The following is a 57,671-nucleotide window of genomic DNA, read 5'->3' as shown; positions in this document are numbered from 1 at the left end:
TTATACTGCCGCATATTGGCTGAGCTTTTCCTTTACCCCCGCATTTCTCATCGCAACCCTTGTGGTCTTATACATCGCTTATCTAAAACTTAAAGAAAAGGAAATAAGATGAACTACAATACGAATCAATCCATATTTATTCAGATAGCCGAACGAATTTGCGACCGGGTATTGAGCGGTGATTATAAGGCCGATGGTCGCATTCCATCCGTACGGGAATTAGCGGTGGAGATGGGGGTAAACCCAAATACGGTCATGCGTTCTTTCGAGCGTCTGCAAACGAATGACATTATTTACAACAAGCGTGGGATTGGTTACTTCGTCACCTCCGATGCCGAGCGAAAAATCCGTGAGATGCGGCATAACCAATTCGTGGAAGAGGTACTTCCCGCCGTATTCAAGGAGATGCACTTGCTAGACGTAGGTCTCGACGAGCTTACGAAAGCTTATACATTATATATATACCATTAAAAATAACAATCATGAAAAAAAGTAATCGCATATTTATCGCCCTGATAACAACATTATATATCGTTCCAGCCCTCACTTTTGGTGTCGCACAGTTCATGTCAGAAAAATACCTTACAGGTTTCACCCAAGATTTCCAGATTATACAGATTGATAATCCAGAGTTGAAAGCGGAAAATATAAAAGTCGATACGAGAACCGCCTCCAAATTTCCTTGGGGGCAAATATTGGAAGCAAAGGACCGGTCGTTGCTCTATTACGAAGGGAAAAAACGATATTTACCAGAAGTCAGCCGCCACGATTCTCTATTATTAGTTAGCGGTGCGAAAGATGCCGGGCAAGATAAAAATCTCACGTTGCATATCCGTATTAACAATATCCAGAAGATCCGTCTGAACGGAGAAGATATTTGGACTAGATAACAATCATATATACACATTATTTCTTAATCATTAAATCATACAATAATGAAACAAATCATTATGGTAGCTCTTCTTATACCCTTTTCTTGGGGCATCCGGGCGCAACAATTACAGATTCGGGGAAAAGTCGTCGATCTATCCGGCAAATCTCCCCTTGAGTTTGCGAATATCACGCTTCAGACAGCCGATTCTGCTTTCGTCACAGGGACGACTACGGATAGCAAGGGGCTTTTCCGGATCGAGAAGGTTGAGGCCGGAGATTATCATGTATCTGTCTCCTCCATAGGTTACAAGACCTCAGTAGTCTCCGTCCTAGGGCTTTCCCGAGATATAGATCTCGGCACAATCTTATTGGCATCCTCTTCCATATCCTTAGATGAGGTCACGGTCAGCGCATCTGCCATCCGCAATACATCCGACCGTAAGATCGCATTTCCTACTCCCGAGCAAAAAGCGGCCTCCAGCAACGGTATCAACTTACTGAGCGCCTTGATGCTTCCCCGTTTGCAAGTAGACCCGATCCGGAATAGCGTATCGTTGCCGAACGAAGGGAGCATTCAATACCGCATCAACGGAATCAAGGTGGAGCTGTCTGATATCCGGGGATTATCACCGCAGGAGGTAATCCGGGTAGAATACCATGACAATCCGGGCTTACGTTACGGCGACGCCTCTGTCGTACTCGATTACATCGTCCGGAGGGAAATAAGTGGAGGCTCTGTCAATCTGGACCTCAGTAACTCCCCTACCACCTCTTTCGGGGATGACCAGGTATCGGCGAAATTCAACCATAAGAAATCTGAATTCGGGTTGCGATACGCCGCACGCTACCGGAATCCGTACCATATTTGGACGGAAGGGGCCGAGACCTTCCGGTTCGAGAATGGCGAGACACTGGAGCGTACCTCGGAAGGCCTTCCGAAAGGAATGTCCGAGAGTACCCATGACTTCTCGTTCAATTATAACTTGGTAGATAATGATCATTATTATTTCAACGCCACGTTACGTTACACCTTGTCGGACGAGGACAAAGGAACCAAGAAGAACCTCTATACCAACAATCGTCCCGAGGATAAGACATACGTCTGGAATCCGAACAATAACTCTACCCAGTGTCCTTCTCTTGATCTTTATTTCCAACGTACCTTACCACATAAACAAATGTTGGTACTTAACATGGTAGGCACGTACATAAACACGAACGCTAGCCAGATGTATCAAGAATGGAAAAACGATATCCTTTTGTCGGATATCTTGTCAAACATAGATGGAGACAAATATTCCATCATCGGCGAGGGAATCTACGAGCGGCAATTCGAGACAAGCCGGTTGGGTGGAGGACTGAGACACACCCAGTCGTGGACGGACAACTCCTATAGCGGAACGGTTGAAGGACGAACCAAGATGAGACAAGCCGAGACATACCTCTATACGGAATTCAGCGGAAAAGCTAAGAAGTTGAGTTATACCGTCGGGATAGGTGTTTCCCGCTCATGGTTCAGGCAGGAGGGAGAGGAAGATTATCGGTATTATACATTCCGTCCTAAGGTATCCTTGCAGTATGACTTTACGAACGATATGTATTTCCGGGTAAACGGTAGTATAAACAATGTGTCGCCCAGTCTATCGGAATTAAGCGCCATCGAGCAATACATCGATACGCTCCAGATACGCCGGGGAAATCCCTACCTAAAACCTTACAAGAGTTACGACATGCAGGCCAATTACCTATATAAGAAAGGAATATTTACTGGTGACTTAAATTTTTACTATAGCAATAGCCCGTACCGGATCATGGAAGAAATAATACGAGAAAATGATAAATTCATCTGCGTTACCGATAACCAAAAAAGATGGCAGCAACTAAGTGGAGACCTGACATTACGTATCGGTCCTATTGTCAAGCGGATCGTAAGCCTATCCGTAACGGGGGGCGTTAATCGCTACATCAGCGAGGGAAACAGTTACTCGCATATCTATACCAACTGGTATTACCGGGCTTCCATTATGGCTCTGTATAAGAGATTCATGGCCATGTTCCAAATACAGAGCAGTTATAACCGGTTTGTCGGAGAGACACTGATAGGTGGTGAGAATATCCATATGTTTATGCTCCGGTATAACCACGGCAAATTTGCCGTCGGAGCCGGCTTGATGATGCCTTTCTCTAAACAGTATAAACGGGTGGAAGAAAATCGTAACGCTTATGCCTCCAGCTATACGAACATGTACGCAAACGACTTCTCCCGAATGTTAATGCTTACCTTCTCTTGGAACCTCGACTTCGGTCGTAAGTTCAAGGAAGGCAACAAGAAACTTTGGAACAGCGACAAAGATCCGGGCATTATGCGATGAACTCTCCAAACAGAAAAGTCCGGTATTTAATTACCGGACCTATCTTTTCTTCCTTCAGGAGGAGGAACAGGAACTCCTTCTTTAATGAACTCATCATACACGATCCTAGGATGGTCCTGTGGAGAAGCCAGTTGATATTCTGCCGAGAAATTGTCTCGCCTGAAATTCTTCAGCTTCAGGTTCTCTGCGCTATAATTTCTCAAGGTCTCCTTCCTATCACCAAACAAGGAACTACTCAGTACCTTCGAGTCTAAGATATTTTCTTTCGGAGTTATCGTAGGCAAAAGATTTTGTTCCAGCAACCCTCTATAAGCACCGATGTACTCGCACCAAACGGAATTACCTTTTTGGTAGATTCGATAGGTATAGTTAGACCAAGCTGTCGTTACATGAATCTCATGTTCCCAGATATCGACGGATGCCTCCGAATCGAAATAGGGATCTTTAATCGTCACACGTCGTAATCCGTGATTCTCATCCCTTACTAAAGTCAGCCACTTATCTGAATGGAGTATCTCAGAAATAATGTCGGGCAACTTTTCCTTGATTTCAAATTGGATTCTCATACATTTCGCCTGCCGGTCAGGACTTTTTAAGGTTGCCAGGTTCTTATTAAACATTTCGTTGTTAATACGATAAAACAAATATAAGCAAAAATGTTTAATATAATGTATTCTTTTTCGATAATTCTTACGTACTTTTGCCTAAAAGAATGACAAATATGATACAAAACGACGAAATAATACTGATAAATATTAACGGAGCGGATCGTCCGGGCGTAACGGCGGCCCTTACGGAGATTTTGGCCAAAAATAACGCCGTGATCCTTGATATCGGACAAGCCGATATCCATAACCATCTGTCGTTGGGAATCTTGTTCCAAAGTACGGAAGGAAATTCCGGTAATATATTGAAAGAACTACTGTTCAAGAGCTATGAGCTAGATGTCAATATCCGTTTCAATCCTATCACAGAGCAGGAATACAGCAAATGGGTAGATATGCAAGGTAAGAACCGGTATATCATCACGATCTTAAGCCGTAAGCTCACGGCCAAACAGATTGCCGGTGTTTCCCGGATCGTAGCGGAGCAAGATATGAATATCGATGATATCAAGCGCCTTACCGGACGTATTCCGTTAGACGAGAACGCCCGTACTCCCAAGGCGAGCGTGGAATTTTCCGTGCGTGGTACACCGAGAGACAAGGAGTCTATGAAAGCGGCGTTCATGAAACTTTCTACAGAATTGGAGATGGATATCTCTTTCCAAGAGGATAGCATGTATCGTCGTATGCGACGCTTGATCTGTTTCGATATGGATTCTACCTTGATCAAGACAGAGGTTATCGATGAATTGGCGATACGTGCCGGGGTCGGCGACCAAGTAAAAGCGATCACGGAAGCGGCCATGCGTGGAGAGATCGACTTCTGTGAGAGTTTCCGCCAACGCTGTGCCTTATTAAAGGGTCTAGACGTATCTGTGATGCAGGAGATCGCCGAGAACCTGCCGATCACCGAAGGAGTAGATCGCCTGATGCGTATCTTGAAAAAGGTGGGCTTCAAGATCGCTATTCTTTCCGGAGGTTTCACTTATTTCGGTAATTTCCTTAAACAGAAATATAATATCGACTATGTATACGCCAACGACCTTGAGATCAAAAACGGTAAGTTAACGGGTAATTATGTTGGCGATATCGTAGATGGTAAACGTAAAGCGGAATTACTACGGCTGATAGCGCAAGTGGAGAACGTGGATATTCGCCAGACCGTAGCGGTTGGCGACGGAGCGAACGACTTACCGATGATTAGCATCGCCGGTCTAGGTATAGCCTTCCATGCCAAGCCGAAGGTGAAGGCGACAGCCAAGCAGTCCATCTCAACGATCGGGCTCGACGGTATCTTATATTTCCTTGGATACAAGGACTCATATTTGGAAGAACAGATGTAATATATATAATTTTAATGTATAGCGATTATGATCAGACACATTGTAATGTTTAAGTTGAAGGAGTTTCAGTCTCCGGCTGAGAAGCAAGCCAAGATGCAAGAGATCAAGGACAAGTTGGAAGTCTTGATTGATAAAATAGAGGTATTGAAAATGATCCGTGTGGATTTTAATTGTAATCCAGAAGAGACTTGGGATATTATCCTGACTACGGAATTACCTACCTTGGAAGATGTGAATACGTACGCTAATCATCCGGAGCATGTAGCAGTTGCTAAAGGAATTATTGGTCCGGTAAAGGCAGACAGAGCTTGCGTCGACTATGAAGTCCTTTGATATAGAGGAACGTGTGAGCCAAGCGGCCCACAATTTCGAGTCCGGGTATAATTGTGCCCAATCCGTATTCCTCGCCTACTCGGATATCTTTGAGCTGGATTTAGAGTTGGCAAAAAAGATGTCTGTGTCTTTTGGCGGAGGAGTTGGTCGGATGCGTGAGGTATGCGGAACCGTAAACGCCATGGCGATGTTGGCCGGATTCAAGTATCCGGTATTCGATCCGCAAGATCAAGAGGCGCGTACCCGTAACTATGGTATGGTACAAAAAATGGCGGCATTGTTCAAAGAAAAACATGGGACGATCATTTGTCGTAGCCTTCTTCCTCCGGAAGAGACCTCGACAACCCCTGCTCCTTCTGCTCGCACGCAGCAATATTATGCCAAGCGTCCTTGCCGTAAATACGTGGAAGAAGCAGCCCGTATCGCCGGGCATATGCTAAAAGGCGAACTTGAATAAAAAGAATTGGTTAAGCCAAAAGGCGTATTTGCGATATATAACCAAGTTTGCGGATCTCTGAGAACAACTCACTGTAAGAAGACTTGGATTTCACATTGACTTTATAGGTAATTGTCGATGTATTCCTGTCGTAATTATGCTCATAAGACAGACTTACGATAAATATGCTCCTATCTTCCAAGATTTTCCGTATGCTTTTAAGGTCGGGAGTCGAGGTTGAGCAATTTATCGTAAGTATTTTATTCACGCCATCCAAATACATACGCCGTTCCAACCTTTCTAAGGAGACCAACACAAATAATGTGAATGCTGTAGTGATAGAAGCCGCCAAGAACATCCCGGCGCCAGCAGCTAAGCCCACTACCGCCATCACCCAGATACAAGCCGCCGTAGTTAATCCATGTACGCTTCCATGACTTTGGATAATAGCTCCTGCTCCTAAGAAACCGATACCAGTAAGGACTTGGGCGGCAATACGCCCAGGATCTCCATTCAAAAAATCGGGATAGGTTTGGGGTATCCAGATTGATATCAACATAGCGGCGGCAGATCCCATACAGATCAAGGTAAAAGTTCGCATACCAGCATCTCTTCGGCGAAATTGTCTTTCCGCACCTATAATGGCACCGAGCACAAAACTAATAGCTAATCGCACGGCAGCCGTCGAGGTCGTGATTTGTGAACTCTCCAGAATATCATTCAAATGTCCTAACATAGCCTGTCAATTATTCTTGGTTATACAAATATAACAAATTTCTATGTATTGATTATGGAATGAAAGTAATATAAAATCGTCAAAAGTTGTATCTTTGAAACAAGAATAAAAGTCATTCACTTCTAAACAGTAGAGAAATTGAAAATAATTACGTACAATACGAACGGATTAAGGGCGGCCATAAGCAAGGGGTTGCCCGAGTGGTTGGCTCAAGAGCGACCGGACGTTTTATGTATCCAAGAGACAAAATTGCAACCAGACCAGTTCCCGGCAGAAACATTCGAGGCTCTGGGGTACAAATCTTATTTATTTAGTGCCCAAAAGAAAGGATATAGTGGTGTAGCCATCCTCTCAAGACAGGAGCCGGATCATATCGAATATGGAATGGGGATTGAGAAGTATGACAATGAAGGGCGTTTTATCCGTGCTGATTTCGGAGACGTATCAATCGTTAGTGTCTATCATCCTTCTGGTACCAGTGGAGACGAACGGCAAGATTTCAAGATGATATGGCTGGAAGACTTCCAGAAATATGTCGTAGAGTTAAGGATATCCCATCCGAACCTGATACTTTGTGGCGATTACAACATTTGCCACGAGCCAATAGACATTCACGACCCAATCCGTAACGCAAAGAACAGTGGTTTCCTCCCAGAAGAACGGGAATGGATGAGCCGTTTCTTATCCGCAGGCTTTACGGACACCTTTCGCTTTCTGAACCCGGATAAGCAAGAGTATACATGGTGGAGTTACCGCTTCAATTCCAGGTCTAAGAACAAAGGATGGCGTATTGATTATTGTATGATTAGCGATAATATGAAGCCTAAAGTTAAAGCTGCTTATATATTAAACCAAGCCGTACACTCCGATCATTGTCCGGCAGTCTTGGAAATCGAATAAGATTGGTCCTCCCCTTTCGCCCACTGTTGAAAGGGGAACTGATAGCTCTTGTATAAATGACAAAGCTCTTTGTTCTTAGCGGAATTGTAAGTAATTTCGCGAAGCGAATTTAAAACTTAACGACATTGGCAAGAAAGAAGAAACAGTTGCCTATATTAGAAAAGGTAACCATTACGGATGTAGCCGCCGAGGGAAAGGCTATCGCAAGAGTGAACGATATGGTGGTATTCGTACCCTTCGTAGCTCCGGGAGACGTGGTTGACATTCAACTGACTCGCAAGAAAAACAGTTACGCAGAGGGGAAGCCTGTATATTTCCATGAATACTCGACTAAACGAGTAAAGCCGTTTTGCGATCATTTCGGTGTTTGCGGAGGGTGTAAGTGGCAACATCTGCCCTACGAGGAACAACTCTATTATAAGCAAAAGCAGGTTTATGATAATCTTACCCGTATAGGAAAAGTAGAGATGGAGGAGAAACTTCCGATCTTAGGTTCCGAGCGCACGACTTTCTACCGTAATAAGCTTGAATTTACTTTCTCTAACAAGAAGTGGCTGACGGAAGAAGAAATACAGTCCGGTGCTTCTTTCGATTGCATGAATGGTGTCGGGTTTCATATACCGGGAATGTTCGACAAAGTATTGGACATCCATAAGTGCTGGCTACAAGATGACATCTCGAATAAGATCCGTCTTTGTATCAAGGAATATTGTTTGTCTCATGAGGGATATCCTTTCTTTGATTTACGTAATCAAGAAGGATTCGTACGTACTTTGATGATTCGCACGGCATCCACGGGAGATTTGATGGTTGTAGTGGTTTTCTTCCATGAAGATGTAGAGCGCAGGGAAGCATTACTGTCTCATCTGGCGAATAGATTCCCGGAAATCACATCCTTGATGTATGTTATTAACGGTAAATGTAACGATACGATCACAGACCAGGAGGTCCTCGTGTTCAAAGGAAAAGACCATATCATCGAGGAGATGGAGGGGCTTCAATTCAAGGTAGGTCCTAAGTCTTTCTATCAGACAAACAGTGAACAGGCTTATAATCTATATAAAGTAGCGAGAGAGTTCGCTGGTCTTACCGGAAGCGAGATGGTGTATGATTTATATACCGGAACAGGCACGATCGCAAATTTCGTCTCTCGCCAAGCCCGGAAAGTTATCGGCATCGAATATGTGCCGGAAGCCATCGAAGACGCGAAAGTGAATTCTTCCTTGAACCACATAGAGAACACGCTTTTCTATGCCGGGGATATGAAGGATATCTTGACACAGGATTTCATAAACCAACACGGACGTCCGGATGTTATTATCACAGATCCACCGCGTGCCGGTATGCACGACGATGTGATTAATACCATCCTTTTCGCCGAGCCGGAACGTATCGTTTACGTTAGCTGTAATCCTGCTACGCAAGCTCGCGACTTGAGTTTACTGAGCATAAAATACGCCGTCAAGAAAGTTCGTCCAGTGGATATGTTCCCCCATACGCATCATGTGGAGAACGTGGTCTTACTTGAGAAAAAATAAGTATATAATAATGTATAGGAAATACATCCCCATTCTGTTCTTTTTGTTCTTCTTGTATGGTTGCAGTGGTAACAAACAAGAAGAGAAAGAGGATGTTTCTATTTCCGTGGATTTGCCACAACTGAAAGTGGCAGGAGAGATCACAGCGGTAACTTTGTACAGCTCTACCTCCTACTTCCAATATAAGATGCAACCTATGGGCTACGAATATGATCTGGTTAGTGATTTTGTCAAAAGCCAAGGCTTGAAATTAAACATCAAGGTCGCAGAGAATCCTGCCCGGCTGATAGAGATGTTGGAAACTGGCGAGGCCGATATTGTCGCTTTCCCGATTCCGATCAACAACAAGCTTAAGCAGGAGGTTATTTATTGCGGTCGGGAGGATATTTCCAGCCAAGTGTTGATACAACGGGCTAATAAAGGAGATAAGCCCCTCACCGATGTCACTCAATTGATTGATAAAGAAGTTTACGTAAAACCCAATACCAAATACTCCGAACGGTTGAAGAACTTGGACGAGGAATTAGGAGGAGGAATCCAAATCCAAAAAGTGGATAACGACTCCATCACGACCGAAGATCTTATTGAGATGGTTTCCTTGGGCGAGATTCCCTATACAATTAGCGATGATAACACCGCCCGCTTAAACAAAACCTATTATTGGAATATCAATGTCGACTTAAAAGTTAGTTTTCCTCAACGTTCCTCTTGGGTGGTAAGGAAAAGTAGCCCGGATTTAGCGAAAGCGATCAATGAATGGGCTTCCGATAAAACAGGTAAATACTCTTTTAAAGCAGTTACTAAACGATACTTCGAGTTGAGTAAACGTCCTTTTACAGCCGATATACCAAAAGTAAAGAATGGACATATTTCCCCATATGACCCTTTGTTCAAAAAGCATGCGAAAAACATAGGATGGGATTGGCAATTGTTGGCATCTATCTCCTACCAAGAGTCTCATTTCAATCCTAACGTCGTATCATGGGCCGGAGCCGAAGGACTTATGGGAATCATGCCAAACACGGCGAAAGCATTAGGTGTTACCCCGCATGAGCTGAAAGATCCGGATACGGGAATCCGTACGGCAGTGGATTGTTTACGGCGCTTTCGCCAAGGTTTTTCCGAGATAACGGATCCTGAAGAGAAAATCAAGTTTACTCTTGCGGCTTACAACGCAGGAATCGGACATGTTTACGACGCACAACGCTTGGCTAAGAAATATGGGAAAGATCCTAATAAATGGGATAATAATGTAGCGGAATATATCCGTTTAAAAAATGACCCCGAATATTACAACGATCCTGTTTGTAAACACGGATACCTACGTGGATCGGAAACATATAATTATGTACGGGAAATACTAGAGCGCTTTCATTACTATAAGAAAAAATCATAGTTATGAGATTGTCTTTACTTATAACTATGACTCTTCAGCAATCAAAAGCCTCTCGTTATTTGTTATATTCAAGTATTTTATAATTAAGTAATTTGATTTATGAAACAGTTACATGCACATGAAGTCCTTCATATGATGGAGGGAAATAGTTATTCAGAAGCTTCTTTAAAAGAAGCGATTATCAAGACTTTCGGAGAGGATCAGCGTTTCTATACTTGTTCCGCGGAAAATATGGATGCAGACGAGTTAATCATGTTCCTGAAGCAAAAGGGCAAATTCATACCTGTTGAGAATGGTTTCACCGTAGATATCACAAAGGTTTGTAATCATTAAATGAAAAAAATCCGCATCCAGCTTCACAGCTACATGCGGACTAAACAAATAACAAACTCTACTTATATGAAAAAACAAATACTACTAACAAATTTATTCTGTGATGACTATTATCAACGTGATTTCTGAATCATTTTATAATATAACAGAAGATCGTTCGAAAAAGTTCACTGATAATTTATTCCAAGTTGATAACTTTCCTCTTTATCGACTCTTCATACATATAACAATTAAAACTGTAAATTGTTTTATAAACAAAAGTAGAGATAAAAATGAGAACCAGAACAGAAGAGTGTAAGAAGATTGAGAACTTATCGCATAAGTTAGAAATCATTTGAAAAACAGATAAATTATAGAAATCATAATTATGATTTCTCAATATCAAAATAAGCGAGTAATTCCTCTATTGTCAAAGGGGTATAAGTACTACCGGAAGTCTCATGGATGATAAAACCAGAAGTCTTTAAATCGCCAGTCTCAATCCAGATATTCGATTCTACCTCTCGGTTCGCCAAAATTCCGTTTCGTTGAAGCGCTTTACGTACCATTGCGTATTTTTGGCCATGTCCAACAAGGCGAACTTGTCGGGAAAACTGATTGTCTATACGGAATAATCCGGTCTCCTTATCAAAGACGATCCCTTTCCGAGCAAAGAAATTACTTAGGTGACCACTCAATGCCAAATCCTCAGGAGTACCCGTAGAGATTCCATTCGCTTTATCCATCAACCAAATCTTATCCGATATTTGAAGGGCCAGTTCCAAATCGTGAGTCGACATAAATATCGTCTTATTCGTTTGCCGGGTTAAATGATGAAGTAATTGCATAATCTCTACCTTACTGGGAAAATCAAGGAATGCGGTAGGCTCATCCAAGTAAATAATCGGAGTCTCTTGAGCGAGCGCTTTAGCGATCATCACTTTTTGGCGTTCTCCATCAGATAACGTATGTACCATGCGAGATGCCAATTCTCCGATGCGAACAAGGGCGATGGATTCTTCCACGATTCGCTTATCATCTTTACTCAACTTACCCCAGAAACCTGTATACGGGCTACGTCCCATTCCGACCAATTCTCGCACCGACATATTCCGGATCTCACACTTATCAGTCAGCACTACACCAATTGTAGTACTAAGTTCCTTATCAGAATAGGCATCTATATCTTTTCCCAAAACCAATATCTCACCCCCTAATTTCGGTTGGAAAGCTGATAACGTACGCAATAAAGTAGACTTTCCTACCCCATTAGCTCCCAGCAAACAGGTTAATTCTCCACTATAGATCGTAGAGTGTATATCTTTCGCTACCAACTTCGTACTACTCTTGGAATGATAACCGATCGAAAGTCCGTTTATGTGAATCGTATCCTGTTTCATCTTATTCGTTCAATTCATTCTTACGTTTTCTAAATAACACCGAAGCCACTACAGGAGCCCCGACTAAAGCTGTTACCGAATTAACGGGTAACGCCCCCTCAAAGCCCGGCATACGGGCAATCAAATTACAGATTAATGCTAACGCCGCACCTACAAATAAAACTGCGGGCATCAAAATCCGATGATCGGAAGTCTGAAATATAGCCCGGCATAAATGTGGAACAGCTAGCCCCAAGAAAATAATAGGCCCGCAATAAGCCGTGACAATCGCAGTAAGTACCCCAGCCGAGGTAATAACCAACAAACGAGCCTGCTTAATATTAAGTCCCAAGTTACGTGCGTAGCTATCTCCTAGAAGCATCAAGTTCATCGTCTTGATAAGCAAGAACGAGAGAGGGATCAAGATTGTCATAAGAAACACGAACAACATCATCTGATTACCGGAAACACGGGCAAAACTACCTAATCCCCAAATCACGTATGCACGAATATCCTCCTCGACACTAAAGAACTTAAGAACACCGATCACGGCGTTCGCCACGTAACCGATCATTACACCGATAATCAATAAGGTGACATTTCCTTTTACTTTTTGGGAAACATATACAATCAGCGCCATTACGGATAAAGAGCCAATCACAGCCGCTATCGATAAAGCGATCTCCCCCATAAAACCAAGTTTACTCAAGGCAACACCTCCCAAACTACCACTCAACAACACTACGAAAGCAACCCCCATGCTCGCTCCTGAACTGATACCTAAGACCGAAGGTCCGGCCAACGGATTACGAAAAACAGTTTGCATCTGCAAACCGCTGATGGATAGGCCTGCTCCCGCAACCAATGCTGTCAATGCCTGTGGAAGCCGGGATTTCCAGATAATATTCTGCCATGTAATAGGCTCATCTCCTGAATTCCAAATAATATGCCAAACAGATTGAAGTGGAATAGAGACCGAACCCAAGACCAGATTCAAAAAGATCAAAACAAAAATAGCGGCAATAATCGCCAGCATCCACAGGGTATTCGAATGTCTCATCAGCTTCCCTTATTTAAGTTGAGAATAATAAACCGGATCATGGTCTGGTAATAAATCTGGATGAAAGATATGTAGCAAATCCGCTAAGACAACCTCCGGTTCTGTCGGCATGCTCTCATAAAATGGTGTATTTTTCATATTACAATAGATAATCCCTTTCTCCCGGAACGCACGGAAATCCGCATAACGGGGATCTTGCTCTTTCAATGCCTCATAGCTAAATGTTCCCGGGAAACTATTCACGATACGCCAATAATCAGCATCATCCGCTTGATTATAGACTGTCTCGAAGTCTAATGTAACGCCTCCAGAACGTTCATCATCTTTCAAAAAATAATTAGCGCCGGCATCCTTAAAAAGCTGCGCCAAGAAACTCTTTCCTCCTACAGCATACCAATTCCCACCCCGTAATTCGCCACTAAAAACGATCGGACGTTTTCTAACTTTACCATCTGACGTAAGTTTCTTTAAATCATTATATTTCTTCTCAATGGCAACAAAACGCTCGTTTCCCTCTTTTTCTATCCCTAATAATAAGCCTATGAACTTGATCCATTCGGCCTGTCCCAGTGGTGTAGTCTCTTTATAACCTAAATGTGGAATCAAAGGAATACCTACGTCTTTCAATGTTTCATAACCGCCCCGTTTGAAGGGTGATACTAAGATTAAATCAGGATTCATGCTCATGATAACCTCGTTATCAAAATTTCCCTCAATACCGATTTTAGCGGTTTTACCCTCTTTCAGACGTTCATTCATCTCTTCATTGAATAAATGTCGCGTACTGGTAATCCCGACCACCTTATTTAATGCGTCTAATTTAATAAAGTTCGATAATTGCAAAGATGTCATACATATAACACTCCGGATAGGAAGCTCTATCACCGTATAATCAGCAGAAATCCCAGCAGGTTTCGTACCTCTTTTCACGAATGCATAATGAAACGTAGCGCTTTCCTTATTTTGAGGATCTTGGATATCGGCCAAGATATATTGATCCGTATAGGTCAGTTTAAAACCCTGAGCATATAAAGGTTTTATTTGCTCTTGCAAAAATGTAGACTGCTCTACAGAAACCGTTTCTCCTGTTTTTCCTTTTTCACGAGTACCGGAAGTGCATGATAAAACCAATACCGATAAAAGCAAGCATCCACCTGCTATAAATTTATTCATAATCCTTATTTAGTTGACAGTTGATCATTGAAAGTTACTCTCGTCCTGCTCCACGGGACAGCAACATTTATTTATGAACCGGCAGGTCTTCTGACTTACTTCCATTCTGAACGCCTTCCCGATTACAAAATCAGTGGCCAAGGTATTGTCCGAATGTTTAGAAGCTCACAGCAGCGTGGTCTGTCCGGGATTCTCACCCGGTTCCCTTTTAATCCGCTTCCCGGAAAAGAGATAAGCGGAACCTGTTTCCGCAACAAAAATAGTAAGAATATTTGTATACCTCCACAAATTTAAAGACTTTTGCGTTTCAAATAAAGACAGACATACATGAATCATCCTATTCATTTCGTTTCATTAGGTCCCGGAGATCCAGAATTAATCACGTTGAAAGGGCTTAAAACATTACAAAAGGCCGATATCATCTACTGTCCGGCCACACGAGGCAAACATGGTATCATATCTCGTGCGATGGATATAATGAAAGCACTAGATATAAACGAATCTTCGATCCATCCGTTTATTTTACCGATGAGCAAAGAACGGATGGATGCGTTAAACGTATATAACGAATTATTTCTGAATGCCCAAGCTGAATATTTGAGAGAAAAACAAATCGTAATCGTTGCCGAGGGAGACGCAGGTTTTTATTCCTCCATACAATACGTATACGATAAATTTAAAGAAACAGGAATCCCAGTAGATCGAATTGCGGGGATTCCTGCTTTTATAGCGGCAGGAGCCTTGGCCGGGATACATATCGTAAAACAAGAAGAACAAACTAACGTAATCCCCGGGACTGCGTCGTTCGATGAGCTTTCTGCAAAAATAGAGAATGGAATGATTATTGTCATCATGAAATTACCGAGTTGTCAAACGGCTATCCATGCTTGTATCCAGCAATATGCGGACAAAGCTATTTTTCATTATTTCGAGAATGTCGGAACTAAAAAAGAATACTATACAACTGATACCGATATCATACATTCCAAAATTTTCCCCTATTTCTCTTTGCTGATCATCCAACCTCGTTAAAATACAAGAAGGTTGCCCGGAAAGCAATTACAATCCAAGCAGCCTTCTTTTCATTAATCTTATTGTCGCAAGTAGAGGATTTTAAAGACTATTTTCTTTAAGAATATAACAATCAAAATGCAGACTTTTCTAAAGTTTACTTTACAAAAGAGTATATTTTAGGATTAAATACTATCACAAATAAATCAAAAATCATCTTTTCCATCACAAAAACATCAAAACTGTACAATCTTATTATTTTATAAAGATAAGAAAGCTTATTCCGTATCATTTTGTTATTATAATAAATTAGATTTACTTTGTTCAAACTATATAAACTTACATAAAGCACATGAAATCGGACATTGAGATAGCAAGAGAAACAGACTTACGTAAAATTAAGGAAGTTGCGACAACGTTAGGAATCCCTCGTGAGGAAGTACAAAATTATGGTAGGTATATCGCTAAGATTCCTATCCATTTGATTGATAAAAAACAAATAGACCAGCATAATTTAATTTTAGTGACCGCTATTACTCCCACTAAAGCAGGAATCGGAAAGACTACGGTTTCGATTGGTCTGGCCTTAGGACTGAATAAAATCGGGAAGAAAGCGGTAGTCGCTTTACGTGAGCCGTCTCTTGGCCCGTGCTTCGGCATGAAAGGTGGTGCGGCCGGAGGTGGACATGCCCAAGTGCTTCCTATGGAAAACATCAATTTACATTTTACAGGAGATTTTCATGCGGTTACTTCTGCCCATAACATGATTACCGCTTTATTGGATAATTATATTTATCAGACCCGCAACACTTGCGAAGGTTTGAAGGAAATTAAATGGAAACGGGTACTCGATGTAAACGACCGGAGTTTACGCAACATCGTATCGGGCCTAGGCGGTTCAGCGAACGGCGTGCCTACCGAGACTGGATTTGACATCACTCCCGCTTCCGAGATCATGGCAATCCTTTGCTTGGCAACGGATATTGAGGATTTGAAACGCCGTATCGGAAATATACTATTGGGTTATACGAACGACGATAAACCTTTTACGGTAAATGACCTTGGTATAGCCGGAGCTATCACCGTATTACTAAAAGATGCATTACTACCAAACCTAGTACAAACCACGGAGAATACTCCCGCATTCGTACATGGAGGTCCTTTCGCTAACATCGCTCATGGATGTAATTCCGTATTGGCCACCCAAATGGCTCTTACTTATGGAGATTATGTAATCACGGAAGCTGGATTCGGTGCTGATCTGGGCGCAGAGAAGTTCTTTAATATCAAATGTAGAAAAGCGGGTCTTTCACCTAAACTGACAGTTATCGTAGCGACCGCTCAAAGCTTGAAACTTCACGGTGGCGTTCCGGAAAAAGAAATCAAGGAACCGAATATCGAAGGATTAAAAAACGGATTTGTAAACTTGGATAAGCACATCGAGAATATGAAGAGTTTCGGCCAGCAAGTAATCGTAACTTTCAACCGTTATGCGACTGATACGGACGAAGAGATCACTGTAGTGGCTGAGCATTGTAAGGAAAAAGGAGTTGGATTCGCCATGAACAACGTTTTCGCCGAGGGAGGTGAAGGAGGCACGGAACTTGCCCGTTTAGTGGTTGACACGATCGAAAATAATCCTTCCGCTCCTTTGCAATATACATATGACCTGGATGATCCGATCCGTACAAAGGTGCAAAAAGTGGCCCAGAAGATCTACGGGGCTTCCTCGATTGTTTATACGACTTTGGCCGATAAAAAATTGCGTCAGATCGAAAACCTGGGTATCTCCCATTATCCGATTTGTATCGCCAAGACTCAATATTCATTCTCTTCTGATCCGAAAGCTTATGGGGTCGCTAAAGATTTCGAACTAAAAGTACGAGATGTAATCATCAATAACGGAGCCGAGATGATCGTTGTCGTCATGGGTGAGATCATGCGTATGCCAGGACTTCCGAAAGAGCCGCAAGCCCGAAAAATTGATATCGTGGACGGAATGATCGAAGGCTTGAGCTAACCTTTATTTACATCCATCAGTGCGGAGGAACGCAATTTAAGGGAAAGGATCACCGAATAAATAAAAAAACGAGAGATACCCTAAAAAGTATCTCTCGTTCTATCAGTTAATATCATTTCTGTTAATAAGCTCTAGCGAACAGTACCCGACAAGCCGATGGTTTACCCGTTACCATACACTTACCCGGAGTCTTATCACCATCTAAAGGAATACAGCGGATCGTAGCTTTCGTCTCATTCTTGATCAACTCCTCAGTCTCCGGAGTTCCATCCCAATGAGCCATGATGAAGACACCCTCCTCGATCTTCTCCTTAAATTCTTCATATGTATCTACACTCACGGTATTAGCCTCACGGTGATCGTATGCTTTCTTGAAGATATTTGCTTGAATTTCCTCCAACAGATTCTTCACGTATTCCTCAATACCATCACAAGAGATCGTCTCCTTCTCCAAAGTATCACGGCGCATTACCTCAATCGTATTATTCTCCAGATCACGACCACCCATAGCCAAACGAACAGGAACTCCTTTCAACTCGTACTCGGCGAACTTCCAGCCTGGCTTCTTATTATCAGCGTCATCATATTTCACGGAAACACCTAAAGCTTTCAATTTAGTCATGATACCAACGACTTTCTCGCTAATCTGCGCCAATTGCTCAGCGCTACGGTAGATCGGTACGATCACTACTTGTATCGGAGCCAAATGTGGAGGCAATACCAAACCGTTATCATCGGAATGAGACATAATCAACGCACCGATCAATCGAGTGGAAACACCCCAAGAAGTAGCCCAAGCATAATCGCTCTTACCGTTTTTATCGATGAAAGTTACGTCGAAAGCCTTACCGAAGTTCTGCCCCAAGAAATGGGAAGTTCCAGCTTGCAAAGCCTTTCCATCCTGCATCATTGCCTCGATCGTATAAGTATCCAAAGCACCGGCGAAACGTTCGCTCTCAGACTTCACACCCTTGATTACCGGCATCGCCATATAATTCTCTGCGAAATTCGCATAAACTTCCTGCATTTTCTTAGCCTCTATCTCCGCTTCCTCACGAGTAGCGTGAGCGGTATGGCCTTCCTGCCACAAGAACTCAGCCGTACGAAGGAACAAGCGAGTACGCATCTCCCAACGCATTACATTCGCCCATTGGTTACACAAGATAGGCAGGTCACGATAAGACTGAATCCAGTTACGGTATGTATTCCATATAATCGTCTCCGAAGTCGGACGGATAATCAATTCCTCTTCCAATTTAGCCGCCGGATCTACAACAACTCCCGTACCGTCATGATTTGTCTTCAAACGATAGTGAGTAACCACGGCACATTCTTTGGCGAACCCTTCCACGTGTTCAGCTTCTTTGCTTAAGAAAGACTTCGGGATTAACAAGGGGAAATAAGCGTTCACATGACCGGTTTCCTTGAACATATCGTCTAAGATACGCTGCATTTTCTCCCAGATAGCGTATCCGTAAGGCTTGATCACCATACAGCCACGCACGGCAGAATTCTCTGCCAAATCTGCCTTAATTACCAAATCTTGGTACCACTGCGAATAGTTTACACTTCTCGGTGTAAGTTCTTTCAGCTCTTTTGCCATTTCTTTATATTTCTAAATTATACTGTTTTCCTTTATCAGAATAGTAATGGGTTGCAAAGGTAAGAAATAATCGTATATCTTTGTAAAAACTATATATAGATAATATCATGAATATACAGAAGATTACACGCTACTTACTTATGTTATGCGCATTTACGTTCTTAACACTCACGGTAAAAGGACAAGATGGAGAACCTTTACGACTAGCAGTGGCAGGAGTATCCCACGGACATCTATGGGAGGTGATAAGGCGTTTGGATAGAGGAGATTTCAAGATTGTCGGAGTTGCCGAGAAAGATGATTACTTACGGGAACATAACGGACTACGAGATAAACTGGAGCCTAACCTGTTCTATGCAGACCTTGGCGAGATGCTGGACAAAACTCATCCGGAGGCGGTCATCGTATACGAGCCCATCTACGACCATCTTCGTGTAGTAGAGGCTTGTGCGCCGAGAGGCATACACGTTATGGTAGAAAAGCCGTTGGCCGTTAATAGCGAACATGCTACCCGGATGGCATCGCTCGCCCGTGAGAATAATATCTTGTTGCTTACCAACTACGAGACGACATGGTATAATACCAACCATGAGGCATTTCGCCTTATCGACAGTGGCGCTATCGGGAAGATCAATCGTATCAACGTATACGACGGACATCAAGGCCCCTTCGAGATCAACTGTGGAAAAGAGTTCACAGATTGGCTGACCGATCCCGTGCTGAATGGCGGTGGAGCGGTTATTGATTTCGGATGTTACGGAGCCAATTTAGCCACCCGTCTCATGAAAGATGAAAAACCTCTTAGCGTATACGCCGTTCTACAGCGGAATAAACCAAATCTTTATCCTAAGGTAGACGATGATGCGACTATTATCGTGGAATATCCTTCTGCAACTGTCCAGATCATGGGATCATGGTGTTGGCCAATGGGTAGAAAAGATATGCATATCTATGGCGATAAAGGATATATTTATCAAGATACACCTAAAGAAATGCGAATCTATACAAAAGGAAAGGAACGCCAAGAAATAGCACCTCCTTTGAATGCTCCTTATAATGATTCCTTTTATTTCTTGAAAGCCGCCGTCCGCAAAGAAATCGATGTACCTTCCACGGATCTTTCCTCGTTAGAGAATAACCTAATGGTGGTACGTATATTGGATGCAGCCATTCAAAGCGCAAAATCCAAAGCGGTTGTTCCTCTTCAATAATATATAGAGAGACGGAAACTAAGGGATAATCATTCCCTATTGGTAAAGAATTCGGACATTTGCGTGTCTAAATAAAAAACTACAGAGCAATCTTGGTGAAAAGTATGAAACAAAATATTCTCGCTCTCTATCTGATCAAACTATCCAAATGGTTCTCGCTTGTAATGCCTATCATCGTCCTTTTCTACGAGGATCATGGGTTAGGACTACAAGACGTATTTATTTTAAAGAGCGTATACTCGATCGCCGCTGTCGCTTTAGAGATTCCTTCGGGTTATCTGGCAGATGTATGGGGACGTAAGAAATGCTTGATTCTAGGCTGTATACTTTTTTTTGGTGGATACCTATGTTATTCTCTCACCTCCACATTTGTAGCCTTTCTTTTTGCCGAAATCTTGTTGGGAACCGGGCAAACCTTGGTAAACGGAGCGGACTCAGCACTGCTTTACGATACAACCGTGCGATACAAAAAAGAAGAACTTTATTTACGGTACGAGGGACGAATCACGATGATCGGTAATTTCGCCGAGGCCATCGCCGGGATATTCGGTGGATTGTTGGCCGCTTATTCCTTGCGATTACCGTTTTACGCCCAAGCATTTGTCTCTTTTATCGGTATTCCGGCGGCGTTCGCCTTACAGGAATTCAATACTAAGAGCAAAGTACAAAATCCGGCTTCCGAGATTGTCCGCATTTTGAAGTATTCTTTGGTCACGAACCGTAAGCTATGTTATAACATCATGTTTTCCGGTATCATCGGGGCTGCTACATTAACGATGGCATGGTTCGTGCAACCCGTATTGATGACGTTGGAAGCCCCAACCTCCTATTACGGTATCATCTGGACCGTGCTCAATCTGACAGTGGGGATATCCGCTCTCTATTCCGACCGGGTAGAACGATATTTCGGGATGCATAAATCAAATACGTTCATACTTTTTGTAATCGTCGGTGGCTATATATCGCTTGCTTATAACCTTACCTACTGGGGATTAGCGATCTTGTTTATTTTCTATATCATCCGAGGATTCGCCACACCTATCTTGAAAGGGTACATTAATCAAATGACCTTCTCGGAAATGCGGGCTACGGTATTATCGATCCGCAACTTTGTGATCCGCTTGATGTTTGCCGCTATTGCCCCATTTATAGGTTGGCTAAATGATTTCTATTCTTTGCGTGTCGCTCTGTTAGTTTCCGCCGGAATTATTGCCATACCCGGAATTTTATTCTTAGTTTTGCAATTCCGTAAAGCTACATAAAAAACTTAATAGCATGAAAAGACAATTAATGACCGGACTGTTTGCCGCTTTAGTTTTCACTGCGGCAGCCCAGTCGAATGAGTGGCGGGATCCCGAGGTCAACGCCGTAAACCGTGCTCCGATGCACACAAATTTTTTCGCCTACGAGAACGCTGAGGTAGCAGCGAAGGAGTCCAAAGAACAATCCCAGAACTTTATGACCTTGAATGGTCCTTGGAAATTCTTTTGGGTAAAGAATGCCGACGCTCGTCCTACCGATTTCTGGCGAACCGATTACAATGACAAAGGATGGAACAATATGCCAGTTCCCGGTGTATGGGAACTGAACGGATACGGAGATCCTCTCTACGTAAACGTTGGTTATGCTTGGCGTGAGCAATTCAAGAACAACCCTCCTGAAGTCCCTATCATTAATAACCATGTGGGCTCTTACCGCCGTGAATTCGTGGTTCCCGCCGACTGGAAAGGAAAAGAGATTATCGCTCATTTCGGTTCCGTCACCTCTAATATGTATCTATGGGTAAACGGAAAGTACGTGGGTTATAGCGAAGATAGCAAGCTGGAAGCGGAGTTTAATTTAACTTCTTACTTGAAACCGGGACAAAAGAATTTGATCGCTTTCCAAGTATTCCGCTGGTGCGATGGAACCTATTTGGAAGATCAAGATTTCTTCCGTTATAGCGGTGTCGGCCGTGATTGTTATTTATACGCCCGTAACCAAAAGCAACAGATTGCTGATATACGCATAACTCCGGATTTGGACGCTCAATACAAAAATGGCTCGCTGGCTGTTAACCTGACCATGAAGGGTAAAGGTACAGTAGAGCTTGAGCTATTGGATGCCCAAAATAAAGCGGTTGCCACCCAATCTTTGAACGCTTCCGGGAAGGTCAACACAACGATAGAAGTCTCCTCTCCCCATAAATGGACCGCAGAGACTCCTTATTTATATACTTTACGGGCTACTTTGAAAGAAGGAAGCAAAATAATCGAGGTCATTCCCATAAAAGTAGGTTTCCGTAAGATCGAATTAAAGAACGCCCAGATACTTGTGAACGGGCAACCGGTTCTTTTCAAAGGTGCCGACCGTCATGAGATGGATCCCGATGGTGGTTATGTCGTTTCACGTGAGCGCATGATACAAGACATACAGATCATGAAGAAATTCAATTTGAACGCTGTTCGTACCTGCCACTACCCGGATGATAACTTTTGGTACGATCTTTGTGATAAATACGGTATCTATGTCGTAGCCGAGGCCAATGTAGAATCTCACGGAATGGGATATGGCGAAAAGACGTTAGCCAAGAACCCATCCTATAAAAAAGCGCATCTGGAACGTAACCAACGTAACGTCCAACGTGGTTTCAATCATCCTAGTATCATCTTCTGGTCTTTGGGTAACGAGGCTGGATACGGTCCTAACTTCGAGGCCGCTTACGACTGGATCAAAAACGAAGACCCTAGCCGTGCCGTACAATACGAACAAGCCGGAAAGACAGGAAAGACAGATATCTTCTGCCCGATGTATTACAATTACGAAGATTGCGCTAAATATTGCGAGGATAACTCCATGCAAAAGCCTTTAATACAATGTGAGTACGCTCATGCCATGGGTAACTCCCAAGGCGGTTTCAAGGAATATTGGGATTTGATCCGTAAATACCCGAAATATCAAGGTGGTTTCATCTGGGACTTCGTGGATCAATCCGTACGCTGGACAGGTAAGAACGGAAAAATGATTTACGCCTACGGCGGTGATTTCAATAAGTTCGACGCTAGCGACAATAATTTCTGCGATAACGGTTTGATCAGCCCGGATCGTGTACCGAATCCGCATATGTACGAGGTGGGTTATTATTATCAAGATATCTGGACAACCCCTGGCGATCTGACGAAAGGCGAGATCAAGGTTTACAACGAATATTTCTTCCGCGACCTTTCCTCTTATTATCTGGAATGGGAAATGCTGAAAGGAGGCAAGGTAGTTCGTAGCGGACGTGTGGATGACTTGAAAGTGGCTCCTCGGCAGACAGCAACGATCCGATTGGATCTAGGCGAAACCTGTCAATGCGCAGAGTGGTTGCTAAACATATCTTATAAATTGAAGAATCGCGAGGGTTTATTACCCGCCGGACATACTGTAGCCAAAGATCAGTTGACATTGAACCCGTACAAAGCTCCATCAATGGAATTGAAGAACGTGAAGACAATCAATATCGAGACTAAAGCTCCAGTCGTACAAGATAACGACGCAAATTATCTGATCGTAGAAGGTTGTGGTTTCCGTACCGAGTTCAACCGCAAGAATGGTTATCTGATCAAATACGAGGTAAATGGGCAAGACATGATCAAGGAGGGAGAGGCTTTGACTCCTAACTTCTGGCGTGCGCCGACAGACAATGATTTCGGAGCTGGCCTGCAGAAAAAGTATGCCGCATGGAAAAAACCGGAAATGAAACTGACTTCTTTGAACCAACGAATGGAAAACAAACAAGTGATCGTAGAGGCTGCTTACGATATGCCGACTGTATCTGCCAAATTGAACTTGACATACGTAATCAACAACAAGGGGGCTATAAAAGTCACCCAGAAAATGACAGCGGACAAAAACGCTAAGGTATCTCCCATGTTCCGTTTCGGTATGCAAATGCCGATGCCGAGATCTTTCGAGAATATCGAATACTATGGTCGTGGTCCTGTAGAAAACTATATAGACCGCAAGGGTAATGCTGATTTAGCCATTTACCGCCAAACCGTAGATGAGCAATTCTATCCGTATATCCGTCCGCAAGAAAATGGAACGAAGTCGGATATACGCTGGTGGAAAATGCTAAACGAGGCCGGTAACGGTATTGAGATCGTAGCCTCTGCTCCTTTCTCTGCTTCTGCTTTGCATTATACGATCGAGTCTTTGGATGATGGCGCCCGAAAGGACCAAAGACATTCTCCCGAAGTAGAGGAAGCCGACTTGACAAACCTTTGTCTCGATAAGGTACAGATGGGATTAGGTTGTGTAAATAGCTGGGGAACTATCGCACTTCCGAAATACCAAATTCCTTATGGTGATTATGAGTTCACTTTCATTCTCACCCCGGTAAAACATAGCGTAGAGATCGAATAAAACAAATCCTTTACACATATAGGAGATATATAAAAAAATAGGTTGTGTCAAACCCCTGGCACAACCTATTTTCATTCTCTATCATCACAGTTCTTCAACAAACATTACTCGTAAAATCCCTAAACCGTTCCAGCCCCTTTATCAGCGAAGAGCGTGGACAAGCGATATTCCAACGCATGAAACCTTCGCCTTCTGCTCCATACATCGTTCCGGCGTTGAGCCATAACTTCGCTTTCTCTATCAGCAAGTGCTCCAAATCTTCCGATGATTTACCTAACTTACGGCAATCCATCCATACCAGATAAGTGCCTCCCAAGACAGTTATCGGGAAATCCGGCAGATATTCCCTGCAAAAATCTTTCATGTATAAGTAATTCTGCCATAAATAATCAATCAGTTGCGACAGCCATTCCTCTCCCCCATTATAAGCCGCTACAGTAGCTATTACACCAAAAGGATTGACATCGCATACTTCGTTAATATTGATAGCCCGGTCTATCTTCCGGCGTAGGTTCTCATCGGAGCACACGATATTGGCGATCTGTAATCCAGCGATATTGAAAGCCTTGCTAGGTGACAAACATGTTACAGAATGTCGTAAGAATTCTTCCGAGATAGATGCGAACGGTGTAAAAGTATATCCCGGAAATACGAGTTCGCAATGTATCTCATCCGATACGACTGTCAGACCATTACGGATACAGATTTCGCCGATTCGGCTCAGTTCCTCACGTGTCCATACCCTTCCTGCGGGATTATGAGGATTGCACAATAACATGGCTTTTACCTTCGGATCTGCGGCTTTTCTCTCCAAATCCTCATAATCGATCGTAAATGTGTCATGGGCATAAGACAAAGGATTACAGATCATCTCACATCCGTTATTACGGATAGACGAGAAAAAACAATTATAAACCGGAGTCTGCACCAACACTTTATCTCCCGGCTCAATCAACGCTTTGATAACGGCAGAAATAGCCGGAACAACTCCGGAAGTATAAATCATCCACTCTTTTCGTATTTGCCAGCTATGCCGACGCATAAACCAACCTATCACCGCTTCGTAATATGAATCCGGTACTCGGGTATAACCAAAAATACCATGTTCTACACGTTGCCGTAAGGCTTCGATAATAACAGGCGCTGTACGGAAATCCATATCGGCCACCCACATCGGTAACACATCCGTATCCACGGCACTATCCCATTTATAAGAATTCGTACCAGTACGAGGCACTATTTCATCGAAATTATATCTCATATTCTTTATGCGGAAAAGCAAGTATGTTCATCCCATAACCTCAGTCGGCAATTACCCGGGGCCTTGATATTCTCGTCTAGGATTACCTCACCATAACTTTCGGCGGTGATGTTTCCGGTACGAGGATTCTTCACGCTACGGATCAAACTATTGATAGTTGCCTGCACGGAGCTGTATTCAAAGGCAAGGTCGCAATCATCTTCCATCGTACAGTTCTCCATTACAAGATCGTGGGCGTAACAAAGCGGTTGTGTGCCCGAGATCTTGCAATTTACCAAACGTAGGTTCTTCGAATGCCAACCCAAATACTCTCCATTGATCTCGGAATCGTATACGGTAACATCCTCCGTATTCCAAAATGCGTCTTTCGAGTTAATGACCGCATTACGGATTTCCACGTTCCGGCAATACTGGAACGAGTAGTTTCCATTTTGAGCGTAGTTCTGGATTTTAATATTCTCTCCGTGCATGAATAAATAATCAGCATTGTCTATTTGCACATTCTTCAATTCCACGTTCCGACAATGCCAAAGGGTTTCCTGAGCATTAGAAAGTTGTACGTTTTCCAATTTAATACCGTCCATCTCCCGAAACATCTTTGGGGCTTCCACCCGTGTATCTGTCATCATGAGGTTTTGAGAATACCATAAGGCGGCACGTCCACCTTCGGTAAACAGGCTATTCTTGATGGTGAAGCCATTCACGTGCCAGAACGGATATTTACCCTCAAAACGACAGCCTATCGCTATGATATTGCTACACTCTTTCAATGCCGACTCTCCGGCATGAATAACTACATTGTTCAATTGTAAATCGTGAGAGGCGAACAATGGGCGTTCTCCATCAAATTCCATATTCTTTATCTGTTGCATAATAAATCTTATTTAAAGTTTTCTACAAAGAACCGTTCAATCTTATCGAACGGGATGATATTCATCTGATCGTACAAATCGACATGATTCGCTTCGGGTATAATCAGTAATTCCTTATTTTCGCCTTTCAGCTTCTTGAAAGCATCCTCACTGAAGTAACGTGAATGCGCATTCGCGCCGTGAATAATCAATACTGCACTACGTATCTCATCACTATACGAGAGTATAGGCATATTGATGAATGATAGAGCCGAGGTCTTGTTCCACCCGCCATTCGAGTTAAGCGAACGTTTATGATAACCACGTTCCGTCTTGTAATAAGCATAGTAATCTTTCAAGAATTGGGGCGCATCATTGGGTAACGTATCAGGTAAGCCTCCCGCAAGGGCATATGAGCCGTTCTTTGCGTCGGTAGTACGCTGGTCATTGAGTTGCTTGCGCAATTCATAACGTGCGTCTGCATCCATCACATCGAAGTAACCTTTAGCGTTCACACGGCTCATATCGTACATCGTAGAAGTAACAGTCGCTTTGATACGAGTATCGATAGCCGCCACATTAAGAGCCATGCCTCCCCATCCGCAAATACCGAGAATGCCTATATTTTCAGCATCCACATCATCACGCGTCAATAGGAAATCGATAGCCGCACAGAAATCTTCCGTATTGATATCGGGAGAAGCTACATATCGAGGTTCTCCACCACTCTCGCCTGTGTATGATGGATCGAAAGCGATTGTTAAAAAGCCACGTTCTGCCAACACTTGTGCATACAAGCCCGAGGCTTGTTCTTTCACGGCTCCAAATGGCCCGCTAATTGCGATAGCTGATAATTTCCCCGTGGCATGCTTGGGTTTATACATATCGGCCACAAGCATAATACCATAACGATTGCGAAATGTAACTTTACTATGATTTACTTTGTCGCTTTGCGGGAATACTTTATCCCACTCCTGAGTTAAATTCAAGTTCTTGTCCATTGTATGATCGGAATTAAATTGGTTGTCCATAGCGAACAGGTTACCTGCAACGCAAAGGCATACTGCCATTGCCGTACATAATTTTCTTAATGACTTCTCCATGTTTTCCTCGTTTACTTTTACGATGGCAAAGATAGGGGCTCACACTACATCCCTTTGTAGACAAATTACGGATGTCATAACCTCAATTACAGGTTTCACGAAATACTTTAATAAATTATTGGCATTTGATAAAACTTTAATACCCTATTTGAACTTCCATCTTCCTCGGACAGCCAATAAGTACTTCGTAATAGCTTTTCAAGCAATAAAGCCAGTCAAAATAGAAGGTTAAAACTCATTTATTGGACACTTATAAAATAAATAAGGAGCCATATCATTTTGTAAAATAGACACAGCCCCTTGTAGCTAAAATAAATATCAAAAAATAAAAACGAACTTATAACCTCCAAGTAAAGCCATACCCAGTTGTTAATTTCGTTTTACTTCTTCTCCGAGTTTATGATTTTATGTTCTGCAATTTGATAGTTTTAATTCGAAACCGTATTCGAAGATAGTGTATCTTATTCGTTAAATGAAAGCTAAAACAGACATATTCTCTCAAAACAAAGTCAATCTAGCTTCATATTATTTAGTATCTTTATCTCTTAATTCCGAATCAAATAATATTGAGGTTGAGAAACATAATTTATAGCCAGGTTGATCCATCTTTACGTTTTTACTTTTTGAATACTCCGCAAAAATCCAATATGACTTTATCTTTTTTCCAAGAAAATCCTTTAAATTCATTGTGTGCAGTCAAGAATACCGCTATGTCGGCCTTTTTATAAGCCTCGTTGTAATTGGTAAGTTTAAAGATATTGTGTTCTTTCACATTCGGTTCAACCACCAGTATATTCGCATTGTTACAACTTTGCATTACTTTGGTAACGATATACTTAGCCGGGCTTTCGCGCAAATCGTCGATGTTCGGCTTGAAAGCCAGCCCCATCATGGCTACACAAGGTTTGCGATGATTTTTCAGTTCAAATTCCAACATGGCGTTTTTTACTTTCTCGGCACACCAGAATGATTTGTAATTGTTGATCTCACGGGCATCCGCAATCAGTTTACTTTCGGCCGGGAAATCCGCCGTAATGAAATAGGGATCAACAGCAATACAATGGCCTCCTACACCACAACCCGGTTGCAGAATATTTACGCGCGGATGTTTATTGGCAAGGTTAATCAATTCCCAGACATTGATATCTGCCTTGTCGCAGATTAAGGAAAGTTCGTTAGCGAATGCTATCTGCACGTCACGGCTTGAATTCTCTGTCAATTTGCACATCTCTGCTGTGCGGGCGTTGGTCTTGTGCAATTCTCCCTTTACAAATTGTTTGTAAAATCCAATTGCCTTTTCTGTAGATTCCGGATTCAAACCGCCAATCACACGGTCATTGTGTATTAGTTCATAAATTACGTTTCCAGGCAGTACCCGTTCCGGACAATATGCAATAAATATTTTACCTTCCAATTCCGGGCGTTCAGCGAAAATAACCCGGGTCATGGCCTCTGTTGTACCTATCGGAGAGGTGGATTCAATCACGTAGAGATCTCCTTCCTTCAATAAAGGAATCACCGCACGGGTAGCCGCTTCCACATAGGAAACATCCGGCTCATGATTTTCTTTGAACGGAGTAGGAACCACCATGAAATAAGCATCACTCACTTCCGGTTTCGTAGCAGCCTTCAGCATCCCCGTCCGGACCACCTCCTGTAACATTTCCTCCATGCCCGGTTCAATGATATGCAAATGACCGGCATTCGTCATTTCCACGACTTTGGGATTGATGTCTACCCCCGTTATCTGAATACCGTGTTTGGCGGCAATAATGGCTGTAGGCAGTCCGATATAGCCCAAGCCCATAAAACAAGCTTTCATTTTTTCCTTATTTTTTATTTTACATCATTCAATCAAAACCTTTGCTATTCTTCCACAAGCCAATCCATCGCCATAAGGGTTTACTGCCCGGCTCATTTTTTCATAGACGGCACTGTTGTCAATCAAGTCAGACACCTCGTTTACGATTTTATAGTAATCCGTTCCGACCAATTTCACTGTTCCCGCATCCAATGCTTCGGGGCGTTCGGTGGTATCGCGCATCACCAGTACAGGTTTACCTAGTCCGGGAGCTTCTTCCTGAATACCACCACTATCAGTCAATACGATGTCAGATTTTTCCATTAAATACACGAACGAGAGATATTCAAGCGGTTCGATGAAAAAGAGATTATCCAAAACGGAAAGGTTTTCACCGAATACTTCATGTATCGGTTTGCGTACATTGGGATTCAAATGCATGGGATACACAAAATCCGTTTCGGGATATTTCTCTGCCAGGGTCTTGATGGCCCGGCACATATTGATAAATCCATCACCGAAATTCTCGCGGCGATGCCCTGTTATCAATACCAGTTTTCTGTCACCGTTCAGACGATTCGTATCATATCCCGCATTTCGTAGAACTCCTGTCAGCATCACATCCAGAGTCTTGTCTTTCTTCATTTTATCCACGACCCAATAGAGCGCATCGATTACAGTGTTCCCGGTTACATGAACTTGCCATTCTTTCACACCTTCGTTTAAAAGGTTCTGACGGCTCAACGATGTCGGAGCAAAATGGTAAGTAGCTATACGACCTGTTATCTGCCGGTTCATTTCTTCCGGCCAAGGACTATAAATATTATGTGTACGGAGACCAGCTTCGATATGTGCAACCGGTATCTGCTGGTAAAATGCGGCCAAAGCCGAGGCGGTGGAAGTGGTTGTGTCACCATGTACTAATACCACATCTGGTTGTGTTTCTTTCAGCACGTCACGCATCCCCGTTAACACACGAGCCGTCACATCATAGAGGTCTTGCCCCTGCTTCATGACGTTCAGATCATAATCCGGATGGATGTCAAATATTCCAAGTACCTGATCTAACATTTCCCGATGTTGCCCAGTGACACACACCACTGTCTTCACTTGTTCCGGATATTTTTGAAATTCCTTCACCAGCGGGGCCATCTTGATTGCTTCGGGACGTGTCCCGAAGACTAACATTACTTTTTTCATCGTATATCTGTTTTCTTTAAAATTTCACAATTTTGGCGTTATTCCAATCAATAGATTTATCTGCAGTTTTTATGTCTACAAATTGAAAATCAGTCAGCCACTTACGTAATTTCTTTTCAGCTCCTTTCAAACCACAATAAGAGCGAAAACGACGAGTAATATCCAATCCCTCTACCATAGGTTGTCCAGCATCCAAGTCTCTCGGATGAATGTAACTAATCAGATAATCCTCATATTCTTTGGTCCATTGACTAATCATGAAATAGGGAAAAAAGCGAAAATACCCTCCACCGGAAAAAACGATATGTTTACCACCAATAGTTTTAAATGTAATAGGGAACTCCTTAATATCCATATCTCCTTTTTTAATAACAGAAGGTAGCCCTGTTGGGTAAGATGGCATACCACCATGAGCATGAGACGCAGGAAAAATAGAACTATCATATTTAATGCCACACTCTGCCAATACCTCAAATGCCCAAGGGACTTTTTCTGTAATGGAAAAACCTGGTGCACGAAATGCCTCCACCTTTTTCCCACTGATATCCTCCAATAATTTTATTGAGCATTCAACATCGTCTTTAAATTCTTTGGGTGATTGCTGCCATACTAACTGGTGATTCATAGTATGGCTACCTATCTGATATTTTTCTGCAATACGTCTAACAATATCTGGATAAGTCTTGGCAATCCACCCTATCACGAAGAATGTTGCTTTAGAATTTGTCTCATCTAAGATTCTGAAAATTCGATCTATATTCTTATAAATACGAACTTCATAATGTTTCCATTGTTCTTCAGTTCGTGTTGAATCATTGTCGAGAAGGTGAAACCACTCCTCAATGTCAAATGTGAGTACATTCATTAGATTGTCTATTTTTATATATCTATTTTAGATAAATGGTAACTTTGAAATCAAATTTTTGAGCAATAGATGGCATAATTACACTATCAATTTTCGAATGTGTTAGTAAAATATGAGCACAGCATATTCCCCATATCAAAACAAATAAGGTAAGGAACAAGGAGTTTTTTCACTCTATATAATACAAAAGTTTTGAAAGACTGGTATTTCTCTTAGCGAAACATTATCCCACTCAAAAAGAAATAGAGAAGTATGTGAAAGGCGTATATACTAATAGATATGAAGTCATTATATGCTCCATATTATAGTGAAGATTACATATTTTTATTTTATTAGTTTTGATTTTCTGAATTGGGGATTCATGTATTTAATCACTCCTTGCAGACATCCCATCAACATTGGCAACGGGTCTCTCCAAGAACCATCTTGATAAAAAACATTTCTACCAAAAAATTTAAACCATGACGGACGGAAACTAAATCGTTGCGGTGAAAACAAGAACCACATTACATCCAATCCCCAAAAGCGCATTTCTTTACCGTAATAATTACTATAAGTCCGGATTTCACGATTTTCTAAATCTGCTATTATCATTTCCGGATAATTAATTCCCGATATATAGGCGGCATGAATACTTGCCGGAACACGTGGGTTAATTTCAATAATTTTATATTCACCCGTTTTATCTTCCATGATATCGAAATCTGCAAATCCAACCCAATTCAAGGCCTCAAGAGTTTCTTTACACATTTGAACCAACTGTTCACTCTCTATCGTTTCACAATAACAGCTTGTACCTCCTTTTAAAGGAAAGTATCGACTAATTTTTATAACAACAGATTCATGACAATCTCCCTTTTTGTCTCGATAAAGCATCACATTATAATATATACCAGTATGATCCACAAACTCCTGCAATGTACAACGTCCGAATTCTTTAATTACAAATGGAAGTTTTTTACATAATTCATTCTCGTTATTAACCAATACAATCCCCTTTGCTCCGGAACTTATGTTCGGTTTGATCAGAGAAGGGAAGCCTACATAAGATGCTATTTCCTTGACGTTATTATTATCAACAAAAGAAGTACGCGGATGTGGAATATTGTATTTTTCACAAGTATCCATCAACTTTTCTTTATTGTGTGCCTTTATAAAAACATCATAGTCGGGAATAGCGCACATTGCCGATGTTTCTTTTTCTATTTTTCCTTTCTCTTTACTCAGTAATTCTGCACTATTGTTATACATAGGTATGATAATCTCATGCGGATTTCTTTTCAAGAAATCAATCAAGAAAGAGAGATACTCAAAGGAAGTTTCCAAAACCTTAGGGCACATAATCTTATGATCAATATATCGAGAAACGTATCCATAAGATAATTTGGATTCCATAAATCCGGTTACTTCATAACCACTGTTTTTCAAAGAACGGGCTACAGAAATAGCTTGTACCGTATGCGCATCCAACAATAAAATTTTTTTCTCCATCTTAATATTTACCTGTTTTCAATGCGATAACAAACCATACATCAGACAACACTCCTTTGAGTCTTTTTCTGGGCTCCCAAAAAGCCCTATACACACCTTCAAGTCCATGGTCTGAGAACCATTTAGGCGCCCTGCGTACACGATTAGTATATACATCAAAGCTACCACCTAAACCTTGGTAAATAGCAGGATGACTTTCAAACATTCTACGCATCAAATACTCTTGTTTAGGTGACCCCATTGCAACAAACACTATATCAGGTTTCTTTTTCGTAAGGTCATTAATTAGGTTCAATTCTTCATCTTCACCTTTTATGTAACCATTACGATACCCCACAATGTTAATCCTTTTAAATTCCCCTTTCAATTTAGAAACCGTTTCATCTATTACCTCTTGCTTCCCACCAACTAAATAAAAAGTTTTCTTTTGATAAAAACGTTCTACTATGTTCAACCATAATTCACAACCAGGCAGTTTTACGGCATTCTTAATACCTTTATACTTCAGAGCCATCACAGTTCCTATACCATCTGCATAACCAATATTGTCATTAATTATATTTCGAATTTCAGGATTTACACCTTTAATCTTTTTAGAATTGACAGCAACCAAAATACCTTTTTCTTGTTCTATAAAGTCTATCAATTCTTGATTTGACGTGAAAGGATAGATTTTAAGTCCATTCACGGTGACACGTTGTTTTTTTGTCATATAATTGTTGAGTTATTTTCTCCACTTGACGATTTTTGCAGGATTACCTGCAACCACTGCATAATCAGGTACATCTTTAGTTACTACGGAACATGCTCCAACAACAGCTCCTTTACCTATCCTTTTAACCTTTCCAAGAATTGTGCAACTATTTCCGAGCCAAACATCATCACCTATCTCCAAACGACTTTTAGGAAGATTACCTTGCTGACCTATGGTTAAATCTTTTCGTTCGAAAATATGGCCACCACCAAGTATTTTTACATTGGGTGCAACCATCACGTTATTACCTATTATTAGTTCACAATTTTGAAGGTGGAAATTCGCACCAAGCCCTGAACCATTCCCGATAGAGATTCTATTATTCCCAAAATAGACATGACGTTGGATATTAATCCATTTACCCGCTGATACAAAAATTCGCTTACAAAGGGCTTGTCTAAACCGTCTTGAAAGTTCTCCAATAAAAGGAAACTCCTTGTTTGGCAAAACATAACCTACTGAATAATAAATAATTATACACCCCCCAGAATAATATTAAGCATATATTAAAATTTATCCACTTTAAAATATAGGCGACTATTCTTTCAGAAGATAGCCAAACTTCCCTGTATGTATTCCACTACGAATAACATGAGCAGGATTTCCGACAACAATTGAATTAGAAGGTACATTTTTAGTGATAATAGTACCAGCCCCAATAATACATTCATCTCCAATTTTCACACCAGCCATAATAATAGCATTGACTCCAATAAAACAGCATTTACCTACATAGGTATCTGCATGAAGTTTTCGAGCAAAATCATGTGAAAATACAATTGCCCCCGAAGCAACAAATGTGTCCTCACCTATATGCACACCTTTAGGATTTACCTTATCCAATCGTGCACCGAAACTTATTCTTGCATTGGGATGAATATCCATACCATAGATTTTAGTAAACCAATAATATTTGGCTTTTATAGCTATCAAGCGTAGCCTCCCCCTGATAGAAAGTATCATATTCACAAATGTTTAATAATATATTTTTTGATTAGTTATAATAGCGTTCTATATCCTTTTCATACTTTTTGGCAACAGCAGAAGCCAAAAAATGTTTTATGGCATATTTATGATTTGTTTCAGATATAGCTTTCACTTTTTGAGGATTATCAATCATCCGACCAATAATTTCCGCATAATCTTCTGGAAGAAATGATTCGGTAAGTATTCCCATCTTTTCATTGACAAAGAAGTCTTTCACACCTCCTACAGGACGGGAAACAATGGGCAGTCCAAAAGCCATAGCTTCAAGAACAGACGTTGCCATCCCCTCCCCATGAGTAGGTAAAATATACAAATCACTTTCTTTGAATTGTTTTTTTATTTGTTCCCCACTAATATTACCATAAAAAACGACATCATTTATACCATGTTCTACTACATATTGCTTTGCCTCTTCTAGAGCGGAACCACTACCACAAACCGAAAGTTTTAAATTCGGAATTTGTTTCTTTAAGAGAGCAAATGTGTCAAGAGTAATAAAAATTCCTTTACTTTTCTCTATACGGGCTAAAAACAAAATTTGATATATTTTACCCTCTCTCACCTTAATATCAAAATTATCTATTAAAGAATCACTGACCTTCGTTGAAGTGAGTATAACCGGAATATTTAGTTTCATTTTCTCTAACGATTGTTTAAAATCACTACAAAGCACATAAATAAATTGACTATTTCCGTAATTACGTTGAAACCATATCGGATTTTTTTCGAATTGAGCTGCCACAGCATAATCCCATCCGTGTATAAAAGTAACGACTTTCTTACCAAAAAACTTGGCAGTTCGTAAATAAACCGCATCACGTTTTAGTTGATAACTACGTAAAGAAGGATTAACAATAACAAGATCTACCTTACAGAATAGTAATTTAATTACAAACATCAAGTAATCCGGTATCAAACATAAAACAGCTGGCACGTGGAGACGTTTACCATATACACAATAAGATATATGTTTTTTCCAATGAGGATGTAACCCCATGTAATGATTAGCCACTCCACCCAATATCTTGAATGAAGGGACTACAATTAAAATGTTCATTAAGAAAATTATTTATTAAAACTGAATTGATATAATAAATGATCTGTATTATCTGCTGTATAAAGCGATATCAGCAAGTACATACAAGTTAAGGCAAAAAAAGCCCAATTATAAACTGCATCAGGTTTTTTCTGTTGTAAATAACAGAATGTATAAGCAACAGCCAAAAATGACAGTTCATTAAAGTACATCAAAAATCTCATTAAATGCAATGATGATCTAAATAAAGGAGTCAGTATCAATCCTATAAAATATAGATTATAGATTGGAACAAATAGAGAATCCTTAAAATGTTCAGCTATCTTTTTAGAAAAGATAGTAATAATCACTCCTAACAAAACAAGAATATAATATCTTGGTCCAAGAGCTAATGATTGTTCATTTTGCTTAATAATAGAAGCAGCATCAACATATCTATTATAACCAATTAATTCCATTACCATATCTACTTTTGAAAGGATAAAACTAAGGCCTATTGCTTGTGGTAGTAGCTGTGCAATAACTATTAATGCTATTTTAATATCTATCCTACTAATCCAGATTTTATTATAGAAATAACAAACAAAAACAACAGGTAACATCAGTAATGCAGATGTGTGAAAGAATGAAGCGAATATGCAAGTTAAGGCTTTCAGTTTTAAATCCTTTAAAGAAATTGCATAAACAAGAATGGAAAGCGCTAAAATTTGTCGCATACCATTCATCCAAGAAAAATAATATCCTGTAGCAATTAAAAAAAGGATTAGGTATGCATATAAATATTTTTCTCTTCGCAATGCTAAAAAAAAGAAACCTATTTGTATCAAAGCAATAGTCCCAAGAAAAACTGTTGATGAGCATTTAAAAAATGCCAAAATTTTCATCAGTATAATAAAGCCAAATTCAGAATCCTTTCGATCTGAATTAAAATACTGTAAGACATGATTATAACTCTTAATGTATGACAAGCAATCTACTCCGACATCATATCTTACTGCAGAAAAGAATACAAAGATAGATAGAATAGTAAGTGTTGATCCCAATGTTAGATTATCACGATATCGTATACCTATGTAATAGGTTGAAAACATCATAAATCCATATACTAATATGCTGGTAATCATATTTCCAAAACGAATAGAATATTCATAAGTATTTTTCCTTTTACTATACCATTATGCTTTCATATAAGTTTTCCTCAAATATATTTATTAATTATCGGCTCTAAATATTGTTCTATAATATTTCTCCAAGTATAAGTAGAGAGTGATTCCCGAATGATTTTTTCATCCAATTGAGGCAATATAGAACTAACTGTATTTAACGCTTCTGCAAAACTTTCAGATGTACTATTTATTAATATTCCATTATCGTGTGTAATTAATTCTTTGTTACTAAGTGTTGCAGTAGCTATACAATATAGTCCGGAAAGAACATATTCAAATGTCTTTGTTGGAGGCTGATAATCATAGTAATCAGTACAAGGAATGTACGATATTCCAACATTACATCTGTCAAAAAAAGGCTTAAGTTCATCATAAGATTTTCGACCATGAAGTGTTACTACAGACTCAAGCCCACATTCTTGTACCATCTGCTTCAACATTTCAAGTTCTCCCTCTGTCCCATCACCTACGATATCATAAGAAAAAGAAATTGAAGGATATTTATTTGCAAAAAGAGCAACTCCTTTAATACTTTCGTCTATATTTCGTCCGGATAACGTTCCAACATAAAGTAAACGCATATCATTATAAGTTTTTGGCAAATCAGAAAGAGAATCTGCTCCTAATGGAAGAATTGAATAATGTGAAGATAATAGATCAAGTTTTTTGGCCAAACCTTTGGAAATGATAGTAACGTAATCATATACCTCACAAGCATCCTTAATTTTTACATCATATGTATTTCTTATCTTTGCATCTTTATTAACTGCCAACGTACGAATGTCCAAGATCATTTTTTTCCAAGGAAATAGTTTTTTATATATGGTACATCCCTTATAAAAAACAACCAGTACCACCTTCTTTGATAAGATTAGATACAATATTGCTAATAGGGTAAACATCAACCCTCTTAATATACGATTGGAAGATTTAGCACATACAATATTAACACCTTCCATAGTAATATCTTTTTTTTCTCCAGAACACAATGTTACAATAGTGATATCATACTTGTTTTTTAAGTATTCACACCATTTAAAGCTATCTGTCAAATCACCAAATTGATGCTTATCAATAATTAATAGTTTCTTTCTTTTCATTCTTTTGTTTGATAAAAACTTAAATACACCACCATTTTCACAGTATATGATTTTAAATATATCTTTCCAATACTTGTTCCCATATTACTGTGCTACTTACGAGCATTTTCTATTATTATCTCTTTGATATCATCTTCGAAAAGGTAATCCCTCAAAGTTTCAATCAAGTCTTCTAATTCACCAATAACACTATTCGATGCTTCCTTAAAAGCATATATATAATTTTATTCTATTATAATGATTTTATATTTTTTAATAAATTCGAGTTTATACCGTTTTTATTTTTAATAGTATATTCACCATCGAAACACTACCCTGCATTTTGACGGTAACAAACAGGTATTACAACATGGAATAAGATTTTGGGGATTATCCGAAAAATTAGGAAACTCATTTTGAGGAAGTAAATGATCGAATGTTCCTACTGTCTCCATTGTGTATGAGGCTAAGTAAACATTGTCATCCTTTCTCATCTAAGTATTCTTCTTAAATCTACAAAAAACGTACTGCTTTTTACAGACGAAAGATTCTTTTGAAAAGTAATAAAAAGTACCATACACAATTCTACTTCTTTATTGTATGTATGAAATTTCTACATCTATATTTTCAAAACACTACACTAATGAATAAATCTGCCACATCACAGTTTCTTTATCAAATTCCTCTCCTCGTTTTTCCGATAACTGAGAATATTTCTTCAGCAGAGATGGTTTTTTGATAAGTCTCTCTATACCATCTGCTATATCTTTGACATCATAATTACAGACTATACCAGCCTCGTTTGCGAGTAATTCATCTACTCCTGTTACATTGGTTGATACGATAGGCTTTCCTAAACAAAGAGCCTCACATACTACAGTTGGGTAACCTTCAGTATCAGATGTAAGCAGAAAAACATCTGCCGCTTTCATGTATGTGTAAGGATTAGTTTGGAATCCCTTGAACAGAACCATATCTTCTACTCCTGCTTTACGTGCTTGTTCTTTAAGTACAGATTCCAAAGGGCCAACGCCTAAAATCCAAAATTCTATATTCAATCCTCTATCTTTTAATATCTTCGCAATTTTTATAATACGATCTTGTCGTTTCTGCTCAGCCAATCTCCCCACATTGCAGACAGTGAACCTTTGTTTTTCCACTTCCCTTTCCTGCGCTCTACGGCAAATTTCATTATGGTCAATGAGATTGTACAATACTTGAGAGTTACCATTCAAATTGAACAATCTGTCCGCAACTTCCTTTGCCCCTTGTGACACACAAAGCACCTTATCCATGCTTTGATAAAATTTTGCTTCTTCTTGAGAATTCTTCCAATACTTTAAAGACCAATGGTTTACTTCTAAATTAACATGAATCCATGTAAGGTTCTTTAACGCATATCCTTTTAGTAAAGAATGATAGTATGCTGAAGGGCCTTCCATAAAGGAAATGATTACATCATAATAATTGGAACTGACTATTTTACTTAACATTGCTTTATGTATCGTTTTAAGTAGTGGTTTACACCTAAACAGAACTTTTTCCAAAAGAGATCGTTTGCCGGAATGAAGCCCTATCACCTTTACTCGCTTATCTATTTTAGTAAGATGCGTTCCTACATTATAGTCAAGCAATAAGTCAACCTTATAACTACTGTAATCAAAATTAGATAAGATATCGGCAAGTACTTTTTCTGCACCACCTCCATTCATCGTTTCGTGTATGATTAATATATTCTTTATAATGTTCATTTTACCGTAAAGTATTCTTCATTTATTGATTAACAACTTCTTCTAAATTCCAAACTTTCTTTTTATAATTAATAAAAACAAATTGAAGAATTACGATGATACTATAAGATAGTAACATTCCTATAGATAGACCGTATGCTCCATATCCATTATTAATAAAATGGTAACTAAAGAAAAATATTAAGGAAGTGAGTATTACATTAAATATAAGTCCTTGGATTACACAATTTTTTGACACAAGAATTGGAACTGTGATATTAGAAATACTAACGACAACCGCAGTCAAACACATAATAACGAAAGCACTACTATTTTGTTGATATTGTTCTCCATAACCCAAAAGAATCAAATTTTTAAAGAGTATTACCCCTAAAGCCAATACCAAAGCTATTATTACATTAGTAGCAAAATTCAATTTAACAATTTTCCAGAAGTCTGTATCAGACTTACTTGAAGTGTTGGATAATATAGGTAGTATTATTCCTGATAAAATACCAGGGATATACAATATCTGATTTTTCCATTGGTCTGCCACATCAAAATATGCCATCTCAGAATATCCTGACGTCTGTATCAGATAAATACGAACCCACCAATTTACAGGTAGCATAATCAAAGAAGATACAGCTAAGGGAACGCCAAATTTTACTACAACTTTAAAATCCGAAAATTTAAGTTCTCTTACCTCATAAAAAATCTGAGAGCCAAATATCTTCAAATGTTTTTTAATGAAGTAGAAATTTGTAAATGTAGTTATAAGGAATGAAATGGAATATCCCGTAACAGCACCTAATAAATTAAAAAAATATGCTCCCAAAACAACAAAAATTGCTTCGGCTAAGGCTGTTATGAAACTCACACATGCTATTGATCTAAAATCTTCAAAACCTTGTAATGTACCTAGTTGAGCACCATTTAATATACAAAAGAATAACATAAAGCTAGCAATTTTCATATCTATTGCCAACTCTACATTATTTAAAGAGTGTATAGCAAGTTGGGTTGATAATAAAAAAATAGTTACAGCTGTTATTACAGCCATAAAAAAAGCAAAGATATTTGAAACCAAATAAACATGTAGAGCTTTATCCTTATCACTATCTCGATATTGTGCTATAAATTTTGCTGCAGTAGTTCCCATGCCTACCCCAGCTAATACTACAAACATCATAATCGTAGTACGTATTATACCTAATTGACCATAATGTTCTACTGTCAAAATTCTAGCCACAATCATAGTGGACAAGAGTACTATGATTTTAGCAATAATAGAACCTATCAACGACCAAACAGATGCTTTAACGACTCTATTCACTACGGCATCTTTCGACTTTCGTTTTTTTATTTCCCTCTCAATTTTATCTATCATCTTTCTCTTATTTTCTTAGCAGGAGCGCCTGCTACTATAGTAAAGGATTCAACATCTTTTGTCACCACACTACCTGCTGCAATAATAGATCCTTTACCTATATGTACACCATCACAGACAACGACATTTGCACCAACCCATACATCATTGTCTATGATTATACCTTTAGACTCATTTCCTTGTGTGTTAATAGGTGCAGATCTGTTTTTATAGAGATGATTACCTCCTACAATCGTTGTGTTAGGACCAATAAGACAGTCTTCACCTATAGATACTTGATTTAACAAAGTAGTATTCCTATTAATAAGAACCCTTGCTCCAATCTGAATAAAAAAGCCACATGAGCGTATTTGTACATTATCTAATATGTCAACATCGTCTCCGATAGATACATTATCCAATATCTGAACATTACGTTGAATATTAAGAGATTTACCTAATTTTATGTTCCCAAGTATTCTTGCACTACATGAAATATGAGATGTTGGAGAAAGATTAACAAAAGCACCAATTTTACAATTAACCATCCCCCATCTTCTCTTTATGTAATGTATTATTTTTATGAGCATTGTCAAATAGACTTAATTAGTTGTTATTAATTTTGAAAAGCCTTCATGGTGAATTTTTTATCAAAAGTTTTTTTGCAGGCAGGAAAAGGTTAAGGTGAGATGCCTTGCAGCATCTGCAGTACATTTTCCCAAATAAACCTTTTGGAGATAATTCTTTCAAAGTCGATAGGGTTATGTATATCACTGCCAATCAATCCGCAAAAATCACTCTTCAACATCCATACAGCTTTTTTACCGGTTTCCGGACCGTATGTTCCCGACAATGAGAACAGATTGAGCTGGAACCTCACCCCCATTCCTTTCAACCGGGTATAGTCGTTTTCTGTCATATACATATATCTTTCCGGATGCGCCAATACTGGGATATAGCCTTTGGTCTTGATACGGAGCAGGATGTTGTTCAGCCCCATCGGGGGATTGAAGTAGGATGTCTCCACCAACAAGTATTTCCCGTTCTTTCCAATGGGTAGCAGGTCGTTTTTATGCAGCCGTTCCTCAAAGAGATTGTCCAGCATATTTTCGGCGGCAAGATGCAGTTTCACATTTCCTTCATAATTGGCTTGCAATTCGGCAAACCTCTCCCGCAAATGTTCCGTTGTGTTCGGCATATCCTCCATGATATGTGGTGTCAGCCATACTTCCTTTACTCCCAGCCTTTCATACTCGGCGAGGATTCGGAGCGCCTCCTCCATCGTCTGCACGCCATCGTCCACACCGGGCAGGATATGGCTGTGCCAGTCGGTAAATCCCCGGAAGAAACCGCTTTCCTCCAACGTCATCTTCTTGCGGAAAGGCCACATCGACTGTTGCTTTTATTTCTTGTTCCCGTAATAATCGTTGTTACCATACCCATAGTGATAGCCGTATTTGTAACCGTAACGGCCATTATCACCTTTCGTTCCGTTTAGCAGGACAGCCATGTTCTTGTAACGCTTTTCATCATAACAGCGTTGCAATTCAGGCAACATGTCACGTTCCAACAATCCGGCACGCACTACAAACAGGGTACGGTCTACCTGTTTCTCTATGATTTGTGTATCTGCCACGATCTCGACCGGAGGACAATCGATGAAGATATAATCATATCGCCTGCGCAAATTCTCAATGAGTTCCTTGAAACGAGGCTCTGCCAACAGTTCCGTAGGATTGGGGGGGATAGTTCCGACAGGCAATATGTGTAAAGACGGATAGTCGGAGCTCTCCTTTATCAGGCTTTCCACGTTGTTTTCACGCTTTCCCAGATAATCGCTCAATCCTTTGGAGGGCGAACCGATGTAAGCGGATGCCGAACCATGACGCAGGTCTCCGTCGATGACCAACACCCGTTTCCCCTTCAAGGCAAGGGAAGCCGAAGTATTCATCGTCAGGAAAGTCTTGCCGCTTCCCGGATTGAAGGAAGTGAACAGGACGACGCTCGCTCGACCGTCATTGCAGTCATTCAGCATGAACTCTAAATTAGTCCGTAACACGCGGAACGCCTCGTTGATGACATTCCGTTGTCCCTGCCTGATGATAATAGATTCCGTTTCTTTGTTTCCTTTTCTTTGTTTCTTGAAAGCAACGGGTATTTCGCCTGCGAAGGGTAAAGACAATCCCTCCAAGTCCTTACGGCCACGGACTTTGGTGTTCATGTTCTCTTCCATGAATATGATGACTACCGGAATCAGGATTCCCAGCGCAAAAGCCACCAGCAAAATATTTCTTTTTACAGGTGCCGTGGGTAATAGGCTGCCCGTAGGAGGCGTGATGACACGGGTGTTGTATGCGGTAAAGGCTTGCGACAACTCGTTTTCCTCACGCTTTTGTAATAAGAACAAGTAGAGGGCTTCCTTCACCTTCTGTTGCCGTTCTACCGAAAGTAGGTACTTGCCTTGCGACGGGTTGGCAGCGATCCGTGTCGTGTTCTGCCTCTCGCTCTGCCGTAAGGCACGCAGTTGGGTGTTCAACGTCACCACATGATTATCGATAGACGAGACAATGGCCTTGCGCATGTTCTGCAACGAATTGTCCATGTCTATAACCAGCGGATTCTTTTCGCTGCTGTTGGCCACCAAGTCGTTCCGGCGTAACTGTGCCGTGTTGTAGCTGGCTATCTGTTGTTCGATCCCTGGACTTTCAATACCAGAATTGGCCGGAAGCAACTGGTTCTTGGCGGTGGCATTGGTCAGATAGTTCCGGATATACCGCGCCATTGAAAGCTGCGTGTTCAACGCAAGGATTTGTGCGTTGGTCTCGCTGCTTTGGGCCATGTACATACTTGCCGCCGCCTGTACGTCGGGCAGGAGGTGCTCGCTCTTGTAGGAGGATATGTTCTCGTCCACGTTGCCCAGCTCCTGTTCAATCACGCCCAAACGCTCGTTGATGAAAGCGGAAGTACTGACGGCTATTTGGTTCTTATCCTTAATCCAATTTTCGTTGTAAATTGCAATGAGCGTATTCAACACGTCTTCTGCCCGTTGGGTACAAACATCCCGGATGGACAGGTTGATGACAGTAGACTTCTCATCGTTCAAGGTTACCGTCAAGCTGGAACAATAAATGTCTGTGGCCGTTTGCAGGCCAATGCGGGATACGTGGATCGGTACATCCATAGCCAAGGAGTCATTAAATAGGGGCTTTATAAGCAACCGGCCTACCGGTGTGTCTACGGTATCGCCCAATTGCGCTTCAACGTCCCCTTCTAAGTCATCTCCGTTACGGGAAAAATCGGATAACCAGACTGTTCCTGCCGTACCGGGATGAAGGGTAAATGCGGCTCCCTCATTGTCTTGTAAATCCGCGAATATCACTTCACAAGGCAGCGATTGACCGTAAAGCGTTTTTCTATAAAAAACGCCATCCGCAAGATAATTGACATCCAAGCGCAGCCGTTTTACTACATCACACATGACAGCAGGGGATTGTAACGACTGAATTTCGTTGTTTACGTTTGTGCTGGAGTGGAACAGGTCGAAATCACCCAGCATCCCGGCCATGTCACCCATACTGTTTCCTTTCCCCTCCTCTTTGATCAAAAGGGCGGCCGAACGGGTATAGACGGGTGGGGTGGTCAATAAATAGGTAACCGCCGCACCGACTGTAACGACCAACGAAATGACAAACCAGTGCCATTTGCCGATACATAGGTAAAATAAATCCTGGATGCGTATGAAATCGTCCGTTTGTTTGGGTCTTGTATTGTTTAGAGTTGCCATCGTTTCTATTTTTGTTTGGAGCTAAGTTAATTGAAAACGAGTATCCCGACAGAAGTCAGCAGGGATGCCAACGAAATCCAGAATGAGGTGGAGCGCACATTGTTGCCGTTTACGGTGGACTGGCGGGCCTTTACACCGTTCGGCTCCACGTACACTACATCGTTCTGTTGCAGGTAATAAGCGGGAGACGTGTACACATGTTCGCCGGAAGTCAGATTGATACCGTACACATGCTGCACCCCGCCTTCCTGTCTCAACACCATTACCTTGGAACGATTGCCGTAGATGGTCAGGTCTCCCGCCATGCTCAGCGCATCCAATACCGTGACCTTGTCGCGATCGATATTGAATCGACCGGGCTTGTTCACTTCACCCAGCACCGAAATGCAGAGGTTCATGAACTCTACCGTCACCACAGGGTCTTTCACCAAGTTCCCGTCTACAAGTTTTTCCTTGATGAGCGCGGCAATTTCTTCCCGTTTCATTCCCGTTACACGGATCTTACCAAGTACGGGAAAGTCTATCTCGCCATTTGCGTCCACGGTATAACCCGATACGCCGGAACTTGTCCCCACGGAATAATCCGTTCGTAGAGACTGTCCCAGTTGCCTTGTCACGTACGGCAGATTGAACAAATCCGTCAATTGCGGATCACGGCTGTTGACTATAATACTGATCTTGTCTTCCGGACGTACCGTGATGGTTTGTACCACCGGTATCTCAACCTCGCTTTCTCCCGGTTTCAAGTCCTGAAAATAAACCACTTCTTTTGAAGAGCCGCAGGAAGTCAGGGCAGAGACCCCTGCCATGAAAAGCAATAAATAGGAAATCAATGTATATTTTTTCATATCTCGATAGTTTTCAAAGCTTCTTTTCTTTTTCTTTTGTATTCTTGATTGCCTGATTAATCCCCAGTTGCACCAATGTCCATACTATAATGTCCGTAATCAATAACCAAGTGATTCCCAATACATGTACAGACAGCCAATTGAACCCGATGAAAAACAACGCCACGAAAAGGATTGCTACCATTACCATGCGCGGACGCATCCCCGTGCGTAATAATTTGTGATGAAAGTGATTCTTATCGGGCAAAAAGGGATTCTTTTTCTCGCGTAGCCGATGCATGACCACACGGACGACATCGAACAATGGTACAATAAGCGTCGAGAGGGCCAATATCATATTCGGATATATTTTCCCCCCTTCTCCGTGTGCGTCTATCCGGCTCAAATGAATCACCAGAAAACTGATGACATATCCCAGTATCAGACTTCCCGTATCTCCCATGAACAGTTTATGCCCACGCTTGGCATTACCGAACACGTTGTAGAACCAGAAAGGCACGATCACACCGAAAGTCGAGAAAGCCAACAGGGCAAAAAATCCCTCACCCTGAACCATACACATGACCCCTAACACAAAAAGGGAGATGCAGCTCAATCCTGATGCCAATCCGTCTATCCCGTCTATCAGGTTGATGGCGTTGGTAATGTAAACCACCGCAAACAAAGTGAGAGGGATGCCTATAAAAGAAGGTAAATCATAAATACAGAACAGGCCGTCCAACGTATTAAACCACTTACCGGACAGTATCAGTAAAAGGGCGACCGCTATTTGTATGAAAAACTTATAGCGGTATCCGACACCTATCAGGTCATCGGCAATCCCGACAAGGTAAAGTATCGTACACCCGACAATGAAAAAGAAGAAGACATACTGTATCGGCTCCACGGACAGGTTCTTCATCGGATAACCGATATGATAGAGTATCCCCAGCACAAAGCTCAAGGTTATCAAAATCACCGGAAAGAATGACACGCCGCCCAGACGGGGAACGGGCACGGTATGCACTTTCCTTGTATCCGGCAGGTCAAAAAGGCGCTTCTTGTAGGAAATAAGCAATATTTTAGGAACGATAAACACTCCCAACAACAGTGACAACAAGCAACCGCCCAATAAAAACAAGTAATAGATGTATTCTCCCATTATATTTTTCCTCTCCGTTTTTTATTCCCCCGCTGTCTATATCAATTGAATATATTCCGCTTCCACTTCTATGGAAGCGGCCAGCAGAGAAGGCAGGCTTACCAACAACCGCTTGGTCTTTGACCCTCTTGTGGTTATCAGGAATCCTTCATATCCATTCAGATTTCCACCAATGATGCGTATCTGCCGGCTGCAAATGTCTGCCGTAACCTCTTCAGGACGGTAATATCGGGGGGATTCCGTAGATTCCACCGCTCGGATGAACCGTTCCATATCTTTGTTTCTTACCGTCATCGGCTCTCTTCCCCGCAAATAGCGGTATTGGAACGTCCTGACATTTTCCACAATCGGGTCCACGACTTCACGGCTGTCACAAACGAATACCAAATCTTGCATGAAAGGCACTTCTTTGCGTTCCCGTCTGCCTCTGACAGAAACAATCCTCCAGACCATCGGGGTGAAAAAACGAATACCCATTTCTCTCAACATCTTATAAGCGGGCAGTTTGGCGTTACTGCGACTCAAGTCCCGCATAACATACCATTGCTTGTCGCTGTTTCCTATGGCAGAATTATTTTTACTTACAGACATACTTTCTAATCCTGCAAGCTTTTCCAAATTACTGTAAAGCAGGCAGTTATTAAATAATCCTCATAAAGTTCGAGGATTTTCTTCCGATACATTATATACCAAAACATCATATGAATTTGGTGTTTTCAATACTTCTCTCAGTAAGAGAAGTATTGAACTATAATATGAGGATAACTTACTGGTAATCAAGGAACATCAATAAGCTCTATTACGGATTTGCTAAACAAAGACACAACATATAGGTTAAAAGACTTTTCATCTTTTTGAATTTATACCCCATTTGATGATGCAAATTCCGGTAATTTGCATACCTTTGCATCTGTTAATACCTCTCTTACTGAGAGATATATATTTTTTCGCAACATCCGTGTTTTATTTTCCCACACTATTCCACAAGTGAAATACATTATCACATATGTCTTTTCTTATCCTTGAATTCAATCATGTCTTTATAGGCATCACCCGATTGTAAACACATGTAAACCCTCATACACCAATACTTCTCTTTTAAGGAGAGGTATCAATCTTATTACATCTTGATTATTAATAATTTGACTTTTTTATATCATTGTATTCGCTTAACATCTGCTTCAATTCATACAATGATTGAATTGAGAAATCATTTTTTTCTTTGATCTATGGAAGTGTTTGCTTTATTTGATTATCTTTGCACCGCTTGATACCTCTCCTTAAAAGAGATTTCCTAATATACTTAAGTCGTTTTTAACCTATAAAGATTTTAAAATCAAGCTTTTGCCTTATTCTCCACTGTCGTATCGTAAAGATAAGATACAGATTTCTGATAAAATCTAAAATACACAGAATCCGTAACAAGGGTTATATAATCCGTAATTGGGGTTATAACAATGTATAAAATATCTTCTACTTTTGCAAATAGAACTATAAATTAAAAATGTACGGTTATGGATAAGATTCTTAACTTAGATAGTGTAGACTTATATAACAAAGTATATGGTCTCGAAACCCTGAATCCGTTAATTAGCGTTATCGACTTGAATAAAGCTACCAGCAGTGTAGATCTTATCCGCTTCAATTACGGAGTCTATGCGCTGTACCTAAAACTAGAGAAAGCCTGTGATATCAAATACGGACGCCAGACTTATGATTACCAAGAAGGTACTATCGTCTGCTTCGCTCCCGGGCAAACAGCGGAAACAAATCCAACTACAGATAAGATTCAAGTAAACGTACATGGCCTTCTTTTCCATCCCGACTTGTTGCGCGGAACGTCACTCGGTAAGAACATAAAGAAATATACATTCTTTTCCTACGAGGTAAACGAAGCATTACATCTTTCGGAAGAAGAGAGATCTATCGTAATGGATTGCTTGAAGATCATCCGGATGGAACTGGAACATGGCGTGGATAAACATAGCAAAACTTTGCTCGTAAACCATATCGAGCTATTGCTTAATTATTGTATGCGTTTTTACGAACGACAGTTCATCACCCGTAGCAAGACCAATCGAGACGTACTGACACGTTTCGAAAGCCTATTGGATGAATATTTCGAAAGTACACTTGCTGAATCTGATGGACTTCCTACGGTAAAATACTTCGCCGATAAGCTCTGCCTCTCGCCGAACTACTTCGGAGACATGTTCAAGAAAGAAACCGGTAAATCACCGCAGGAATACATCCAAGAGAAAGTAATCGAGCTAGCCAAAGAACGTATCTCCGACACAGCAGACACAGTCAGCCAAATCGCATATTCCCTAGGTTTCCAATATCCGCAGCACTTCTGCCGGCTATTTAAGAAACGGGTAGGATATACACCGAGTGAATACCGTGTGCAGGTCGGTCTATCAACGAATCTATAGTAGGCATTCAAGAAGATGTTAGATATTAAGACCGTATATGAATGCAACCAATGTTTGGGATGCAAGACACTACACCCGCAAGTAAGCCTCATCAATCTGGAGAGCCCGAACTTGGAGCAAGAGGCCGTGAAGTTCGAATTCTACGCGATTCTATTGATAGAAGACTGCCCGGACGGTTGCTGTTGTTGCGGGCGTAAGTATTACGATTATTCCAACGCTACGATGGTGTTTCTTACACCCGGTGAGATTTTCCGCATGAGCGAGGATAATACGCTACCCGACAAAGGTTATCTCTTAGCCTTTCACCCCGACCTATTGTTCCGCACGTCACTGAACAATCATATTAAGAATTACACCTTCTTTTCATATCGCAAAGAAGAGGCACTGCATCTATCACAGCGTGAGACAGCGAAAATCACATGCTGCCTGGAAAACATAGAGGACGAGCTTCACCATGCCATCGACACACACAGCGGTACCATTTTATCCCGCCACATTGAATTATTATTGGATTATTGCACACGCTATTATGAACGGCAGTTCATTACCAGGGAGAATAAGAACAAGGCTATCTTGGAGAAATTGGAAAGACTACTCGACGAATACATCATTTCCGGCAAGTTAGAGAACGGCCGGTTACCTACCTCCGAATATTGTACGGCAGAACTAAATCTTTCCGTCGCTTACTTCAATGACCTATTAAGGTTTGAGACTGGTAAAACACTGGAAGAATATTTTCAGTTTAAACGACTGGATATGGCTAAGACAATGCTACGAAAAGCCGGAAATACTCCCACTCTGGTAGCACGACAGCTAGGTTATCCGAACGTACAGCATTTCAGCCTTATATTTAAGAAGATTACAGGTATCGCTCCCAGTGAATATCCATATGCGCAAAACTAAAAAACGGAAGGAATAACCTCCTTCCGTTTCTTATAATAACATTACTTTCCTAGTTTCTTTTCCAGCATCTTCATGAAATATCCCCCGACAACCGAACGGGCCTGAAAACCTCGTTGCGTACCATCGGAAGTAAAATGCCAATCGCTTAGAGGAACACGCGAGGTTGTCTCGTTGACGTAATTCCAAACCGGAACCATCAACGTGTTAAAATCCTCCATCGATCCGGTCAGACACGCAGACCATAAAATCCAGTCGGACTTCGTATAATCCTCCCGGTTATCCAACGGCAAACCATATTTATTTTGCTTCGTCTTGTAATAAGCCATTTCTGTGGCAGCAACCTTTTCCGGGAAGATATTCAAGCCCAGCAAACGATCCCAGACCAAGTTGTATTTCTGGCTCCAAGTACCCGGTTTATCGAAAGTCAGGCGATAATGATCGCCATCATCTGCCATCTTTACCCATTTAGCGGCCATCTCACGGGCGGCTTCCGTATATTGCTTAGCAATGTCAGTCTTACCTAGCATCCCTGCCAATTTTCCGTAACCGGCAACTCCCATGATTGCCTTGATAGACAAATTCGTGTTATGAGCGAAATGCCCGGCGAAATCATCCGTACAAAGCTGGTTCTTAGGATCAAGGCCTTCCTTCAACAAATAATTCGCCCATGTAGTCAAGACCTCCCAATGCCGGGCGGCATAATCGGCATTACCATCCACTACTGCGATAGCGGTTGCCAACACAAGCATATTACCACTTTCTTCCACAGGCATATCACCGCCATAAGTCTGGCCGTTCGCAACCGGATATGTCCCCACGTCGTGAGACGGGAAAGGTTTCTTCCACAATCCACTCTCGCTATAATAGAAAATGGGGTTCATCATTCCCTTCAGCAAATCCGTGTTGTATACCAAAAATAAGGGAGCGGAAGGATATGTTATATCTACCGTCCCGATAGATCCATTGCTAAAATTCTCTTTAGAAAGGAACAAGAGCGTACCTTCTTTATCAGTCACTAACTTATGGGCGGCGACCGCCTGTCGATATGCGATAGCGCACAACTCGGCGTACTTCTTCCCTCCTACGGCACTCGTCTCGCTCATCAGGGAAGAATCGAATGAACCGCAACGCCGCATCAGATCCTCGTAAGAAGCCTCCCCTTTCTCAAACGCTTGGTGGATATCCACCTTTCCGTCGTGTTTCCAATAAGGCATCCGGTTATCTTGGAAATACTGGACCGAATATAGATCATCATAACCGATCATCAAATGCCCGGAAACAGTTTCTCCAGAGACCTTCCCTATCGGATCCGTATAAGCGAGAACCGTCATTTGCTCACGCATATCCGAAGAGATACTTTGTGGTTCGGTAGGTAATTGACCTGTAGCCATGAAAGCTTTCTTGGTAGCATAATATTCATCAATCGTAGCGGATACTCCCGGTTTCTTCGGGATAGCCAGATAGAAATATCCCCAGTCGATCCGTACATCATCTCCTGTTCTCGCCAAAACTTCTTGATCGATCGTTCCTGTTTTCAAGTAAATCAAATTAGGGGTTTCTATCTTCTCAAAAGTTACCTCTTGATCAATCGTATTTACCGCCCATTGCGGAGTAGCTTCCACGTACAATTGCACGTCATGCTCTTTTCCGTCAATCGAACGGACTTGGTAGGTCATATAATTGAATGGAGAGGTCATAGCCTCTAAATCATCCAGTAAAAACGGAGCCGTAAAAATCAAGTCCAACCTTACACCACCACACTCAAAGGTATAAAATGTTTGCGTGGGCATCACGTTCACGGATTTCTGGATCGCTTTTTCATCGAACGTATCTCCTCGTTTCACTTTCCGCATGATCCCCATGTCTACGTATGCGCCACCCCCATTATTCCGGCAATGAGCGGCCAATACGTTACCCGTTGGCTTCAAGCTTTCCACCACCTCTTGAGGTATCTCTTTCAACAAATCATAATCCAAGCCGTTGCCAGCCACGGCGATTTGCGTTCCATTCAGATACACCTCGATATTATCATCGTGCGAATATTGGAGGTAGAGAGCGTCTTTTTCTGCATCCGAGGGCCAGTCAAACGTACGGCGTATCCAGATATCGCCCGTAGACCAAGGCGTGGAGCGGTTGGGATTATCCTCCGTTCCGAACGCAGCTTTTCCCTGCTTCCAACCTTTCGGATCATATTCCTCGGCGAACCAATCGCCGGCAGGCTGAGACATCGTATAATCGGCCTCCCACAAACCATCCGAGGCTGTACCGATTACCGGAGTCACCTGTATATCATCCATTCCCATGAAACGGTATGATTTACCATCCACCCGTATGCCGCCTAGAAGCGGATAATCATGGCCAGTCCAATGTCGTATCGACTCATCATTCAATTGATCGGCAAACGACCATGCGCTCGTATAAGGATCAATCGTGACCAAAGGTACGGCCGGGGCACGTAAAGAATTCTCTGTCGCAGCCGTATAGACCTCGGCAACTTTCACTTGCGTACAGCTCAATAAGGCCGTACAACAAGATAAAACCAATAAATAGTTTCTCATCTGCTTACTTTACGGTTTTATGAATGGCCTCTAGTACGATTTTCTCCATGATCTTATAGCCTTCCAAGGTAGGATGCACACCATCTTTCGACAGGTTCTCGGGCAGCCCGTTACGCTCGTCTTTCATGGCAGAATGATAATCCACATACGTCAAGCCATTCTTATCCGCATATTCCTTGATCCATTTATTGAGCTGTATAACCTTATCGGCCGGTTTCATACCCGGTCTCCAAGGGAAATCGTATGCCGGCATAACGGAACAGAATATAACCTTGATATTATTTACTTTTGCCAATTCCGCCATGGAAACTAAATTACCGAACACGTTTTCCAAAGCGATCACGCCATTATTGTGAGCGATATCATTGATACCCGCCATGATTACCACTGCTTTCGGTTTCAAGTTAATCACGTCTTGACGGAAACGAACCAACATCTCCGAGGTTGTCTGTCCGCCGATACCTCGGTCTATGAAATTGTTCTGGATAAAGAAAGTCGAATCAGCCGGCCACCATCCGTCTGTAATGGAGTTTCCCATGAATACCACGTTCGAAGGAACTTTCACGGTCTTGTTTGCCTCGGCGTAACGACCGAACTGAGCCCAGTCACCCTTCTCGGTCTGGGCGAATAACGTAGTGGTAGCCAATAAACAGCCCGCTACTAGTAAAGCTTGTTTCATGTTTTTCATATTACTTGATTATAAAATACAAATCAACGATCTTGTTTTAATCAAGCAAAAGTAATCAAAATTGTCTATCCTCCCATTCACACAAGAAAATATCTTACTATAGTATTCTAACAACCGTACCCGCCCTGCAGTGTTACCGCATGCCTATTACAGTATTACTGCACGTGCGTCGCAGTACTACTGCAAGGCGGGTTGCAGTAAGTGGAGTAAGTGGAATCACTTTCTTCTCATCCGGTACTCTATGGGTGACTCTCCCGTATGTTTTTTGAAATACCGTCCCAGATAAGACTGGTTAGGAAAATTCAAGCGATTCGTTATCTCCTGCACAGTCATTTCCGTGGTACGGAGCAACACCTTTGTCTCCAATACAATATGCCGGTCTATGATGGTTTTTGCGGATTCACCTGTCACTTGCCGGGTTATAGTAGATAAATACCGGGGAGATATGCAAAGCTCACTCGCATAAAAAGAGACATCTTTCTGATTGAGATAATGAGTATGGATACAATTGATGAATTTATGAAAGATCTCCTCCGCACGGCTATAGTCATTCTGCTGATGGCCGGAAAACGCATGCCTGGTCTTATCATACATATTAAGGAAAAAACATTGCAACTGGTTCTTCACGATTATGTCTCGGTATAAGTTATTCCGATCATGGTAAATCAACCAAAACAAACGGATGATGACATTCACGATTTCCCCCTCATGCACCGAATGGGTATGGCAGGGATTATCTTTGATGAAACGGAAAAAAGGAGGATCTAAGCGGAACACCGCTTCCTGAAACATAGATGTCGAGAAAGCGATGTACTGTACCTTGAAATCATCACTGCTTCGGTTCAATGTCAATATAGTCTCCGGTATCAACGATATAATCGTATTTTGCACGATATCCCACTTATTCAAATCTACCGAGATATTGGCCGTCCCGCTATAACAATATAGGATCACGCCCTGCCCTATTTTATAAGGACTATCCAACAGGCTTCCTAAATCGGATTCCCCCATGGCAAAGGTCTCTTCTTCTTTTAATTTAAATGGATTCATTTAATCATTTTTTGTTCGCAAATATAGAAGTTCTTTATCACATAACGGAACATCTGTTCTCAAAATGGACAATCACCGCCTCATTGTGGAAACAATAGTTCGCGGATAAGCAAGTAGCTTTGCATCCGAAAACATAGGTATTAGTTAAAATGAAAAGACAAAATCAATTGATGAAGACCGCGATCGTCTTATGGTGCATCGTGGCTGTTGGATGTAAACAAAGCCCTGTGATCCAACAAAATTCAGGGTATGCGACAATGACTGTATCCACTTCGGAAAAGACTCTATCAAGCAATTATTCGGCGAGTATACAAGGGAAGCAGGACATTGATATTTATCCGCAAGTATCCGGTTTTATCACAAAACTTTGTGTAACAGAAGGGGAAAGTGTAAAAAAAGGACAAGTCTTATTTGTCATTGACCAAGTTCCTTACCAAGCGGCCTTAAATACCGCCATCGCAAATGTAGAAGCTGCGAAAGCATCTGTAGCTACAGCGCAACTGACCTACGAGAGTAAGCAGGAATTGTATAAAAACAAGGTGGTTTCCGAATTCGATTTAAAAACCTCTTACAATGCGTTACTTTCGGCAAAAGCACAATTAGCGCAAGCGGAAGCACAAGAGGTAAACGCCCGCAACAACCTTTCTTACACAGAAGTGAAAAGCCCTTCGAACGGCGTGATAGGAACCCTACCTTACCGTGTCGGAGCATTGGTAAGCGCAAGCTTGCCTAAACCGCTCACCACGGTGTCCGACAATTCTGAGATGTACGTGTATTTCTCCATGACGGAGAATCAATTATTGACTTTAACCCGTCGATACGGATCGAAAGACAAGGCTTTGGAAAACATGCCCGATATTAAGCTTCAGTTGAACGATAAGTCGCTTTATCCCAAGACCGGAAAGATAGAGACGATCAGTGGCGTTATCGACCCGAATACCGGAACGGTCAGTCTACGTGCCGTATTTCCGAATAAGGAGCAATTATTAAATAGCGGAGGTTCCGGAAATGTCATCATCCCTGTCAAATACGAGAACTGCGTCGTAATCCCCCAAGCCGCGACGTTCGAGATTCAAGACCGGGTATTCGTGTTCAAGGTAGTAGATGGTAAAACACAATCTACTCCCGTAGAAGTAACCCGTGTGAACGGAGGACAAGAGTATATCGTAAACTCCGGCCTAAACAGTGGCGACGTAATCGTTGCCGAAGGCGTAGGTTTATTACGTGAAGGAACACCGATTGAAGTAAAACAAAATTAAAAACAATGAAAGTCAGCACATTTATAGAACGTCCCGTACTATCTGCCGTGATTTCCATCACGATCGTAGTAGCGGGTATCATCGGGCTTTTCACTTTGCCCGTAGAACAATATCCGGACATCGCCCCTCCTACCGTTATGGTTAGTACGACTTATTTCGGGGCAAACGCCGAGACCATGCAGAAGAGTGTCGTAGCTCCTTTAGAAGAAGCGATCAACGGCGTAGAGAATATGACGTATATGACCTCCACGGCGACTAACTCGGGTACTGCCACGATCACGATCTATTTCCAACAGGGAACCGATCCGGATATGGCCGCCGTAAACGTACAAAACCGAGTGTCGAAAGCGACCGGGCAGCTACCAGCCGAGGTTACTCAAGTGGGTGTCACGACCTCTAAGCGCCAGACCAGTATGCTACAGATATTCTCTCTTTACAGCCCGGATGGTTCTTTCGACGAGAACTTCCTAAGTAATTACATCAGTATCAACCTAAAGCCTGAGATCCTTCGTATCTCAGGGGTAGGCGAGTTGATGGTCATGGGAGGCGATTACAGCATGCGTATTTGGATGAAACCCGATGTAATGGCTCAATATAAATTGATCCCCTCAGACGTGACCACCGTGTTGGCCGAGCAAAATATCGAGTCTGCCACGGGGTCTTTAGGAGAGAATTCCGACGAGACATACCAGTACACCATGAAATATAGCGGTCGCTTGCTTACACCGGAGGAATTCGGCGATATCGTGATACGCTCCACCGAGGATGGCGAGGTATTGAAACTGAAAGATATAGCAGATATCGAACTTGGTAAAGAGAGTTATGCCTATATCGGACAGACCAACGGTAAACCGGGTATTTCCTGTATGGTATTCCAGACAGCCGGCTCGAACGCCACGGAGGTAAATAATAAGATAGACGCTTTTCTTGAGGAGGCCTCTAAAGACTTCCCCAAAGGTATCGAGGTGGTCAAACTGATGAGTACGAATGATTTCTTATACGCCTCGATCCATGAGGTGATCAAAACCTTGATTGAAGCTATTATCCTTGTCATACTTGTAGTATATGTGTTCTTGCAGGATATCCGCTCTACGCTGGTTCCCTTGGTAGCGATCGTGGTTTCTCTGATCGGTACGTTTGCCTTTATGACCGTAGCCGGATTCAGTATCAACCTGATCACTTTATTTGCCTTGGTGTTGGTGATCGGTACGGTAGTAGATGATGCGATCGTCGTCGTCGAGGCAGTCCAAGCCAGGTTCGACGTCGGATATAAGTCCTCTTATATGGCTAGTATGGATGCGATGAAGGGATTGACATCCGCTATCGTCTCTACCTCATTGGTATTTATGGCGGTATTTATTCCGGTATCATTCATGAGTGGTACTTCCGGTACATTTTATACGCAATTCGGATTAACAATGGCTGCCGCCGTAGGTATCTCCACCGTTAACGCATTAACCTTAAGTCCAGCTCTTTGCGCAATTTTATTGAAGCCTTACATCAATGAGGACGGAAGCCAGAAGAGCAACTTCGCCGCACGTTTCCGCAAGGCATTCAACGCAGCGTTCGATTCAATTATCGCAAAATACAAACATGGGGTATTGTTCTTTATCAAACGGAAATGGCTG

Annotated in this window: 50 protein-coding genes and 1 riboswitch (2 of these 51 cut by a window edge); of the genes, 20 read left to right on the top strand and 30 right to left on the bottom strand. The window is 41.5% G+C overall.

Annotation, left to right across the window (positions count from 1 at the left end):
- The 4 genes in view from Q0110_RS08485 to Q0110_RS08470 are tightly spaced (at most 45 nt apart) and all read left to right on the top strand, a layout consistent with a single transcriptional unit that may run on beyond the window.
- On the top strand, nt 1-112 hold the final stretch of the coding sequence (locus tag Q0110_RS08485; RefSeq protein WP_297905700.1) for a hypothetical protein. The gene continues 605 nt to the left of window position 1, outside the view; only the last 112 of its 717 coding nucleotides appear in the window; its start codon lies off the left edge, out of view; its stop codon occupies nt 110-112.
- Entirely contained in the window at nt 109-471 is a 363-nt protein-coding gene (locus Q0110_RS08480) for a GntR family transcriptional regulator (protein WP_297905698.1), read from the top strand. Before Q0110_RS08485 ends, Q0110_RS08480 begins: the two co-directional genes overlap by 4 nt.
- A gap of 11 nt (nt 472-482) precedes the next feature.
- Nucleotides 483-890, top strand: coding sequence for a hypothetical protein (locus Q0110_RS08475; protein WP_297905696.1), 408 nt, complete (start codon nt 483-485; stop codon nt 888-890).
- A 45-nt stretch (nt 891-935) separates the two neighbouring features.
- A complete protein-coding gene (locus Q0110_RS08470; RefSeq protein ID WP_297905695.1) occupies nt 936-3,245 on the top strand; it encodes an outer membrane beta-barrel protein in 2,310 nt (769 codons plus the stop codon).
- Between the two features lie 26 nt (nt 3,246-3,271).
- Here Q0110_RS08470 and Q0110_RS08465 read toward each other — a convergent pair whose 3' ends face one another.
- The gene (locus Q0110_RS08465) at nt 3,272-3,865 is read right to left on the bottom strand and encodes a hypothetical protein (protein ID WP_297905693.1); all 594 of its coding nucleotides are present in this window, start codon (nt 3,863-3,865) and stop codon (nt 3,272-3,274) included.
- A 101-nt stretch (nt 3,866-3,966) separates the two neighbouring features.
- Here Q0110_RS08465 and serB point away from each other — a divergent pair, with 101 nt between their 5' ends.
- Genes serB through Q0110_RS08450 form a run of 3 tightly spaced genes read left to right on the top strand, consistent with a single transcriptional unit; the run spans nt 3,967 to nt 5,983 of the window.
- Nucleotides 3,967-5,193, top strand: coding sequence for a phosphoserine phosphatase SerB (gene serB / locus Q0110_RS08460; protein ID WP_297905691.1), 1,227 nt, complete (start codon nt 3,967-3,969; stop codon nt 5,191-5,193).
- A gap of 27 nt (nt 5,194-5,220) precedes the next feature.
- Nucleotides 5,221-5,526 carry a Dabb family protein gene (locus Q0110_RS08455; RefSeq protein WP_297905689.1) on the top strand — a complete coding sequence of 102 codons (306 nt, stop codon included), beginning with the start codon at nt 5,221-5,223 and terminating at the stop codon, nt 5,524-5,526.
- Complete coding sequence (locus Q0110_RS08450) at nt 5,513-5,983, top strand: C-GCAxxG-C-C family protein (protein ID WP_297905687.1); 471 nt, start codon at nt 5,513-5,515, stop codon at nt 5,981-5,983. Before Q0110_RS08455 ends, Q0110_RS08450 begins: the two co-directional genes overlap by 14 nt.
- A 10-nt stretch (nt 5,984-5,993) precedes the next feature.
- Here Q0110_RS08450 and Q0110_RS08445 read toward each other — a convergent pair whose 3' ends face one another.
- Entirely contained in the window at nt 5,994-6,698 is a 705-nt protein-coding gene (locus Q0110_RS08445; protein ID WP_297905685.1) for an MgtC/SapB family protein, read from the bottom strand.
- Nucleotides 6,699-6,836: 138 nt separating this feature from the next.
- Between Q0110_RS08445 and Q0110_RS08440 the strand changes: the two genes are divergently transcribed.
- The 4 genes from Q0110_RS08440 to Q0110_RS08425 all read left to right on the top strand — a co-directional run bounded on the left by Q0110_RS08440 (nt 6,837) and on the right by Q0110_RS08425 (nt 10,865).
- Nucleotides 6,837-7,598 (top strand): exodeoxyribonuclease III, encoded by a 762-nt coding sequence (locus Q0110_RS08440; protein WP_297905683.1) that lies wholly within the window; start codon nt 6,837-6,839, stop codon nt 7,596-7,598.
- Nucleotides 7,599-7,723: 125 nt separating this feature from the next.
- Nucleotides 7,724-9,136 (top strand): 23S rRNA (uracil(1939)-C(5))-methyltransferase RlmD, encoded by a 1,413-nt coding sequence (gene rlmD / locus Q0110_RS08435; protein WP_297905681.1) that lies wholly within the window; start codon nt 7,724-7,726, stop codon nt 9,134-9,136.
- A 10-nt stretch (nt 9,137-9,146) separates the two neighbouring features.
- Entirely contained in the window at nt 9,147-10,532 is a 1,386-nt protein-coding gene (locus Q0110_RS08430; RefSeq protein ID WP_297905679.1) for a transglycosylase SLT domain-containing protein, read from the top strand.
- A 99-nt stretch (nt 10,533-10,631) separates the two neighbouring features.
- Nucleotides 10,632-10,865, top strand: a complete 234-nt coding sequence (locus Q0110_RS08425; RefSeq protein ID WP_297905677.1) for a YecH family metal-binding protein — start codon at nt 10,632-10,634, stop codon at nt 10,863-10,865.
- A gap of 365 nt (nt 10,866-11,230) precedes the next feature.
- Here Q0110_RS08425 and Q0110_RS08420 read toward each other — a convergent pair whose 3' ends face one another.
- From Q0110_RS08420 to Q0110_RS08410, 3 genes are read right to left on the bottom strand one after another with little or no spacing between them, the layout of a single operon-like run.
- Nucleotides 11,231-12,244 (bottom strand): ABC transporter ATP-binding protein, encoded by a 1,014-nt coding sequence (locus Q0110_RS08420; RefSeq protein WP_297905675.1) that lies wholly within the window; start codon nt 12,242-12,244, stop codon nt 11,231-11,233.
- Nucleotide 12,245: 1 nt separating this feature from the next.
- On the bottom strand, nt 12,246-13,283 hold the full coding sequence (locus Q0110_RS08415; RefSeq protein ID WP_297905673.1) for an iron ABC transporter permease: 1,038 nt from the start codon (nt 13,281-13,283) through the stop codon (nt 12,246-12,248).
- 9 nt (nt 13,284-13,292) lie between these two features.
- Entirely contained in the window at nt 13,293-14,456 is a 1,164-nt protein-coding gene (locus Q0110_RS08410; RefSeq protein WP_297905671.1) for an ABC transporter substrate-binding protein, read from the bottom strand.
- 62 nt (nt 14,457-14,518) lie between these two features.
- Nucleotides 14,519-14,717: riboswitch (cobalamin riboswitch) on the bottom strand.
- Nucleotides 14,718-14,783: 66 nt separating this feature from the next.
- On the opposite strand from Q0110_RS08410, the gene Q0110_RS08405 reads away from it, so the two are divergent.
- Together Q0110_RS08405 and Q0110_RS08400 are read left to right on the top strand one after the other, a co-directional pair.
- On the top strand, nt 14,784-15,488 hold the full coding sequence (locus Q0110_RS08405) for a precorrin-2 C(20)-methyltransferase (RefSeq protein ID WP_297905669.1): 705 nt from the start codon (nt 14,784-14,786) through the stop codon (nt 15,486-15,488).
- 331 nt (nt 15,489-15,819) lie between these two features.
- Nucleotides 15,820-17,487 (top strand): formate--tetrahydrofolate ligase, encoded by a 1,668-nt coding sequence (locus tag Q0110_RS08400; protein ID WP_297905667.1) that lies wholly within the window; start codon nt 15,820-15,822, stop codon nt 17,485-17,487.
- 121 nt (nt 17,488-17,608) lie between these two features.
- On the opposite strand, the gene proS is transcribed toward Q0110_RS08400, so the two are convergent.
- Nucleotides 17,609-19,090 (bottom strand): proline--tRNA ligase, encoded by a 1,482-nt coding sequence (proS, locus tag Q0110_RS08395; RefSeq protein ID WP_297905666.1) that lies wholly within the window; start codon nt 19,088-19,090, stop codon nt 17,609-17,611.
- Between the two features lie 107 nt (nt 19,091-19,197).
- Between proS and Q0110_RS08390 the strand changes: the two genes are divergently transcribed.
- From Q0110_RS08390 to Q0110_RS08380, 3 genes are all read left to right on the top strand, one after another.
- On the top strand, nt 19,198-20,301 hold the full coding sequence (locus Q0110_RS08390) for a Gfo/Idh/MocA family oxidoreductase (RefSeq protein WP_297905664.1): 1,104 nt from the start codon (nt 19,198-19,200) through the stop codon (nt 20,299-20,301).
- 104 nt (nt 20,302-20,405) lie between these two features.
- Nucleotides 20,406-21,563 carry an MFS transporter gene (locus Q0110_RS08385; protein WP_297905663.1) on the top strand — a complete coding sequence of 386 codons (1,158 nt, stop codon included), beginning with the start codon at nt 20,406-20,408 and terminating at the stop codon, nt 21,561-21,563.
- A 13-nt stretch (nt 21,564-21,576) separates the two neighbouring features.
- Nucleotides 21,577-24,687: a glycoside hydrolase family 2 TIM barrel-domain containing protein gene (locus Q0110_RS08380; RefSeq protein ID WP_297905661.1), complete on the top strand. Its 3,111-nt coding sequence runs from the start codon at nt 21,577-21,579 to the stop codon at nt 24,685-24,687.
- Nucleotides 24,688-24,781: 94 nt separating this feature from the next.
- Here Q0110_RS08380 and Q0110_RS08375 read toward each other — a convergent pair whose 3' ends face one another.
- From Q0110_RS08375 to Q0110_RS08275, 21 genes are all read right to left on the bottom strand, one after another.
- Nucleotides 24,782-25,948 carry a MalY/PatB family protein gene (locus tag Q0110_RS08375; RefSeq protein ID WP_297905658.1) on the bottom strand — a complete coding sequence of 389 codons (1,167 nt, stop codon included), beginning with the start codon at nt 25,946-25,948 and terminating at the stop codon, nt 24,782-24,784.
- 5 nt (nt 25,949-25,953) lie between these two features.
- Entirely contained in the window at nt 25,954-26,820 is an 867-nt protein-coding gene (locus Q0110_RS08370) for a DUF3737 family protein (RefSeq protein ID WP_297905655.1), read from the bottom strand.
- A gap of 8 nt (nt 26,821-26,828) precedes the next feature.
- The gene (locus Q0110_RS08365) at nt 26,829-27,902 is read right to left on the bottom strand and encodes an alpha/beta hydrolase (RefSeq protein WP_297905653.1); all 1,074 of its coding nucleotides are present in this window, start codon (nt 27,900-27,902) and stop codon (nt 26,829-26,831) included.
- A gap of 616 nt (nt 27,903-28,518) precedes the next feature.
- The gene (gene wecC / locus Q0110_RS08360; RefSeq protein WP_297905649.1) at nt 28,519-29,724 is read right to left on the bottom strand and encodes a UDP-N-acetyl-D-mannosamine dehydrogenase; all 1,206 of its coding nucleotides are present in this window, start codon (nt 29,722-29,724) and stop codon (nt 28,519-28,521) included.
- A gap of 24 nt (nt 29,725-29,748) precedes the next feature.
- Complete coding sequence (gene wecB / locus Q0110_RS08355; protein WP_297905647.1) at nt 29,749-30,903, bottom strand: UDP-N-acetylglucosamine 2-epimerase (non-hydrolyzing); 1,155 nt, start codon at nt 30,901-30,903, stop codon at nt 29,749-29,751.
- Nucleotides 30,904-30,919: 16 nt separating this feature from the next.
- Nucleotides 30,920-31,768 (bottom strand): polysaccharide deacetylase family protein, encoded by an 849-nt coding sequence (locus Q0110_RS08350; RefSeq protein ID WP_297905644.1) that lies wholly within the window; start codon nt 31,766-31,768, stop codon nt 30,920-30,922.
- A 324-nt stretch (nt 31,769-32,092) separates the two neighbouring features.
- Complete coding sequence (locus tag Q0110_RS08345) at nt 32,093-33,259, bottom strand: ATP-grasp domain-containing protein (RefSeq protein ID WP_297905641.1); 1,167 nt, start codon at nt 33,257-33,259, stop codon at nt 32,093-32,095.
- 1 nt (nt 33,260) lies between these two features.
- A complete protein-coding gene (locus Q0110_RS08340) occupies nt 33,261-33,971 on the bottom strand; it encodes a WecB/TagA/CpsF family glycosyltransferase (protein WP_297905638.1) in 711 nt (236 codons plus the stop codon).
- Nucleotides 33,972-33,983: 12 nt separating this feature from the next.
- Nucleotides 33,984-34,460, bottom strand: a complete 477-nt coding sequence (locus Q0110_RS08335; RefSeq protein ID WP_297905636.1) for an acetyltransferase — start codon at nt 34,458-34,460, stop codon at nt 33,984-33,986.
- Nucleotides 34,461-34,550: 90 nt separating this feature from the next.
- On the bottom strand, nt 34,551-34,976 hold the full coding sequence (locus tag Q0110_RS08330; protein ID WP_297905633.1) for an acyltransferase: 426 nt from the start codon (nt 34,974-34,976) through the stop codon (nt 34,551-34,553).
- A gap of 31 nt (nt 34,977-35,007) precedes the next feature.
- Nucleotides 35,008-36,057, bottom strand: a complete 1,050-nt coding sequence (locus tag Q0110_RS08325) for a glycosyltransferase family 4 protein (RefSeq protein WP_297905630.1) — start codon at nt 36,055-36,057, stop codon at nt 35,008-35,010.
- Nucleotides 36,058-36,065: 8 nt separating this feature from the next.
- Nucleotides 36,066-37,127 carry an EpsG family protein gene (locus tag Q0110_RS08320; RefSeq protein WP_297905714.1) on the bottom strand — a complete coding sequence of 354 codons (1,062 nt, stop codon included), beginning with the start codon at nt 37,125-37,127 and terminating at the stop codon, nt 36,066-36,068.
- 107 nt (nt 37,128-37,234) lie between these two features.
- Complete coding sequence (locus tag Q0110_RS08315) at nt 37,235-38,302, bottom strand: glycosyltransferase (protein WP_297905627.1); 1,068 nt, start codon at nt 38,300-38,302, stop codon at nt 37,235-37,237.
- Nucleotides 38,303-38,916: 614 nt separating this feature from the next.
- Complete coding sequence (locus Q0110_RS08310) at nt 38,917-39,993, bottom strand: glycosyltransferase (protein ID WP_297905623.1); 1,077 nt, start codon at nt 39,991-39,993, stop codon at nt 38,917-38,919.
- Between the two features lie 61 nt (nt 39,994-40,054).
- Nucleotides 40,055-41,401: an oligosaccharide flippase family protein gene (locus tag Q0110_RS08305; protein WP_297905620.1), complete on the bottom strand. Its 1,347-nt coding sequence runs from the start codon at nt 41,399-41,401 to the stop codon at nt 40,055-40,057.
- Nucleotides 41,398-41,970 (bottom strand): DapH/DapD/GlmU-related protein, encoded by a 573-nt coding sequence (locus Q0110_RS08300; RefSeq protein ID WP_297905617.1) that lies wholly within the window; start codon nt 41,968-41,970, stop codon nt 41,398-41,400. The genes Q0110_RS08305 and Q0110_RS08300 overlap by 4 nt, the downstream gene beginning before the upstream one ends.
- Nucleotides 41,971-42,059: 89 nt before the next feature.
- Nucleotides 42,060-42,770, bottom strand: a complete 711-nt coding sequence (locus tag Q0110_RS08295; protein ID WP_297905614.1) for a CpsB/CapC family capsule biosynthesis tyrosine phosphatase — start codon at nt 42,768-42,770, stop codon at nt 42,060-42,062.
- Nucleotides 42,771-42,782: 12 nt separating this feature from the next.
- Complete coding sequence (locus Q0110_RS08290) at nt 42,783-45,164, bottom strand: polysaccharide biosynthesis tyrosine autokinase (protein ID WP_297905610.1); 2,382 nt, start codon at nt 45,162-45,164, stop codon at nt 42,783-42,785.
- 26 nt (nt 45,165-45,190) lie between these two features.
- On the bottom strand, nt 45,191-45,973 hold the full coding sequence (locus tag Q0110_RS08285) for a polysaccharide biosynthesis/export family protein (RefSeq protein WP_297905712.1): 783 nt from the start codon (nt 45,971-45,973) through the stop codon (nt 45,191-45,193).
- A 52-nt stretch (nt 45,974-46,025) separates the two neighbouring features.
- On the bottom strand, nt 46,026-47,153 hold the full coding sequence (locus Q0110_RS08280; protein WP_297905606.1) for an MraY family glycosyltransferase: 1,128 nt from the start codon (nt 47,151-47,153) through the stop codon (nt 46,026-46,028).
- 36 nt (nt 47,154-47,189) lie between these two features.
- Nucleotides 47,190-47,744 carry a UpxY family transcription antiterminator gene (locus Q0110_RS08275; protein ID WP_297905602.1) on the bottom strand — a complete coding sequence of 185 codons (555 nt, stop codon included), beginning with the start codon at nt 47,742-47,744 and terminating at the stop codon, nt 47,190-47,192.
- Nucleotides 47,745-48,667: 923 nt separating this feature from the next.
- On the opposite strand from Q0110_RS08275, the gene Q0110_RS08270 reads away from it, so the two are divergent.
- Together Q0110_RS08270 and Q0110_RS08265 are read left to right on the top strand one after the other, a co-directional pair.
- Nucleotides 48,668-49,585: a helix-turn-helix transcriptional regulator gene (locus Q0110_RS08270; protein ID WP_297905599.1), complete on the top strand. Its 918-nt coding sequence runs from the start codon at nt 48,668-48,670 to the stop codon at nt 49,583-49,585.
- A 15-nt stretch (nt 49,586-49,600) separates the two neighbouring features.
- Nucleotides 49,601-50,488 carry a helix-turn-helix transcriptional regulator gene (locus tag Q0110_RS08265; RefSeq protein ID WP_297905596.1) on the top strand — a complete coding sequence of 296 codons (888 nt, stop codon included), beginning with the start codon at nt 49,601-49,603 and terminating at the stop codon, nt 50,486-50,488.
- Nucleotides 50,489-50,529: 41 nt separating this feature from the next.
- Here Q0110_RS08265 and Q0110_RS08260 read toward each other — a convergent pair whose 3' ends face one another.
- The 3 genes from Q0110_RS08260 to Q0110_RS08250 all read right to left on the bottom strand — a co-directional run bounded on the left by Q0110_RS08260 (nt 50,530) and on the right by Q0110_RS08250 (nt 54,784).
- Nucleotides 50,530-53,046 (bottom strand): DUF4965 domain-containing protein, encoded by a 2,517-nt coding sequence (locus Q0110_RS08260; protein WP_297905593.1) that lies wholly within the window; start codon nt 53,044-53,046, stop codon nt 50,530-50,532.
- A gap of 4 nt (nt 53,047-53,050) precedes the next feature.
- Nucleotides 53,051-53,734, bottom strand: a complete 684-nt coding sequence (locus Q0110_RS08255; RefSeq protein WP_297905590.1) for an SGNH/GDSL hydrolase family protein — start codon at nt 53,732-53,734, stop codon at nt 53,051-53,053.
- 216 nt (nt 53,735-53,950) lie between these two features.
- A complete protein-coding gene (locus tag Q0110_RS08250; protein WP_297905587.1) occupies nt 53,951-54,784 on the bottom strand; it encodes a helix-turn-helix domain-containing protein in 834 nt (277 codons plus the stop codon).
- Nucleotides 54,785-54,954: 170 nt separating this feature from the next.
- Between Q0110_RS08250 and Q0110_RS08245 the strand changes: the two genes are divergently transcribed.
- Nucleotides 54,955-56,043, top strand: coding sequence for an efflux RND transporter periplasmic adaptor subunit (locus Q0110_RS08245; RefSeq protein ID WP_297905710.1), 1,089 nt, complete (start codon nt 54,955-54,957; stop codon nt 56,041-56,043).
- 5 nt (nt 56,044-56,048) lie between these two features.
- Nucleotides 56,049-57,671, top strand: partial view of an efflux RND transporter permease subunit gene (locus tag Q0110_RS08240; RefSeq protein ID WP_297905584.1) — the 5' portion only. 1,581 nt of this gene lie beyond the right edge of the window; the window shows 1,623 of its 3,204 coding nt (coding positions 1-1,623); the start codon lies at nt 56,049-56,051; the stop codon falls past the right edge of the window.

The organism is uncultured Parabacteroides sp., from assembly GCF_947855115.1.
Classification (GTDB): Bacteria; Bacteroidota; Bacteroidia; order Bacteroidales; family Tannerellaceae; genus Parabacteroides.
Note: the sequence above shows the minus strand (reverse complement) of the source record. Positions and strands in the feature narration are given on the sequence as shown.

Bases quoted from the DNA above. Each gene is read 5' to 3' on its own strand.
- Q0110_RS08480 (WP_297905698.1), top strand. From the start codon at position 109: ATGAACTACAATACGAATCAATCCATATTTATTCAGATAGCCGAACGA.
- Q0110_RS08475 (WP_297905696.1), top strand. From the start codon at position 483: ATGAAAAAAAGTAATCGCATATTTATCGCCCTGATAACAACATTATAT.
- Q0110_RS08470 (WP_297905695.1), top strand. From the start codon at position 936: ATGAAACAAATCATTATGGTAGCTCTTCTTATACCCTTTTCTTGGGGC.
- Q0110_RS08465 (WP_297905693.1), bottom strand. From the start codon at position 3,865: ATGTTTAATAAGAACCTGGCAACCTTAAAAAGTCCTGACCGGCAGGCG.
- serB (WP_297905691.1), top strand. From the start codon at position 3,967: ATGATACAAAACGACGAAATAATACTGATAAATATTAACGGAGCGGAT.
- Q0110_RS08455 (WP_297905689.1), top strand. From the start codon at position 5,221: ATGATCAGACACATTGTAATGTTTAAGTTGAAGGAGTTTCAGTCTCCG.
- Q0110_RS08450 (WP_297905687.1), top strand. From the start codon at position 5,513: ATGAAGTCCTTTGATATAGAGGAACGTGTGAGCCAAGCGGCCCACAAT.
- Q0110_RS08445 (WP_297905685.1), bottom strand. From the start codon at position 6,698: ATGTTAGGACATTTGAATGATATTCTGGAGAGTTCACAAATCACGACC.
- Q0110_RS08430 (WP_297905679.1), top strand. From the start codon at position 9,147: ATGTATAGGAAATACATCCCCATTCTGTTCTTTTTGTTCTTCTTGTAT.
- Q0110_RS08425 (WP_297905677.1), top strand. From the start codon at position 10,632: ATGAAACAGTTACATGCACATGAAGTCCTTCATATGATGGAGGGAAAT.
- Q0110_RS08420 (WP_297905675.1), bottom strand. From the start codon at position 12,244: ATGAAACAGGATACGATTCACATAAACGGACTTTCGATCGGTTATCAT.
- Q0110_RS08415 (WP_297905673.1), bottom strand. From the start codon at position 13,283: ATGAGACATTCGAATACCCTGTGGATGCTGGCGATTATTGCCGCTATT.
- Q0110_RS08410 (WP_297905671.1), bottom strand. From the start codon at position 14,456: ATGAATAAATTTATAGCAGGTGGATGCTTGCTTTTATCGGTATTGGTT.
- Q0110_RS08405 (WP_297905669.1), top strand. From the start codon at position 14,784: ATGAATCATCCTATTCATTTCGTTTCATTAGGTCCCGGAGATCCAGAA.
- Q0110_RS08400 (WP_297905667.1), top strand. From the start codon at position 15,820: ATGAAATCGGACATTGAGATAGCAAGAGAAACAGACTTACGTAAAATT.
- proS (WP_297905666.1), bottom strand. From the start codon at position 19,090: ATGGCAAAAGAGCTGAAAGAACTTACACCGAGAAGTGTAAACTATTCG.
- Q0110_RS08390 (WP_297905664.1), top strand. From the start codon at position 19,198: ATGAATATACAGAAGATTACACGCTACTTACTTATGTTATGCGCATTT.
- Q0110_RS08385 (WP_297905663.1), top strand. From the start codon at position 20,406: ATGAAACAAAATATTCTCGCTCTCTATCTGATCAAACTATCCAAATGG.
- Q0110_RS08380 (WP_297905661.1), top strand. From the start codon at position 21,577: ATGAAAAGACAATTAATGACCGGACTGTTTGCCGCTTTAGTTTTCACT.
- Q0110_RS08375 (WP_297905658.1), bottom strand. From the start codon at position 25,948: ATGAGATATAATTTCGATGAAATAGTGCCTCGTACTGGTACGAATTCT.
- Q0110_RS08370 (WP_297905655.1), bottom strand. From the start codon at position 26,820: ATGCAACAGATAAAGAATATGGAATTTGATGGAGAACGCCCATTGTTC.
- Q0110_RS08365 (WP_297905653.1), bottom strand. From the start codon at position 27,902: ATGGAGAAGTCATTAAGAAAATTATGTACGGCAATGGCAGTATGCCTT.
- wecC (WP_297905649.1), bottom strand. From the start codon at position 29,724: ATGAAAGCTTGTTTTATGGGCTTGGGCTATATCGGACTGCCTACAGCC.
- wecB (WP_297905647.1), bottom strand. From the start codon at position 30,903: ATGAAAAAAGTAATGTTAGTCTTCGGGACACGTCCCGAAGCAATCAAG.
- Q0110_RS08350 (WP_297905644.1), bottom strand. From the start codon at position 31,768: ATGAATGTACTCACATTTGACATTGAGGAGTGGTTTCACCTTCTCGAC.
- Q0110_RS08345 (WP_297905641.1), bottom strand. From the start codon at position 33,259: ATGGAGAAAAAAATTTTATTGTTGGATGCGCATACGGTACAAGCTATT.
- Q0110_RS08340 (WP_297905638.1), bottom strand. From the start codon at position 33,971: ATGACAAAAAAACAACGTGTCACCGTGAATGGACTTAAAATCTATCCT.
- Q0110_RS08330 (WP_297905633.1), bottom strand. From the start codon at position 34,976: ATGATACTTTCTATCAGGGGGAGGCTACGCTTGATAGCTATAAAAGCC.
- Q0110_RS08325 (WP_297905630.1), bottom strand. From the start codon at position 36,057: ATGAACATTTTAATTGTAGTCCCTTCATTCAAGATATTGGGTGGAGTG.
- Q0110_RS08320 (WP_297905714.1), bottom strand. From the start codon at position 37,127: ATGTTTTCAACCTATTACATAGGTATACGATATCGTGATAATCTAACA.
- Q0110_RS08315 (WP_297905627.1), bottom strand. From the start codon at position 38,302: ATGAAAAGAAAGAAACTATTAATTATTGATAAGCATCAATTTGGTGAT.
- Q0110_RS08310 (WP_297905623.1), bottom strand. From the start codon at position 39,993: ATGAATGGAGGTGGTGCAGAAAAAGTACTTGCCGATATCTTATCTAAT.
- Q0110_RS08305 (WP_297905620.1), bottom strand. From the start codon at position 41,401: ATGATAGATAAAATTGAGAGGGAAATAAAAAAACGAAAGTCGAAAGAT.
- Q0110_RS08300 (WP_297905617.1), bottom strand. From the start codon at position 41,970: ATGCTCATAAAAATAATACATTACATAAAGAGAAGATGGGGGATGGTT.
- Q0110_RS08295 (WP_297905614.1), bottom strand. From the start codon at position 42,770: ATGTGGCCTTTCCGCAAGAAGATGACGTTGGAGGAAAGCGGTTTCTTC.
- Q0110_RS08290 (WP_297905610.1), bottom strand. From the start codon at position 45,164: ATGGCAACTCTAAACAATACAAGACCCAAACAAACGGACGATTTCATA.
- Q0110_RS08285 (WP_297905712.1), bottom strand. From the start codon at position 45,973: ATGGCAGGGGTCTCTGCCCTGACTTCCTGCGGCTCTTCAAAAGAAGTG.
- Q0110_RS08280 (WP_297905606.1), bottom strand. From the start codon at position 47,153: ATGGGAGAATACATCTATTACTTGTTTTTATTGGGCGGTTGCTTGTTG.
- Q0110_RS08275 (WP_297905602.1), bottom strand. From the start codon at position 47,744: ATGTCTGTAAGTAAAAATAATTCTGCCATAGGAAACAGCGACAAGCAA.
- Q0110_RS08270 (WP_297905599.1), top strand. From the start codon at position 48,668: ATGGATAAGATTCTTAACTTAGATAGTGTAGACTTATATAACAAAGTA.
- Q0110_RS08265 (WP_297905596.1), top strand. From the start codon at position 49,601: ATGTTAGATATTAAGACCGTATATGAATGCAACCAATGTTTGGGATGC.
- Q0110_RS08260 (WP_297905593.1), bottom strand. From the start codon at position 53,046: ATGAGAAACTATTTATTGGTTTTATCTTGTTGTACGGCCTTATTGAGC.
- Q0110_RS08255 (WP_297905590.1), bottom strand. From the start codon at position 53,734: ATGAAAAACATGAAACAAGCTTTACTAGTAGCGGGCTGTTTATTGGCT.
- Q0110_RS08250 (WP_297905587.1), bottom strand. From the start codon at position 54,784: ATGAATCCATTTAAATTAAAAGAAGAAGAGACCTTTGCCATGGGGGAA.
- Q0110_RS08245 (WP_297905710.1), top strand. From the start codon at position 54,955: ATGAAGACCGCGATCGTCTTATGGTGCATCGTGGCTGTTGGATGTAAA.